Annotated in this window: 49 protein-coding genes (1 of these 49 cut by a window edge); 14 read left to right on the top strand and 35 right to left on the bottom strand. The window is 75.4% G+C overall.

The genetic code is table 11. The features are described 5' to 3' along the window. The 4 genes from IH44_RS0114985 to IH44_RS0114970 all read left to right on the top strand — a co-directional run. A protein-coding gene (locus tag IH44_RS0114985) for an aromatase/cyclase (protein WP_030460034.1) crosses the window boundary here: on the top strand, positions 1-614 show its 3' portion. It extends 331 nt beyond the left edge of the window; 614 of the gene's 945 nt are visible here — the last part of the coding sequence; its start codon lies beyond the left edge, outside the window; it ends in the stop codon at positions 612-614. A 63-nt stretch (positions 615-677) separates the two neighbouring features. Next, positions 678-2,081 carry an FAD-dependent monooxygenase gene (locus IH44_RS0114980; RefSeq protein WP_232794948.1) on the top strand — a complete coding sequence of 468 codons (1,404 nt, stop codon included), beginning with the start codon at positions 678-680 and terminating at the stop codon, positions 2,079-2,081. A 191-nt stretch (positions 2,082-2,272) separates the two neighbouring features. Then, positions 2,273-3,799, top strand: coding sequence for an FAD-dependent monooxygenase (locus tag IH44_RS0114975; RefSeq protein ID WP_030460032.1), 1,527 nt, complete (start codon positions 2,273-2,275; stop codon positions 3,797-3,799). A 298-nt stretch (positions 3,800-4,097) separates the two neighbouring features. Further along, the gene (locus IH44_RS0114970) at positions 4,098-4,406 is read left to right on the top strand and encodes a hypothetical protein (protein ID WP_030460031.1); all 309 of its coding nucleotides are present in this window, start codon (positions 4,098-4,100) and stop codon (positions 4,404-4,406) included. 111 nt (positions 4,407-4,517) lie between these two features. On the opposite strand, the gene IH44_RS42810 is transcribed toward IH44_RS0114970, so the two are convergent. The 4 genes from IH44_RS42810 to IH44_RS0114950 all read right to left on the bottom strand — a co-directional run bounded on the left by IH44_RS42810 (position 4,518) and on the right by IH44_RS0114950 (position 9,282). After that, a complete protein-coding gene (locus IH44_RS42810; protein WP_157852320.1) occupies positions 4,518-5,123 on the bottom strand; it encodes a helix-turn-helix domain-containing protein in 606 nt (201 codons plus the stop codon). Positions 5,124-5,182: 59 nt separating this feature from the next. After that, entirely contained in the window at positions 5,183-5,530 is a 348-nt protein-coding gene (locus tag IH44_RS0114960; RefSeq protein WP_030460029.1) for a hypothetical protein, read from the bottom strand. A 1,564-nt stretch (positions 5,531-7,094) separates the two neighbouring features. Next, on the bottom strand, positions 7,095-7,730 hold the full coding sequence (locus IH44_RS0114955) for a restriction endonuclease (RefSeq protein WP_232794947.1): 636 nt from the start codon (positions 7,728-7,730) through the stop codon (positions 7,095-7,097). A 466-nt stretch (positions 7,731-8,196) separates the two neighbouring features. Next, entirely contained in the window at positions 8,197-9,282 is a 1,086-nt protein-coding gene (locus IH44_RS0114950; RefSeq protein ID WP_081966901.1) for a methyltransferase, read from the bottom strand. Between the two features lie 278 nt (positions 9,283-9,560). Between IH44_RS0114950 and IH44_RS0114945 the strand changes: the two genes are divergently transcribed. The 5 genes from IH44_RS0114945 (at position 9,561) to IH44_RS0114925 (ending at position 15,221) form a co-directional block, all read left to right on the top strand. Next, positions 9,561-11,039 carry an FAD-dependent monooxygenase gene (locus IH44_RS0114945; protein WP_030460026.1) on the top strand — a complete coding sequence of 493 codons (1,479 nt, stop codon included), beginning with the start codon at positions 9,561-9,563 and terminating at the stop codon, positions 11,037-11,039. A gap of 105 nt (positions 11,040-11,144) precedes the next feature. Continuing rightward, entirely contained in the window at positions 11,145-11,981 is an 837-nt protein-coding gene (locus IH44_RS0114940) for an SDR family oxidoreductase (protein WP_030460025.1), read from the top strand. Between the two features lie 40 nt (positions 11,982-12,021). After that, complete coding sequence (locus IH44_RS0114935; RefSeq protein ID WP_030460024.1) at positions 12,022-12,921, top strand: alpha/beta fold hydrolase; 900 nt, start codon at positions 12,022-12,024, stop codon at positions 12,919-12,921. A gap of 28 nt (positions 12,922-12,949) precedes the next feature. Next, a complete protein-coding gene (locus IH44_RS0114930) occupies positions 12,950-14,422 on the top strand; it encodes an FAD-dependent monooxygenase (protein ID WP_030460023.1) in 1,473 nt (490 codons plus the stop codon). 163 nt (positions 14,423-14,585) lie between these two features. Continuing rightward, positions 14,586-15,221, top strand: coding sequence for a hemerythrin domain-containing protein (locus IH44_RS0114925; RefSeq protein ID WP_030460022.1), 636 nt, complete (start codon positions 14,586-14,588; stop codon positions 15,219-15,221). Positions 15,222-15,300: 79 nt separating this feature from the next. Here IH44_RS0114925 and IH44_RS0114920 read toward each other — a convergent pair whose 3' ends face one another. The 21 genes from IH44_RS0114920 to IH44_RS0114820 form a co-directional block, all read right to left on the bottom strand. Continuing rightward, positions 15,301-16,011 carry a gamma-glutamyl-gamma-aminobutyrate hydrolase family protein gene (locus IH44_RS0114920; protein ID WP_030460021.1) on the bottom strand — a complete coding sequence of 237 codons (711 nt, stop codon included), beginning with the start codon at positions 16,009-16,011 and terminating at the stop codon, positions 15,301-15,303. Positions 16,012-16,046: 35 nt separating this feature from the next. After that, positions 16,047-17,510 carry an MFS transporter gene (locus IH44_RS0114915; RefSeq protein ID WP_051816916.1) on the bottom strand — a complete coding sequence of 488 codons (1,464 nt, stop codon included), beginning with the start codon at positions 17,508-17,510 and terminating at the stop codon, positions 16,047-16,049. Continuing rightward, a complete protein-coding gene (gene pcaB, locus IH44_RS0114910) occupies positions 17,507-18,943 on the bottom strand; it encodes a 3-carboxy-cis,cis-muconate cycloisomerase (protein ID WP_035955147.1) in 1,437 nt (478 codons plus the stop codon). The genes IH44_RS0114915 and pcaB overlap by 4 nt, the downstream gene beginning before the upstream one ends. Further along, the gene (locus tag IH44_RS0114905; protein ID WP_035955146.1) at positions 18,940-20,913 is read right to left on the bottom strand and encodes an FAD/NAD(P)-binding domain-containing protein; all 1,974 of its coding nucleotides are present in this window, start codon (positions 20,911-20,913) and stop codon (positions 18,940-18,942) included. Before IH44_RS0114905 ends, pcaB begins: the two co-directional genes overlap by 4 nt. Before the next feature lie 191 nt (positions 20,914-21,104). Then, positions 21,105-21,857 (bottom strand): response regulator transcription factor, encoded by a 753-nt coding sequence (locus IH44_RS0114900; protein WP_081966900.1) that lies wholly within the window; start codon positions 21,855-21,857, stop codon positions 21,105-21,107. Positions 21,858-21,945: 88 nt separating this feature from the next. Then, positions 21,946-22,989 carry a C45 family peptidase gene (locus tag IH44_RS0114895; protein WP_030460016.1) on the bottom strand — a complete coding sequence of 348 codons (1,044 nt, stop codon included), beginning with the start codon at positions 22,987-22,989 and terminating at the stop codon, positions 21,946-21,948. Beyond that, a complete protein-coding gene (locus tag IH44_RS0114890) occupies positions 22,986-23,591 on the bottom strand; it encodes a GNAT family N-acetyltransferase (RefSeq protein WP_030460015.1) in 606 nt (201 codons plus the stop codon). The genes IH44_RS0114895 and IH44_RS0114890 overlap by 4 nt, the downstream gene beginning before the upstream one ends. 72 nt (positions 23,592-23,663) lie before the next feature. Next, positions 23,664-24,950 (bottom strand): adenylosuccinate lyase, encoded by a 1,287-nt coding sequence (purB, locus tag IH44_RS0114885; protein ID WP_035955144.1) that lies wholly within the window; start codon positions 24,948-24,950, stop codon positions 23,664-23,666. A 36-nt stretch (positions 24,951-24,986) separates the two neighbouring features. Further along, positions 24,987-26,495 (bottom strand): glutamine synthetase family protein, encoded by a 1,509-nt coding sequence (locus tag IH44_RS0114880; RefSeq protein WP_030460013.1) that lies wholly within the window; start codon positions 26,493-26,495, stop codon positions 24,987-24,989. 46 nt (positions 26,496-26,541) lie between these two features. After that, a complete protein-coding gene (locus IH44_RS0114875) occupies positions 26,542-28,482 on the bottom strand; it encodes a hypothetical protein (RefSeq protein ID WP_030460012.1) in 1,941 nt (646 codons plus the stop codon). Continuing rightward, complete coding sequence (locus tag IH44_RS0114870) at positions 28,479-28,808, bottom strand: 4Fe-4S dicluster domain-containing protein (RefSeq protein ID WP_198544992.1); 330 nt, start codon at positions 28,806-28,808, stop codon at positions 28,479-28,481. The genes IH44_RS0114875 and IH44_RS0114870 overlap by 4 nt, the downstream gene beginning before the upstream one ends. 190 nt (positions 28,809-28,998) lie before the next feature. Further along, positions 28,999-30,177, bottom strand: coding sequence for an FAD-dependent monooxygenase (locus tag IH44_RS0114865; protein ID WP_030460010.1), 1,179 nt, complete (start codon positions 30,175-30,177; stop codon positions 28,999-29,001). A 71-nt stretch (positions 30,178-30,248) separates the two neighbouring features. Continuing rightward, on the bottom strand, positions 30,249-31,628 hold the full coding sequence (locus tag IH44_RS0114860; RefSeq protein WP_030460009.1) for a nucleotide pyrophosphatase/phosphodiesterase family protein: 1,380 nt from the start codon (positions 31,626-31,628) through the stop codon (positions 30,249-30,251). Continuing rightward, complete coding sequence (gene eboE, locus IH44_RS0114855) at positions 31,625-32,791, bottom strand: metabolite traffic protein EboE (protein WP_030460008.1); 1,167 nt, start codon at positions 32,789-32,791, stop codon at positions 31,625-31,627. Before eboE ends, IH44_RS0114860 begins: the two co-directional genes overlap by 4 nt. A 3-nt stretch (positions 32,792-32,794) precedes the next feature. Further along, positions 32,795-33,646 (bottom strand): TatD family hydrolase, encoded by an 852-nt coding sequence (locus IH44_RS0114850; RefSeq protein ID WP_030460007.1) that lies wholly within the window; start codon positions 33,644-33,646, stop codon positions 32,795-32,797. 11 nt (positions 33,647-33,657) lie between these two features. Next, positions 33,658-34,275: an EboA domain-containing protein gene (locus IH44_RS0114845; protein WP_030460006.1), complete on the bottom strand. Its 618-nt coding sequence runs from the start codon at positions 34,273-34,275 to the stop codon at positions 33,658-33,660. Continuing rightward, entirely contained in the window at positions 34,272-35,114 is an 843-nt protein-coding gene (locus IH44_RS0114840) for a sugar phosphate isomerase/epimerase (protein WP_030460005.1), read from the bottom strand. Before IH44_RS0114840 ends, IH44_RS0114845 begins: the two co-directional genes overlap by 4 nt. Continuing rightward, positions 35,111-36,001 (bottom strand): SCO3242 family prenyltransferase, encoded by an 891-nt coding sequence (locus tag IH44_RS0114835; RefSeq protein ID WP_030460004.1) that lies wholly within the window; start codon positions 35,999-36,001, stop codon positions 35,111-35,113. The genes IH44_RS0114840 and IH44_RS0114835 overlap by 4 nt, the downstream gene beginning before the upstream one ends. Continuing rightward, entirely contained in the window at positions 35,998-37,134 is a 1,137-nt protein-coding gene (locus IH44_RS0114830) for an inositol-3-phosphate synthase (protein ID WP_030460003.1), read from the bottom strand. Before IH44_RS0114830 ends, IH44_RS0114835 begins: the two co-directional genes overlap by 4 nt. A gap of 182 nt (positions 37,135-37,316) precedes the next feature. After that, positions 37,317-38,387, bottom strand: a complete 1,071-nt coding sequence (locus tag IH44_RS0114825) for a ScyD/ScyE family protein (protein ID WP_157852318.1) — start codon at positions 38,385-38,387, stop codon at positions 37,317-37,319. 141 nt (positions 38,388-38,528) lie between these two features. Next, positions 38,529-39,332, bottom strand: coding sequence for a hypothetical protein (locus IH44_RS0114820; RefSeq protein ID WP_030460001.1), 804 nt, complete (start codon positions 39,330-39,332; stop codon positions 38,529-38,531). 278 nt (positions 39,333-39,610) lie between these two features. On the opposite strand from IH44_RS0114820, the gene IH44_RS0114815 reads away from it, so the two are divergent. After that, positions 39,611-40,486, top strand: a complete 876-nt coding sequence (locus tag IH44_RS0114815) for a sigma-70 family RNA polymerase sigma factor (RefSeq protein ID WP_030460000.1) — start codon at positions 39,611-39,613, stop codon at positions 40,484-40,486. A gap of 50 nt (positions 40,487-40,536) precedes the next feature. On the opposite strand, the gene IH44_RS0114810 is transcribed toward IH44_RS0114815, so the two are convergent. The 10 genes from IH44_RS0114810 to IH44_RS45425 form a co-directional block, all read right to left on the bottom strand. Then, positions 40,537-41,964, bottom strand: coding sequence for a multicopper oxidase family protein (locus IH44_RS0114810; RefSeq protein WP_232794946.1), 1,428 nt, complete (start codon positions 41,962-41,964; stop codon positions 40,537-40,539). 153 nt (positions 41,965-42,117) lie between these two features. Continuing rightward, on the bottom strand, positions 42,118-43,002 hold the full coding sequence (locus IH44_RS0114805) for a GNAT family N-acetyltransferase (RefSeq protein WP_081966899.1): 885 nt from the start codon (positions 43,000-43,002) through the stop codon (positions 42,118-42,120). A 54-nt stretch (positions 43,003-43,056) separates the two neighbouring features. Continuing rightward, a complete protein-coding gene (locus tag IH44_RS0114800) occupies positions 43,057-44,046 on the bottom strand; it encodes an ornithine cyclodeaminase family protein (RefSeq protein ID WP_035955141.1) in 990 nt (329 codons plus the stop codon). A gap of 19 nt (positions 44,047-44,065) precedes the next feature. Further along, entirely contained in the window at positions 44,066-44,770 is a 705-nt protein-coding gene (locus IH44_RS0114795) for a 2OG-Fe(II) oxygenase (RefSeq protein ID WP_030459996.1), read from the bottom strand. 169 nt (positions 44,771-44,939) lie between these two features. Further along, on the bottom strand, positions 44,940-46,394 hold the full coding sequence (locus tag IH44_RS0114790) for a class I adenylate-forming enzyme family protein (protein ID WP_051816915.1): 1,455 nt from the start codon (positions 46,392-46,394) through the stop codon (positions 44,940-44,942). Next, positions 46,391-46,969: a hypothetical protein gene (locus IH44_RS42805; protein ID WP_157852316.1), complete on the bottom strand. Its 579-nt coding sequence runs from the start codon at positions 46,967-46,969 to the stop codon at positions 46,391-46,393. The genes IH44_RS0114790 and IH44_RS42805 overlap by 4 nt, the downstream gene beginning before the upstream one ends. Next, positions 46,966-48,387 carry a beta-ketoacyl synthase N-terminal-like domain-containing protein gene (locus IH44_RS42800; protein ID WP_198544991.1) on the bottom strand — a complete coding sequence of 474 codons (1,422 nt, stop codon included), beginning with the start codon at positions 48,385-48,387 and terminating at the stop codon, positions 46,966-46,968. Before IH44_RS42800 ends, IH44_RS42805 begins: the two co-directional genes overlap by 4 nt. Positions 48,388-48,449: 62 nt before the next feature. Next, on the bottom strand, positions 48,450-49,703 hold the full coding sequence (locus tag IH44_RS0114770; RefSeq protein WP_051816912.1) for a polyketide synthase: 1,254 nt from the start codon (positions 49,701-49,703) through the stop codon (positions 48,450-48,452). A 60-nt stretch (positions 49,704-49,763) separates the two neighbouring features. Next, positions 49,764-51,089 carry an MFS transporter gene (locus tag IH44_RS0114765; RefSeq protein ID WP_030459992.1) on the bottom strand — a complete coding sequence of 442 codons (1,326 nt, stop codon included), beginning with the start codon at positions 51,087-51,089 and terminating at the stop codon, positions 49,764-49,766. Next, complete coding sequence (locus IH44_RS45425; protein ID WP_030459991.1) at positions 51,086-51,949, bottom strand: hypothetical protein; 864 nt, start codon at positions 51,947-51,949, stop codon at positions 51,086-51,088. The genes IH44_RS0114765 and IH44_RS45425 overlap by 4 nt, the downstream gene beginning before the upstream one ends. A 232-nt stretch (positions 51,950-52,181) precedes the next feature. Here IH44_RS45425 and IH44_RS0114755 point away from each other — a divergent pair, with 232 nt between their 5' ends. The 4 genes from IH44_RS0114755 to IH44_RS0114740 form a co-directional block, all read left to right on the top strand. Then, on the top strand, positions 52,182-52,409 hold the full coding sequence (locus tag IH44_RS0114755) for an MbtH family NRPS accessory protein (RefSeq protein WP_030459990.1): 228 nt from the start codon (positions 52,182-52,184) through the stop codon (positions 52,407-52,409). After that, the gene (locus IH44_RS0114750) at positions 52,406-53,461 is read left to right on the top strand and encodes a ketopantoate reductase family protein (RefSeq protein ID WP_051816911.1); all 1,056 of its coding nucleotides are present in this window, start codon (positions 52,406-52,408) and stop codon (positions 53,459-53,461) included. The genes IH44_RS0114755 and IH44_RS0114750 overlap by 4 nt, the downstream gene beginning before the upstream one ends. Next, positions 53,454-53,738 carry an acyl carrier protein gene (locus tag IH44_RS0114745; protein WP_051816910.1) on the top strand — a complete coding sequence of 95 codons (285 nt, stop codon included), beginning with the start codon at positions 53,454-53,456 and terminating at the stop codon, positions 53,736-53,738. Before IH44_RS0114750 ends, IH44_RS0114745 begins: the two co-directional genes overlap by 8 nt. 107 nt (positions 53,739-53,845) lie before the next feature. Further along, positions 53,846-57,055 (top strand): amino acid adenylation domain-containing protein (locus tag IH44_RS0114740; RefSeq protein ID WP_030459987.1); only part of this gene is annotated, 3,210 nt, incomplete at its 3' end.

Genomic DNA, 57,055 nt, shown 5'->3' with positions numbered 1-57,055 from the left:
ACGACTACCGGGCGATCGGCGACGACCCGCACGACCTGCTGTGGATCGAGCGGGCCGTCGACAAGAACAGCACCTCCGAGCTGCAGGCGCTCAAGGAGAACGTCGAACTGGTGCACGCCGCCGACCGCGAGGAGCTGACCTTCTCGTTCGTCGACACCGTGCAGGTCGCCGGCCGGGCCAAGGACCTCTTCGACTTCGTCAACGAGGCCGGCAAGTGGGCCGACCGCCTCCCGCACGTCGCCGTGGTCCGCCTCGCCGAGGACACCCCCGGCCTGCAGGAGCTGGAGATGGACACCCGGGCCAAGGACGGCTCGGTGCACACCACCAAGTCCTACCGGGTGGTCTTCCCGTCCTGGAAGATCGCGTACAAGCAGGTCACCCTGCCCGCGCTGATGACCCTGCACACCGGCGAGTGGACCTTCGTGGAGAACGCGGAGGGCACCGCCGCCTCCTCGCAGCACACGGTGACCATCAACACCGCCAACATCGCCCGGATCCTCGGCGAGCAGGCCACCGTGGCCGACGCCCGCGAGTACGTGCACACCGCGCTGTCCACCAACAGCAGCGCGACGCTGGCCCACGCGAAGGCCTACGCCGAGCAGAAGGCCGCCTGAGCCGTGGCAGCGGACCGGTCGGAAACCGATGTCGTCGTCGTCGGGGCGGGTCCCGTCGGGCTGATGCTCGCCGGTGAACTCGCCCGCGGCGGCGCGCGGGTGGTCGTGCTGGAGAAGCGGCACGGCCGCACCACCGAGTCGCGGGCCTCCACCCTGCACGCCCGCACGATGGAGATCCTCGACAGCCGGGGCCTGCTGCCCGACCTCGGCAACCCGCCGAACGAGCCGCGCGGCCACTTCGGCGGCATCCCGATGGACCTCACCCTCCCCGGCCCGCACCCGGGCCAGTGGAAGGTGCCGCAGACGAAGACCGAGGCCGTGCTGGAGGAGTGGGCGCTCCCGCTGGGCGTCGACGTCCGCTGCGGCCACACCCTGGCCGCCGTCGGCGAGGTCGGCGGGCAGGTCGAGGCCGAGGCCCTCGGGGCGGACGGGGTGCTGCGGCTGCGCGCCCGCTACCTGGTGGCCTGCGACGGCGAGGACAGCACCGTGCGGGGGCTGATCGGCGCCGAGTTCCCCGGGACGGACGCCGGCCGGGAGCTGATCCGCGCCGACGTGGCCGGCATCGACGTCCCGGCCCGCCGCTTCCAGCGGCTGGAGCGCGGCCTGGCCATCGCCGCCCGCAACCCCCAGGGCGTCACCCGGGTGATGGTGCACGAGTTCGGCTCCACCGCCGGCCGGCGCACCGGCGAGCCGTCCTTCGCCGAGGTCGCCGCCGTCTGGCAGCGGGTCACCGGGGAGGACATCACCGGCGGCACCCCGCTGTGGGTCAACTCCTTCGGCGACGCCTCCCGCCAGCTCGCCCGGTACCGGCACGGCCGGATCCTGTTCGCCGGCGACGCCGCCCACCGGCAGATGCCGATCGGCGGACAGGCCCTCAACCTCGGCCTCCAGGACGCCTTCAACCTCGGTTGGAAGCTGGCCGCCGTCGTGCGCGGCGACGCCGGCGACGACCTGCTCGACACCTACCACGACGAGCGGCACGCGGTCGGCCGCCGGGTGCTGGCCAACATCAGGACCCAGGCGACGATGCTGCTCGGCGGCCCCGAGGTCGAACCGGTGCGCACCCTGCTCGGCGAGCTGATCACCCGGGAGGAGGTCCGCGGCCACCTGGCCGGCATGATCAGCGGCCTCGACGTGCGCTACCCGGTCGACGGCCCCGAGCACCCGCTGCTCGGCGCCCGGCTCCCGCACGCCCTCGTGCGCACCGGCGTCGGCCGGGCCGCCACCGCCGAACTGCTCCGGGCCGCCCCCGGCGGCCTGCTGCTGCGCCCGGCCGGCCTGGCCGGCGCACCCGCCGCCGACTGGGCGGACCGGGTCACCACGGTCTCCGGCGAACCCGAGCCCGGCAGCGCCCTGGACGGCGCCGGCACCGTCCTGGTCCGGCCCGACGGCCACGTCGCCTGGGTCGGCCCCGAGGGCGACGGGCTGCGCGCCGCCCTGCACCGCTGGTTCGGGCCGGCCCGCTGAGGCCCGGGGCCGCTGAGGTCCCGGTCCGCTGAGGCCCGGGACCGCACACCACACACCCGGTACCGCCGCACCCCCGCCGTCCACCCCCGCGGCCGGGCACCACGGCAGGGCTCCGCACCCCCCACGCCCGCGGGAGCCCCGCCACCGCTCCAGCCCCGCCACCACTCCCTCACTGCCTCGGAAGGACAACCATGGAAGGGACAGCGGTCGACACCGATGTCATCGTCATCGGTGCCGGCCCCACCGGCCTGATGCTCGCCGGTGAGCTGCGCCTGGGCGGAGCCCGGGTCGTCGTGATCGAGAAACTGGCCGCCCCCACCGGCCAGTCCCGCGGCCTGGGCTTCACCGCCCGCGCCATGGAGGTGTTCGACGAACGCGGGCTGCTGCCCCGCTTCGGCCAGGGCGAGACCCTGGTCACCAGCCCGGTCGGGCACTTCGGCGGCGCCCAGTTCGACTTCACCGCGCTGCCCGACGCCCATTTCGGCGCCCGCGGCATCCCGCAGGGGCAGACCGAGGCGGTGCTCGAGGGGTGGGCGGGCGAGCTCGGCGCCGACATCCGGCGCGGCTGGGAGTTCCTCGCCCTCGCCGACGGCTTCCTCGACGGCGAGGCCGCCGAGATCACCGTCCGCGACCCCGAGGGCGCCGAGCACACCCTGCGCGCCGCCTACCTGGTGGGCTGCGACGGCGGCGCCAGCCGGGTCCGCAAGGCCGCCGGGTTCGGCTTCCCCGGCACCGACGCCACCCGGGGCATGTACCTCGCCGACGTCACCGGCTGCCGGCTGCGCCCCCGCTTCCTCGGCGAGCGCCTCAACAACGGCATGGTGATGGCCGCCCCGCTCGCCGAGGGCGTGGACCGCATCATCGTCTGCCCCGACGGCACCCCGGCCCACGACCGCGAACGGACCGTCACCTTCGAGGAGGTCGCCGGGGCCTGGCAGTCCATCACCGGCGAGGACATCTCGCACGGCGGCGCCAGCTGGGTCAGCTCCTTCACCGACGCCACCCGCCAGGCCGACCGGTACCGGCGCGGCCGGGTCTTCCTGGTCGGCGACGCCGCCCACATCCACCTCCCGGCCGGCGGCCAGGGCCTGAGCACCGGCGTCCAGGACGCTTCCAACCTCGGTTGGAAGCTGGCCGCCGCCGTGCGCGGCGACGCCGGCGACGACCTGCTCGACACCTACCACGACGAGCGGCACCCGGCCGGCGCCCGGCTGCTGATGAACACCCGCGCCCAGGGCGCGGTCTTCCTCGGCGGCCCCGAGGCCGACCCGCTGCGCGAACTGTTCCGCGAACTCGTCCAGTACGACGAGGTCAAGCGCCACCTGGCCGGCGTCGTCAGCCACCTCGACGTCCGCTACGACCTCGGCGACGGCCCCGAGGACGCCGCCCACCCGCTGCAGGGCCGCCGGATGCCGCCCCGGGCCCTGGTCGGCGCGGCCGGCGAGACCCGCCCGGCCGAACTGCTGCGCACCGGCCGCGGCGTGCTGCTCGACCTCGCCGACGACGCCGCGCTCCGCGACGCCGCGGCCGGCTGGGCGGACCGGGTCGACGTGGCGACCGTCGCCGCCAAGCCCACCGACGGCCCCGACCCGCTGGAGGGCACCGGCGCCGTGCTGATCCGCCCCGACGGCTACGTCGCCTGGGCCGGCCCGGCCGGCGAGCCCGTCCCGGCCGCCGTCCTGGAGCGCTGGTTCGGCCCGGCCCGCCGCCGCTGCTGATACCCCGCCCCGCCCCTGCCCGCCCGGTCCCCCGCCATACGCCGAGGGACCGGGCGGGCCGCTTTCCGCTGCGCGGCGGGCAGGTTCCTCGGTACACCACACCGGCACGAATCGGCAGACATCTGCCACAGGCGCTCCGGTACGGGGGCGACTCCCCCACGGACTCGTTGCCCTGGTCATCCGGGACGGCCCGCGCATGATCACCACCAACTCCCCTGTGGGGAAGGAACATTGTCAGTGGGTGGTGGTGGAATCGCCCCGTGCGGGGAGCACGTCCACAACCCTCTTTGGAGTCCCGATGACCAAGACCGTCCACGTGCGCGGCCACCGCCGTGCCGACGGTACCTACGTCAGGCCCCACTCCCGGACCATCAAGGGCGCCGACCGCCCTGTCTACAGCAGCAGTTACAGCACCGCCTACAGCAGCAGCAGCTACACCACCGGCCACCGCAGCGGATCCGGCAGCGGCAAGGCCGTCGCGGCCGGTGGGGGCGGGCTGCTGCTGTTCGTGCTGCTCCTCTTCGGCATCGCCTCCGGCGGCGACCACCCCAGCACCGTGCCCTCCCCCTCCTCCAGCGCCGTCCAGCAGGCCGGCACCAACCCCTGATCCTCGATCACCCCCTGCCGAGGGCCCGGACCGCGCCGCACCCGGGCACGACGAAGGGGCCCGAGCTCGATGAGCTCGGGCCCCTCCTTCCCGCTCGGCACGGCCGACGGCTCAGGCCGCCGTACGCGCCTGCCGCTCGACCGTCATCAGGAAGTACCAGGCCGACCGCCACTCCGCGATCTTCGCGGACGGGAGGTCGAAGGCCATCAGGTAGCTCTCCAACAGGTCGAGCGTCGGCAGCTTGCCGCGGCCGGGGGCGAGCATCGTGCTGATGGTGCTGATGCCCCGGTTCGACCGGCTCGCGATGGCCTTCAACGGCGGGTACCCGGACGTACACCGCAGGTGCCACAGCCCCAGGACGAAGTCCTCAATGGTGCGGATGTTCTTCGGATCCATGATCAGCATCGCCTGCCGCTGCTCACGGCGGACCGGGAACCCCGCCTGCAGACGCTGCTCCGCGGAGGCCAGCATCTCCCAGCGCGGGCGCCAGTCCTGCGGGTCGACGCCGCAGAAGCGCAGGTAGGCCGAGAGCGTTCGCCAGCTCGGGCACGACTCGCCCAGCGCCGCCTCCGACAGCGCGCCGACCGACAGTCCGGTCTCCGCCGCCATGACCTCGTAGGTGGGCGTGCCCGCCCGGTGGCGGACCATCTTCAAGTCCGCGCCGAACTGGGCCAGCGGGCCCTTCATGATGTCGATCAGCTTCTCAGGACGGCCCATCACGATCTCCCTCCACAGCCCGGGGCGGGCCCGCATGCGGGCCCGCCCCGAACTCCACGTCAGGCCAGCTGCAGCTGGAGGCCGTTGAATCCGCCCGGGCCCTCGGGCCCCTGGGGGCCGCCGGAGCGCGTGACGGCCGCGGCGATCACCGCGCAGCCGGCGGTGACCTCCAGCCCGGTGGTCGTGTCGTGGGTGATCGTGCTGAAGCCCAGGGCGGAGCCGACGACCATCCCGAACGCGGCGATCTTCAACACCGTGTTCGCGGCCAGGTCCTTCTGGGGGGAGCCGCACGTGACGCAGTCCGAGCAGTTGCCCTGCTCGGACTGGGAGACGCCGTCCTGCGCGGGAGCGGCGGCCTGCTCGGCCGCGCGCTCCAGAGCCGCGCCGCGGCGGGTGATCTTGAACACCGTTCGTACCTCTGTTCTGTTTGTTGATCCGGGCGATGGTTTGGTGCGTGCCGGGTGCTGAATCCGACGGAATTCACTGTGCATTACGTGCGCGATAAGCGCAAGGAAGGGGTGGCGCACAACCCCTGGGGCCCGTCCGAGTTCCAGGGGGCGGCGATGATCGAATCTACCGGAGAGTGTCATTCCGGATTTGGTATCGGCACGTAGAATTTCAACAAGAAGTTTTTTGATCTAAAATATTTAATACTAAACTGACGGTGGGCTGTCACCTGTCATGATCGCTGCCAGATTGGGCCACCCCTGCCCTGGCAGGGACTTCGACTCTCATGGGGAGCGCCACCTGGGCGCCGACCGCCCCTGTGTACACCCATGCACCAGAGTGGCTCCTTGCCTGCCTCCCTTGCATCCGATGTGCGCAAGAAGGGTTCCCGGGGAAGGCTTAAACGGCGATAGCGCTTGACCATTTTCTGCCAGGATCGCAGTAGTTCCAATGGCGAAAACCCTCGAAGGATACTCCTGTCGATTGAATAACCTAGATTGATGCCCCGTATTTTCGCAGGTCGGGACGGTGGCTCCGCGATGGTTTTTCAGAGATTTTCACGCCTTTACTGTGCGCTTGCCGCTCGGCGGCCCGGACAGGCACGCTTGCCCGGTCGAGCCGCTCTCTGCAGTGGCTGCTCGACACGTGTGCCTTGTTCCTGATCCGGGCGAGCGCACTTCGGGCCATGCTGAGGCCCGGTAGCGGTACGTGGGGCGACCTGCGTGCCGTACCGACTTCGGCAACCGGTAGTTGAGAACCGCAAGTCAGAGAGGAGGGACCGTCCGTGGATGCAGTACTCATGCCATACCTGAGCGCCCTGTTGGGGATCCAGCTGTCAGCTGCCGACCGCCGCGGTCCCGAACGGCAACAGGGCGATCGCCCTGCCAGGTCCGCCTCCGCACTACGTTCCAGCCGGTTGCTGCGTTTCGAGAGTCTGAGGCGACTCGGTGGGCTGACCGCCGGCGCGCAGTACGGTTGATCGCGGATGGTGTGACAACTCCCCCAAGAGGGGGCCGCCGCCCTTCCTGTCGCCGCACTGCCAGCAGTCCTGTTCTGGGGCTCATCGTCCCCCTGAACAGGGCCTCTCCTGCACCGCCTCGCCCGTCCCACCGCCTCGTGCAGCGTTCCTGTGGGACCGCTGGCACCCAGAACGATGATCTGGGACTGCCGCATCCACGCGAACAAGGGCATCTGCGAACGCCGCACTCTGCGCCGCGCCTCCCAGCGCACAGCCTGGGCGGACGTGCGCTCTTCAAGGTCAGCGGGAGTCACCTCTTCGCCGATACTGGGAGCCGCCTCCGTCGGGAACGTCCCGCAGCCTGAAACGGCCTGAGCCGGGTAGACGATCCTTCCAACTGCTGCCTTGAGGCTCGGAAGGTGGCTCTGGGACTCGTGGAAGCCCTGGCTCTGGATCATGTCGATGAACTCACCAGCTGTACCCGAGACTTGCTGCTACCTGCAGCGCTGATGCCTGCGGGCCTGGTCCCCGGGGAGAGCCAGGCCCGCAGGCAACGGATTCAGCCGTCAGCGCCCGCTTCCGCTCCGGGGAGCGGGAACCCTCGGCAGCAGCTCCCACAGCGGTCGGCCGCTGGACGCCCACCGCCCCAGCACCTCGCGGTCCACCAGCAGCACACCCTGCTGCCAGCCCCACTCGATCGACTTCTGCGAGAACCGCCCGTTGGTCACCACCACCGGCACCTGCGCCCGGTGCACCCGCTGGTACGTCCCCGCCAGGCTGTACAGGACCCCGACCGACACCGGCTTGCCGTTCAGCGGGTCCTGCTTGTGCTTGCACTGCAGCGCCCAACGCCGGCCCATCGGGTCGTCCGCCAGCACGTCCACGCTCTGGTCGTTGCTCCGCCCGACCTTCTCTGCCCGGCACCCGTCCCGGATCAGCAGGTCCCGCACCGCGAACTCAAAGGCGTCCGGCTTCAGCGAATCCAGCCCGCTCGGGCCGGTCAACACCATCCGCAGCCGGCTCATCCGCTCCCGGTCCGCCTGTGTCCGCACCTGCCGCTGCCAGGCCGCCACCACCACGATGCCCACCGCCGCGACCACCAGCAGCAGCACCACCCACCAGTGCGCAGCCAGCCACCGCAACAGCGCCATCAGCAGGCCGACCCCCACCAGCACCCCGGCGATGGGCAGAATCCAGTCCACATCCCCGCCGCCGCCCCGCTGCGCCGGCCTCCTACGCGTACTCAACCGCGTCCCTCCCCTGCTCTGGACACACCTGTGGGCCGCCCATCACAGCAGCCGTCCCTGACGGCACGTCAGCCGCGCACGGAAGCACGCTGCCGTCATGGCACTCCGCTCCCGGAGCCACGGCGAAGTGGCAGGCGGCTTCGGGAACAGATCAAGGACGGGCTTGTCAGCGGTCCGCTGGTTCCCGTCCTTGCCGTGGTGGTGCACCGTCACCTCGGTCGCGTCACTACGACCGTCGAGCAGGTATGCGCTCCAGGCCGACGAAGTCCCCGGGACCGGACGCCGGAGGACCCCGGTCCGTCGCCCGTGGGGTGGGCGGTGGGCCGGGGTCCTCCGGTGTCCGGGTGGGGGGCCGGACGGGACCGGACCGTTCCGGGTGGGGGCCGGGGCGGGGTCCGGGCGGGATCGGGCGGGGCCGGGGTCAGACCGCGACGGCCTCGACGATCGAGACGGCGGCGGCGGTCTCCACGACGCGCTCCAGCTTGAAGCCGGCCCGGGCGACCAGGTCGGCGTACTGCGAGGCGGTGCGCTCCTTGCCGCCCACCAGCAGCAGCAGCCACAGGTCGACCAGCTTGCCGGAGTGCGGCTCGTTGCCCTCCTCGGGGACGACCATCTCGACCAGCAGCAGCTTGCCGCCGGGCCGCACGGCCGCACGGACGTTGCGCAGGATCTGCAGCGCCTGCTCCTCCGGCCAGTCGTGCACGATGTGCTTGAGGACGTACGCGTCGGCGCCGGTCGGGACGGCGTCGAACAGGTCGGCGTCGGCGATGTCGACCCGGTCGGCGACGCCCTGCGCGGCGAGGTACTCGGCGGCGCCGTTGGCGGCCACCCGCGGGTCGGAGAGGATGCCCCGGGTGCCGGGCGCGCTCTTCAGGATGCCGGCCAGCAGGCCGCCGTTGCCGCCGCAGAAGTCCAGCACCGTGCCGAACTGCGAGAAGTCGTAGGCGGCGACCACCGGGTCGGTCTCGGTGGCGGACATGTTGCCCATGCCGCCGATGAACACCGCGCCGTACTCCGGGTTCTGCGTCAGGTACTCGAACGCGGTCGCGCCGCGGCGCTTGAGCAGGCTCGGCTCACCGGTGACCACGGAGTCCAGGAAGCCGTTCCAGTCCTCCCAGTGCGTGGGGTGGCCCATCAGCACGGCGAGGTCGCGCATCGTCACCGGGTGGTCGGCGCGCAGCGCGTCGGCCATCGGGGTCAGCGCCCAGCGGCCGTCCTGCTGCCGTTCGAAGACGCCGTTCGCGGCGAGCAGCCGCAGCACCCGGCCCAGCGCCTCGGGGTGCGCGCCGACCTCGGCCGCGACCTCCTCGATCGGCCGCGGGCCGTCCACCAGCGCCTCGGCCACCCGCAGTTCGGCGGCGGCGTACAGGGCCTGGGTGACCATCGAGCTCATGGCGAGCTCCAGCAGGGCGAACGGCGGGGGCGCCAGCTCCCGGACCTGCTTCTGCAGATCGGCCCGGGCCCGCTCCGCGGCGCGGACGACTTCGGGGGGCGGCAAAGCGGGCATGCGATTCCTCCATGGCAGAAGCGTGGGATTCCGGCCTACCGCCGAAGACACCCGGTTCCACCACGGTCCGGCAGCACGGTCGACCTGCCCTGGACGGCGGTTGGCGGACCGGTCGAGTCCGCCTCGCGCGCCGGGCGCCCGGACGCCGCCGCCGGGCGCCCGCCGGGGCTCCGCGCGGCACCCGGAGTCTCGCTTGAGCCATCCTGCGGTCCGGCTGCACCGGCGATCGGTTTGCTTGGTCTTCCCTGGTGACCAACCGTCTGCATGGAGGAAGCGAAATGGCAAAGGGCGCGATCATCGTGGGCGCCGGCCCGGTCGGTCTGCTGCTCGCCGGAGAGCTCCGGCTCGGCGGCGCCGACGTCGTCGTCTACGACAGGCTGCCCGCGCCCAGCGGGGAGTCGCGCGGCCTGGGCTTCACCAGCAGGACTGCGGAGGTGTTCGACCAGCGCGGCCTGCTGGAGCGGCTCGGCGACATCCGCTGGGGCAAGCAGGGCCACTACGGCGGTGTCCGGATCGACTTCTCCCTGCTGGAGGAGAGCCACTTCGGCGTCATGGGCCTGGCCCAGTCGGTGACCGAGCAGATGCTCGGCGACTGGGTCGCCGAGCTCGGCGTGGAGGTCCGCCGCGGCCACGAGCTGACCGCCCTGCGGGAGACCGACGAGGGCGTCGTCCTCGGCTTCCAGGGCCCGGACGGGTACACCGAGGACACCGCCGCGTACGTGGTGGGCTGCGACGGCGGCCGCAGCACCGTGCGCACCCTGGCCGGCATCGCGTTCCCCGGCGACGAGGCCACCCGCGGCCTGTACCTGGCCGACGTGGTCGGCGCCGACCTGCGGATGCGCCCGATCGGCGAGCGGATCCCCGGCGGCGGCATGGTGCTGTCGGTGACGCTGGAGCCGGGCGTGGACCGCATCGTCATCCACGAGCCGGGCCTGCGCCCGCAGCACGGCGAGGGCGAGCTGGCGTTCTCCGAGGTCGCCGACGCCTGGCAGCGCCTGACCGGCGAGGACATCCACCACGCGAGCGCCTCCTGGATGTGCGCCCTGACCAACGCCACCGGCCTGGCCGAGCAGTACCGCAAGGGCCGGGTGCTGCTGGCCGGCGACGCCGCGCACGACCACGCCCCGCTCGGCGCCCAGGGCGTCAGCGTCGGCCTGCAGGACGCCGCCAACCTGGGCTGGAAGCTGGCCGCGGTGCTCGGCGGCCGCGCCCCCGAGAGCCTGCTGGACACCTACCACTCCGAGCGGCACCCGGTCGGCGAGCAGCTGATGCGCGACGTCCACTCGATGTCGCTGCTCTACCTCAGCGGCGAGGAGATGGAGCCGCTGCGCGCCGTCGTGCGCGAGCTGGTCCAGCTGCCCGACGCGGCCCGCCGGCTGGCCGGCCGGGTCAGCGGCCTGCACATCCGCTACGACGTCGGCGACGGCGCGCACCCCTTCCTGGGCCTGCGGCTGGCCCCGCACCGCGCCGTGGAGCGGGCGGACGGCACCCGGGTGCGGGTCGCCGAACTGCTGCACGCCGCGCGCGGCGTGCTGATCACCACCGGCGCGGACCCGGCGGCGGCCGCCACCGCCTCCCGCTGGGCCGACCGGGTCGACACCGTCACCGGCAGCTGGGCCGACCAGGAGGCCGACCACGCGGACGCGCCCGCCGCCCTGCTGGTGCGCCCCGACGGCCACATCGCCTGGGCGGCGCCGGACGGCGGCGACCTCGAGGCGGCGCTCACCCGCTGGTTCGGGGCACCCGCCGCGGCCTGACCGCCCTTCCCCGCGGGGCGGGCCCGCCGCCCGACGGCGGTGGGGCCCGCCCCGGCCGGAGCACCGCCCGGCCCCCACCAGGAACCCGAGAAAGGGCACCACGACATGACCGTCCTCGTCACCGGCAGCCGCGGCAGGGTCGGCTCCCTGCTGGTCGAGATCCTCGCCGCCCGGGGCACCGCCGTCCGGGCCGGCTCCAGCGACCCGGAGAAGCTCACCCTCCCCGCGGGCGTCGACGCCGTCCGCCTCGACCTGACCGACCCGGAGACCTTCGCGCCCGCGCTGGCCGGCGTCGACGCGGTCTTCCTGTACTGCGAGCCCGCGCACATCGGGGCGTTCACCGCGGCGGCCGAGGCCGCCGGGGTCGAGCACGTCGTGGTGATGTCCGCCGACGCGGTGCTGCGCGCCGACGCCGCGAGCAACCCGATCGCCGCCCCGCACCTGGCCGTCGAGCGGGCGCTGCGCGCCTCCGCGCTGACCGTCACCACGCTCAACTGCGGCGCCCTGGCCAGCAACGCCGGCTCCTGGCAGTACGTGCTGCGGGCCCGCGGCGCCGTCACCCTGCCCTTCCCGGACAGCTACGCCGACCCGATCTACGAGCAGGACATCGCCGAGTCCGCCGCCGCCGTGCTGGCCCGCCCCGAACTGCGCGGCCGCGCCTACCACCTGACCGGCCCGGAGTCGCTGAGCTTCCGCCAGCAGGTCGCGGTGATCGGCGCGGTGGTCGGCCGCGAGATCCCGGTGCAGCAGATCCCGGCCGCGGTGTGGCGGGCCAACAAGCCGGGCTTCATGCCGGACGACATCGCCGACGCGCTGATCGAGCTGTGGACCGCCAGCGACAGGCCGGTCCCGCTGAGCGGCGACGTCGAGACCCTCACCGGCCACCCCGCCCGCCCCTTCAGCGCCTGGGCCGAGGACCATGCGGCGGCCTTCGCCGCCTGAGTCCGCCGCACCGCGGACCCCCGAGAAAGGGAACTTGGAGATGACAGCGGAGCACGGCCAGGCCGTCCCCACCGACGAGGAACTGGCGCGGTCCCTGCCCGGCGGCTTCACCAGCCGGCACGCCGAGGTCAACGGCACCCGGCTGCACTACGTGGAGGGCGGCAGCGGCGAGCCGCTGGTCCTGCTGCCCGGCTACCCGCAGACCTGGTGGGCCTGGCACAAGGTGCTGCCGGCGCTCGCCGAGCGGTTCCGGGTGTTCGCCGTCGACCTGCGCGGCATGGGCGGCTCGGACCGCCCCGAGGGCGGCTACGACAAGAAGACGATGGCCGCCGACATCGCCGCCCTGGTCGAGCACCTCGGCTACGAGGACGTCAACATCGCCGGGCACGACATGGGCTCGATGGTGGCCTTCAGCTTCGCGGCCAACCACCCGAAGCTGACCCGCAAGGTCGCCATGATGGACACCCCGCACCCGGACGAGAGCTACTACGGCCTGAAGCTGCTGGCCCGCCCCGGCACCGGCATCTCCCGCTGGTGGTGGTCGTTCAACCAGGCCCTCGACCTGCCCGAGGTGCTCTACGCCGGGCACATGCGCCAGGTCATCGACTGGCTGTTCGGCCACGCCCTCGCCGACCAGTCGCTGGTCGGCGACCTCGACCGGGCGGTGTACGCCGCCGCCTACGACACCCCGGACCGGATCCGCGCGGCCTGCGGCTGGTACCGCGCCTACCCGCAGGACATCGAGGACCGCAAGACCTACGGGACGATCACCGCCCCGCTGCTGGGCATCGGCTCCCGGCACACCTACGAGTACTTCCAGCACCTGCTGCCCACCCTCGCCGAGGATGTGCGGGTGGAGCGGGCGGCCGACTCGGTGCACTACTTCCCCGAGGAGGAGCCGGAGCTGATCGCCCGGTACCTGCTCGAATTCTTCGCCTGACTTCCACTGCTGCTCGAGGAGTTACCTGATGGCAAAGGGCGCGATCATCGTCGGCGCCGGACCGGTCGGTCTGATGCTCGCCGGCGAACTGCGACTGGGCGGCGCGGACGTCGTCGTGTTCGAGAAGCTGCCCGCCCCCAGCGGGGAGTCCCGCGGGGTCGGCTTCACCCGGCGCGCCGCCGAGGTGTTCGACCAGCGCGGCCTGCTGGAGCGCTTCGGCGACGTCGAGTGGGCGCAGGGCCACTTCGGCGGCGTGCGGATCGACTTCTCCAAGCTCGACGACAACCACTTCAGCGTGCGAGGCATCCCGCAGTTCCGGACCGAGGAGATCCTCGAGTCCTGGCTGAAGGAGCTGGGCGTCGAGGTCCGCCGCGGGCACGAGGTGCTCGGCTTCCGGGAGACCGGCGACGGCGTCGTCGTCGAGTACCGGGGGCCGGACGGCCCCGGCGAGGAGAGCGCGCAGTACCTGGTGGGCTGCGACGGGGCGCGCAGCCTCGTGCGCCGCCTGGCCGGCATCGACTTCCCCGGCTGGGAGCCCACCCGCGGGATGTACATGGCCGACGTGGTCGGCGCGAACGTCCGCCAGCGGCCGATCGGCGAGCGGGTGCCCGGCGGCATGGTGATGGCGTTCAACCTGGAGAACGGCGTCGACCGGATCGTCATCCACAACGAGGCGCTGCGCCCGCCGGAGGACAAGAGCGGCCTGACCTTCGCCACCATCGCCGACGCCTGGCAGGAGATGACCGGCGAGTCCCTGCACCACGCGGAGGTGCGCTGGGTCAGCTCCTTCACCGACACCACCCGGCAGGCCGCCGAGTACCGCCGCGGCCGGGTCTTCCTGGCCGGCGACGCCACCCACATCCACATGCCGGCCGGTGCGCAGGGCATGAGCGTGGGCGTCCAGGACGCCGCCAACCTCGGCTGGAAGCTGGCCGCCGCGATCAACGGCCGGGCGCCCGAGGGGCTGCTGGACACCTTCCAGTCCGAGCGGCACCCGGTGGGCGAGCTGCTCATGCGCAACACCCGGGCGCAGACCAAGCTCTACCTCAGCGGCGAGGAGATGGAGCCGCTGCGCGCCGTCCTGCAGGAACTGGTCCAGGACCCGGCGGTCGCCCGCCACCTGGCCGGCCAGGTCAGCGGCCTCGACGTGCGCTACGACATGGGCGCGGGCAGCCACCCGCAGCTGGGCCTGCGGCTGCGGCCGGACATCCGGCTCAAGCTCGCCGACGGCAGCCCGGCCACCGTGCGCGACCTGCTGAAGCCGGCCCGCGGCGTGCTGCTGGTCACCTCCGCCGCCGCGGACGCCGACGGGCTGCGGGCCACCGCCGCGCCCTGGGCGGACCGGGTCGACGTCACCACCGCGGACTGGACCGAGGGCGAGGCCGACCGCCCGGACGCCCCCGCCGCGCTGCTGGTCCGCCCGGACGGGTACGTCGCCTGGGTGCAGCCGGACGACGCCCCGCTTCGAGCCGCGCTCGAGCGCTGGTTCGGGGCCGCTTGAGGACGGCTCGAATCCGGTCCGGGTCCCAGGCCGGTCCGCCTATCGTGGAGGGGCGTCCCGGTGTGTGCGTCAACTCGCCACCGGGGCAAGGAACTTCGGTCGGGGTCCGACGCCGGTCGGCCCCGGCAGGCCCCTGGCCTCCGGATCGAGGGAGAAAAGGCCCATGACCACGACGTTCAAGCACGACTTCACGATGATGTTCGTGATCCACGACGCGCTGCGCCGCGAGCTCGAGCTCCTCGCCAAGACCACGGCCCGCACCACCGACGATCCGCGCCGCCTGGTGGCCGCCGCGGCCGGCTGGGAGATGTTCAAGCAGTACCTGCACGTGCACCACGGCGCCGAGGACGACGCGCTGTGGCCGCAGGTCCGCGAGGCCCTCGCCGAGCGCCCCGCGGACCTGGCGGTCGTCGAGGCGATGGAGGCCGAGCACGCCACCATCGACCCGCTGCTCGACGGGGTGGACGCCGTGCTGGCCGACCCGGCCCGCGCGGCCGAGCTCGGCGACCTGGTCGACGCCCTGGTCACCGGCCTGACCGGCCACTTCAAGCACGAGGAGGAGGCGGCCCTGCCGCTGATCGACTCGGTGGCCACCCCGCAGCTGCTGCAGGGCTTCGGCCAGGCGCACACCGCGCGGATCGGCGAGGGCACCCCGCGCTACCTGCCGTGGCTGCTCGACGGCACCAGCCAGCAGAACACCGAGGCGATCCTCGGGATCCTGCCGCCGCCGGTCCGCGGCCTCTACAACGACGTCTGGGTGCCGGCCTACAGCAAGCTGGAGCGCTGGCCCTCGGCCTGACGTCCCGTCAGTTCCCTTATGCGGAGGGGCGGTTGCGACCCGGTCGCAACCGCCCCTTCCGCACGTCCGGGCCCGGGGCTCAGACCCCGGCCCGCTCGCGGGCCCCGGCCCGGGCCGCCTCGACGAAGGCCGCGAACAGCGGGTCGGTGTCCTCGCCCATCTCGGCGTGCGCCTGCACGCCCACCACGAAGCGCGCCGTCGGGTCCTCGGCCGCCTCGACCACTCCGTCCGCGGACCAGGCGGTGGCGACCAGGCCCGCCCCCAGCCGGTCGATGCCCTGGTGGTGGTGGCAGTGCACGGTCGCCGAGGCGCCGACGGCCGCGCCGAGCCGGGAGTCGGGGGCGATCCGGATCCGGCGGGCGTCGTACTGGCCGGGGACGGCCGGCGAGTGCTCGGGCAGGTGCTGGTGCAGCGTGCCGCCCCGGACGGTGGAGATCAGCTGCAGGCCCCGGCAGATCCCCAGCACCGGGATGCCGCGGCGCTCGGCCACCGCCAGGGCGGCCAGCTCGGCCTCGTCGCGGGCCGGGAACGGCGGCAGGGTGCGCGGGTGCGGCTCGGCCCCGTACCGGACCGGCTCGATGTCCTGGCCGCCGGTCAGCAGCAGCGCGTCGGCCCGCTCCACCACCTCCGCGACCGCCCCGGGCTCCGGCAGGGTCAGCAGCGGGACGCCGCCGGCCGCCACCACCTTCTCGATGTAGGCCAGCGGCAGCGCGGCGATCGGCACGTCCTTCCAGATGGTGTAGGTGAGCAGGGCCGTGTCGGCCGTGATCGCCACCACGGGTCGGGTCATCGGGGATACGTCCTTTCGAGCCTTCGGAACGGGGGTCAGGGAGTGCGGGCGGCGCCGCGCCGGAGCGGGCCCCCGACCAGGAGGCCGGTGCCCAGCGCGGTGAGCACCAGCAGGACGACCACCCCCCACAGCGCGGTGGTGAACCCGTACACCGTGCTCTGGGCCCGGTCCGCGCCGGCCGCGAGGTGGCGGGCGGCGGCCTCGGCGGCGACGGTGTTGAGCACCGCCGTGCCGACCGAGCCGCCGATCTGCTGGGCGGTGGTGTACAGCGCCGAGGCCGCGCCGGAGTCCGCGGGCGCCACCATCGCGGTGGCCACCACCATGCAGGTCATCGAGGTGCTGCCCATCCCGAGGCCGGCCAGCAGCAGCGCGGGCAGCACCTGCGCCGGGTACGAGGAGCCGGTGTCGACCAGGGCCAGCAGGGCGACGCCCGCCGCGGCCACCAGCAGGCCCGGCACCACCGTCCGGCACGGGGCCAGCCGCCCGGCCAGCCGCGCCCCCAGCATCACCCCGGCGGTCATCCCCACCGTCAGCGGCAGGATCGACACCCCGGCGGCCACCGCCGAGTCGCCGCGCACCACCTGCAGGTAGTAGGTCAGGAACAGCAGCAGGCCGAAGACGCCCACCATGCCGAGCGCGGCCACCGCCAGGGCGCCCGCCCGGGCCCGGTCCCGGACCAGCCGGGGCGGGACCAGCGGGTGCGCCGCCCGGGTCTGCCGGAGCGCGAACAGGGCCAGCAGGACGGCGCCGGCCGCGAACGCGGCGCCCACCGGCGGGCTGGTCCAGCCGGAGCCCTCGGCCCGGGCGAAGCCGAGCACCAGCACGGTCAGCCCGCCGCAGCCCAGCAGCGCCCCCGGCACGTCCAGCCGGACCGGCCCCCGGCCGCCGGGGTCGCGCAGCACCCGCAGCCCGGCCGCGACGGCGGCCAGCGCGATCGGCACGTTCACGTACATGCACCAGCGCCAGTCCAGGTACTCGGTGAGCAGGCCGCCCGCGATCAGCCCGCCGGCCGAGCCGGCCCCGGAGATCGCGCCCAGCACCCCGAAGGCCCGGCCGCGCTCGCCGGGCTCGGTGAAGGTCGCCACCACCAGCGAGATCGCCGAGGGGGTCAGCAGCGCCGCGAAGGCGCCCTGTGCGGCCCGGGCGGCCAGCAGGGCGGCGGGGACGGTGGCCGCGCCGCCCAGCGCCGAGGCCGCGGCGAAGCCGATCAGCCCGGTGACGAAGGCGCGCTTGCGGCCGACGACGTCGACCACCCGGCCGCCGAGCAGCAGCAGGCCGCCCAGCGCCAGGGTGTAGGCGGTGACGACCCACTGCCGGCTGCCGTCGCTCAGGCCCAGGTCCCGCTGGGCCGAGGGCAGCGCGATGTTGACGATGGTGCCGTCCAGCAGCACGGTCAGCTGGGCGGCGGCGATCACGGCCAGTGCCCACCAGCGCAGCGGGTCGGGGGCGGGCGGGCCCGGCCGGACCGGGCCCGGCGGGGCGGTGACGGGGGCGCTCACGGGGTGTCCTTCCCGGTCGGCGGGCCCGGCCGGGCACCGCCGGCGGCCAGCGCCCGGTCGACCAGCGGGCCGGCCAGGCCGGTGTACCCGGTCGGGTCGAGCAGGGCGGCCAGTTCGGCGGGGGTGAACGCGCCGGCGGCCTCGGGGGTTTCGGCGAGGACCTCGGCCAGCGGGCGGCCGGTGCCGGCCGCCCGGGCCGAGGCCGCGGTCAGCAGGTCCCGGGCGGCGGCCTTGCCCAGCCGGGGGGCCAGCGCGGCCGAGACGCGTTCGGAGACCAGCAGGCCGCCGGTCGCGGCCAGGTTGGTCCGCATCCGGTCGGGGTGGACGGCCAGGCCGCGGACCAGTTCCACCGCGGTGTGCGCCGCGCCGCCGGTCAGCCGCAGGCACTCGCGCAGCGGCTGCCACTCGGCGTGCCACACCCCGGCCGAGCGCTCGTCCTCGTGCGGCAGGCACTGGACCAGCACCGAGGCGAGCGCGGGCACCTGGAGCGCGGCCGAGCGGATCAGGGTGGCCAGCACGGGGTTGCGCTTGTGCGGCATCGCCGAGGAGGCGCCGCGGCCCGCGCCGCCGGGTTCGGCCACCTCGCCGATCTCGGTGCGGGCCAGCACCAGCACGTCGGCGGCGATCTTGCCCAGCGCGCCGGCGGTGTGCGCGAGCGCCGCGCCGAGGTCGGCGACCGGGGTGCGCAGCGCGTGCCAGGGCAGCACCGGGACGGCCAGCCCGGTCTCCGCGGCGAACCCGGCGACCAGGCGTTCCAGCAGGTCGGCCGGGTCGGCGTCCGGCCCGGCGTACTGGAGGTAGCCGGCCAGGGTGCCGGCCGCGCCGCCCAGCGAGACCGGCAGCCCGGTCGCGGCGAGGCGCTCCAGGCGGTCGGCGGATTCCAGGACCAGCAGGCGCCAGCCGGCCGCCTTCAGTCCGAAGGTGGTGGGCACGGCGTGCAGGGCGAGGGTGCGGCCGGCCATCGGGGTGTCCCGGTGCTCGGCGGCCAGCTCGCCCAGGGCGTCGGCCGCGGCCCGCAGGTCGGCGGTGATCAGGCGCAGGGCGCGGGCCGCGACCAGCATCGCGCCGGTGTCGAAGACGTCCTGGCTGGTGGAGCCCCGGTGCACGTACTCGGCGGCCTCGGGCGAGCGGGCCGCCACCACCGCGGTCAGCGCCTTGACCAGGCCGACCACCGGGTTGGCGGTCTCCCGGGCGGCCAGCGCCAGCGCGCGCACGTCCAGGTGCTCGGCCCGGGCGGCCGCGCCGATCGCGGCGGCGGCCGCGGCCGGGACGGTCCCGCAGCGGGCCTGGGCGCGGGCCAGGGCGGCCTCGGCGTCGAGCATCGCCTGCAGCCAGGCCCCGTCGCCGACGGCCGCCTCGACGGGGGTGCCGGCCCGGACCGGGGAGAGCAGGCCCGCGTCCTGGAAGCCGTCGGCCGGCCGGTCCGCGCTCACGCGCCGCCCCCCGTCCCGGTGGCGGCCGCGGCGGCCGCCCGGGCGTCCGGCCGGGCGGGCAGGGCGAGGACCGCGGCGGCGATGGCGTCGGAGTCCTCGAGGGTGACGGAGCCGACCCCGGGGCGGATGCCGGCGGCCGTCACCCAGTGCACGGCCTCGGTGGGGACACCGTAGGCGAAGCGCCGCGGGTGCGGGACGCCCCGGGCGTCCAGCAGGTGGTAGGGCCGCTCGGAGACGGCCAGGCCGCCGGTCTCGTAGGACGTGCCGCCGGTGCCGGGCACCCGGTGCGGGGCGGCCCGGCCGGTGAGCAGCAGGTGGCGCATCAGCGGGTCGGCGGTGCGGCGCAGGTCGGTCTCGGGCAGCCGGGCCTCGATCAGCACCTCGGCCCGGACGTCCAGGTCGGGGACGGCGGTGGATGTGGCGGTGAAGCGGCCGGTGCGCTCGTCGGCGGTGATCCGCGGGGCGGGGCCGACGACGTCCAGGACGCCGGCGTCGATCAGGGCGGCCAGCTCCTCGATCCGGGAGGCCGGCGGGCCGATCGACAGGTAGGCGTTGAGCGGGGTGTACCAGCGGTCCAGCTCGTCGCGGTGCGAGTCGGCGTCCAGTCCGGCGTGGTCGACGGCGATCCGCAGTTCGTTGCGCAGGTCCCGCAGGACGTCCAGGGCGGCCTTGAACGGGCCGCTGAGGTTGCCCTGGCGGGCCCGGCGGACGTCCTCGTCGAGGTAGTCGCGCAGCCAGGCGCGGAACTCGGCGAGGCCGGCGAAGGTCCGGCCGGCGTGCGGGTGGGCGACCAGGTCCCAGTCCCAGCGCTCGGCGGGGGCGATCCCGGCCGCGTCCAGCAGCCGGTCCTCCTCGGCGTCGGAGCCGGCCCGCAGGAAGTCCTCGGCGAATACGGCGGCGGCCCCGGCCGGGGCGCGGCCGGCCAGCAGGGTCTCGTAGTAGACGGTGCGCACCTCCTTGGAGACCAGCGGCCACAGCTCGGCGGCGAACCGGACCGGCTGCCCGCGGCGGACCCGCTCGCGCAGCCCGGCGACGTGCTCGACGGTGAGCAGCCGGGGGCGGTAGCGGCCGTGCGGGCCCTTCTCGTTGTCGCCGCGCGCCTGGTGCGGCACCCCGCGGCGGGAGCCGGCGTACAGCCGCGGCTCGTGGCCGGAGGGCCGGTAGACCAGCCGGCCGCCGACCCGTTCGAACACGCCGCCGCGGGCGTGCGTGAACAGCGCCAGGTAGTCGAAGAAGTTCAGGCCCAGGCCGCGCAGCAGCACGGTCTGGCCCGGCCGCACCCCGGACAGGTCGGCGTCGGCCGGGTTGGCCGGGGCGAGGTAGGTCAGGCCGTGCCGGGCGGCGAAGTCCGCCAGGCGCCGCTCGGTGTCGGAGGCGACCAGGTCGACGTGGCCCTGGGCCAGCACCACGGCGTCCAGGCCGGTGAGCAGGGTTCCGTCGGCGAGCTGCACGCTCTGGGCGCCGTCCGGTCCCCCGTCGTGCAGGGCCACGGCGCGCGCGGCGTGCACCCGCACCTCGGTGTGCGCGGCGGCGCCCGCCGTGACCTGCCGGAACACCCAGGACAGGTACTGGCCGTAGAGCGCGCGGGTGGGGTAGGTGTCCGGGCCGAGGTCGCGGGCCTCGGCGAGGGTCTCGTCGTCGTAGGGCTCGCCCGTGCCGGGGGTGAGCGCGCTCGGCCCCAGGGCCTTGGCCCACTGGTACAGGCTCGGCCCCTCCTCGAGCGGCCCGGCGATGGCGACGCTGGCGTCGGTGTAGACGGTGACCTGCGAGGCGACGGTGTTCATCAGCAGGTGGCGGGACTGCGAGGGCCGCCAGACCCGGCCGGCGCCCGGCGGGTCCGGGTCGACGACGTGCACGGTGAGCCGGTCCCACCGGGGGGCGCGGCGTTCCTGCGCACAGATCCGTTCGAGTACGGACAGTCCGCGCGGTCCGGCGCCGACGAGGCACACTTCGATACGTCCGCTGGACACAGGGGCACTCCGCTCCGCGAGTCGGGCTGGTCCCGCCACGGTCGACGGCGGCGCTCAACCAGTGCTCGGATCCCGGTGGAAACGCCGTGAAGGACCGCTCGGGGAGCCGGAACGCGGAGCACCCCCCGGGCCGGCGGGGCCCGGGGGGTGCGGGGGGCGGGGAGGGACGGGTGCCGGAGGGTGCGGCGCCGCTACCCCTCGCCCAGCATGAAGCCGACGCCCCGGACGGTCACGATCCAGCCGCTGCCGCCCAGCTTGCCGCGCAGGCTGCTGACGTGGGTGTCGACGGTGCGCCGCGACCAGGAGCCGCCCCACACCTGCTGGAGCAGCTGCTTGCGGGGCACCACGGTGTCCGGGTGCTGGGCCAGCAGGCACAGCAGGTCGAACTCCTTGCGGGTGAGCGGGACCCGCGCCCCGCCCACGCTCACCTCGCGCGAGCCGACGTCGATCCGCAGCCGGCCGTGCCGGATCTCCTGGGCCCCCGCGGCCAGCGGCTGCCACCGGGTGCGGCGCATCGCCGCCTCGATCCGGGCCGCCAGCTCGCGGAACCGGTAGGGCTTGGTGACGTAGTCGTCCGCGCCGGCCTGCAGGCCCAGCACGCAGTCGATCTCGGACTGCCGGGCGGTCAGGATGATCACCGGGACGCGGCTGGTCGCCCGGATCGCCCGGCAGACCTCCAGGCCGTCCAGGTCGGGCAGGTCGAGGTCGAGCAGCACCAGGTCGGCGCTCCCGTACGCCTGCAGGGCCGCCCCGCCCTGCCGCACGCCCACCGGGTCGTGGCCGTGCCGGCGCAGCTGGTCGGCCAGCGCGTCGTCGCCGCCGCCGTCCACCACCAGGATCCGCCGCCCGATCACCCCGGGCAGCGGGCGGAGCGCGTCCCGGCCGGGGCCGGCCGGGACGGGTGCGTACGGTTCCAGCAGGGCTGGTGCCTGGAGCTGACTCATGCCTCCCCCGAAAGGTCCTGCACGGCCCGTGTCGTGGCGGTCGCGCCGACGCTACCGACGCGCGGTCGAGCCCCGGTACAGCGCCGGCTCAGACCGTGTACACCCGGGTCGCGGAGCGGTTCGGGTCGCCGGGGCGCAGGTGCAGCTCGCCCTCCGCGGGGAACATCACCACGCTCGCCACCGTCCGCTCGATCCGGAAGTCGCCGTGGTCGGCGATGCACACCGGCGGGCGGGAGAGCACCGCGAAGTGCTCCTCGGCCCCGGCCCGCGGGTCCAGCCCGGCCAGCCCGTCGGCCGCCGCGGCCAGCCGCCCGTCGGAGGAGATCCGGTCGAAGGCGCTCTGCCGGTCGGCCGGGACGAAGTCCGGGTGCAGGTAGTGGTTGGTGTGGACGGCCTCCCGCGAGGCGTGCTCGTTCAACCGCAGCCCGGTGCCCTGCAGTTCGACGCTGACCGCCCGCTCCCGGTCGGCCAGGACCAGGTTGCGGGAGCTGGAGAGGGTCAGGCCGGACAGCAGCTTCAGCGCCCCGTCCACGTCGGCGGCCTCGTCCAGCAGGTGGCGGATCGCCAGGTACGGGGTGACGCCCGGGCGCCAGCGGCCGTCGGTGACCAGGTTGATGCCGATCGCCAGCCCGTCGCTGTTGAGGCCCAGGTAGCCGAGCAGGCCGGCGAAGCCGATCACCAGCACCCGGCGCGGCGAGCCGGCCCGGGCCAGGTGCACCACCTCGAGGTGGGAGTCCAGGTCCGCGTTCAGGTCGACGGTCTGCGCCAGCACCGGCCGGGTGCCCGGGCCGGTGCGTGCGTAGGTGGTGCAGTCCCCCCCGGTGGGCACCCGGTGGTGGCTCATCACCTCGCGGCGCAGCTGCAGCAGCCAGGCCTCCTCCTCGGAGATCCCGGCGCCCTCGGCCAGGCCCGCGACCTCCTCGGCGAGGTCGGGCAGCGCGGCGGTGATCTCGGCCCGGTAGTCGGCGATGGTGGGCCGCAGCCCGGCCAGCGTCACCGGCTCGTCGACCAGCCGGCCCAGCCGGGCCAGCCCGTCGTCGAGGAAGGCGCGCAGCCCGGCCGCGACCGCTTCGCCGTGGGCCCGCCCCAGCTCCCGGGGGGAGCCGGCGGCCCGGACGTGGGTGACGCTCATACCGCGGCGGCCGCCTTCTTCGGTCCGGCGGCCAGCGCCTCGCGCACGCCCGGCCACTCGGCGCGCAGGATGCTGTAGAAGACCGCGTCCCGGCGGCGCCCGCCCGGCATGTAGTTGAAGCTGCGCAGCACGCCCTCCTCGGTGGCGCCGATGTTGCGCAGCCCCTTGCGGGCCTGGACGTTCAGCTCGTCGGTCTTGAACTCGACCCGCTCGGCCTCCAGCACCTCGAAGGCGTGCCGCAGCAGCAGCAGCTTCGCCCAGTGGTTGATGCCCTTGCCGCGGAAGTCGTGGCCCAGCCAGGACGCCCCGATCTCCAGCCGGCGGTCCTTCTCGGCGAAGCCGAGCAGGCTCATGCTGCCCGCGACCCGGCCGCTGCGCAGGTCGGTGATGACGTAGACGGCGCGGCGCCCGGCGGTGTGCTCGGCGAGGTTGGAGTCGAAGAACCCGTCGAAGTCGGAGTCGCCGACGACCACGGTGAAGTACCGCCAGATCTCCGGGTCGAGGGCCACGGCCCGGATGCCGGCCCGGTCCGCCTCGCTGATCGGGGTGAGCCGCACGTGCTCGTCCTCGAGGACGGCGGAGAGGTGATCGGACCAGCTCATGTTCGGACTCCGGTGGTGGGTTCGGCGGGGGGACGATGGCCAGTGTGCGGCGGCCCGGAGGGGCTTCCAAGGTCATTCGACCCGGTCACGAAGCATCTCCAAGCGCTTGTGGATCACATGATGGTTGACCAGGAAGGCCTCCGGCTCGCGCGGGGCCGCCTCGATGCCCTCCTCGCGCAGGGCCTCGCCGAAGTTCTGCCCGTACTCGGAGGTCCGCTTGGCCGCGGCCTGCACCGCCCGGTACGCCCGGTCGCGCTCCACCCCGGCCTCCAGCAGCTCCACCAGCACCGAGGAGCTGCACACCAGGCCGTGGGTCTCGGCGATGTTGGCCCGCATCCGGCCCGCGTCGACGGCCAGGTTCTCCAGCAGCTGGACGGCCTTGGCGGCCTGGTAGTGGGCGACGGTCAGCGCGTCGGGCAGCAGCACCTTCTCCACCGCCTGGTGCGCGAGGTCCCGCTCGTGCCACAGCGCGACGTTCTCCAGCGCGGTGGTCGCGTACCCGCGCAGCAGCCGGGCCAGGCCGCACAGCAGCTCGCTGCCGGTCGGGTTGGCCTTGTGCGGCATCGCGCTGGAGCCCTGGTAGCCGGCCGTCCGCCGCTCCTCGACCTCGCGGACCTCGGTGCGCTGCAGCAGCCGCAGCTCCAGCGCGATCTGCTCGATGCAGGAGCCGAGCGCCGCCACCGCCTGCAGCAGCTGGGCGTGCCGGTCGCGGGCGACCACCTGGGTCGGGGACAGCTCGATGCCCAGCCCGAGCCGCTCGCACACGTACTCCTCGACCGCCGGGTCGATCAGCGCGTACGTGCCGACCGAGCCGGAGACGGTGCCCACCGCGACCGCCTCGCGGGCCGCGGCCAGCCGCTGCAGCGAGCGGTCGACGGCGAAGGCGAAGCCGCCCAGCTTGTGGCCCAGCGTGGTGGGCTCGGCGTGGATGCCGTGGGTGCGGCCCACCATCACGGTGTCCCAGTGCTCGAAGGACCGGTCGACCAGCACGGTCCGCAGCCGCTGCGCGGTGCCGGACAGCACGTCGACGGCCCGGCCCAGGGTGTGGCCCAGCGCGGTGTCCACCAGGTCGTAGCTGGTCATCCCGAGGTGCACCCAGCGGGCCGAGGACTCCGGCATCTGCTCGCAGTACGCGGTGAGGAAGGAGAGCACCTCGTGGTCGCGGTCCTGCTGGATCTCGGCGACCCGCTCCGGCCGCGGCACCGCGGCCGCCCGCATGTCGTCGAGCACCGCCGCGGGCACCCGGCCCAGCTGCACCTGCGCCTCGGTGGCCAGGATCTCGACCCGGACGTAGGTCTCGTACCGGGCCTCGTCCGAGAAGAGCTCCGCCATCTCGGGGAGCGTGAAACGAGGAATCATGAGACAGCCTTACCTCTGTGGTGGAGTGACGGACGCTCAGAAGGCGGCGAAGTACTCGCGCTGCTCCCACTCGGTGACCTGCCCGGGCGCGGGGGCGGCCTGCCGGGCCCACGCCTCGTAGCGGTCGGCCTCGCTCGCCTTGAGCTTGGCCAGGCAGGCGGCCAGCGGCGCGCCCAGCAGCCGATCGGCCCGGCCGGCGGCGAAGGCGTCCAGCGCCTCGCGCAGCGACTGCGGCACGATGTCCGACCCGCCGCCGGGCTGCGCGTCGCCGGCCGGCTCGGGGGTGCCGTCGAGCCCCTCCAGGCCGGCGAACAGCTGGGCCGCGACGGCCAGGTACGGGTTGGCCGCGGGTTCGCCGATCCGGTTCTCCAGGTGCGCGCCGGCGCCGCTGCCGACCATCCGGAGCATCGCGGTGCGGTCCTCCAGGCTGAGCCCGACCCGGGTGGGCGACAGGGCGTGCTGCGCGGAGAGCCGGTGGTAGCCGTTGACGGTGGGGACGGAGAGCAGGAACAGCTCGCGCAGCCAGGACTGCAGGCCCTGGGCGTACGCCTTGCCCTCCGGCGACAGGCCCGCCGACAGCCCTTCGGCGCCGAACAGGTTGCGGCCGGTGGCGTCCTCCAGCACGGACTGGTTGAGGTGCCAGCCGCTGGGGTCGGCGCCCTCGATGCCGGGCAGCGACATGAACGAGGCGTGGTGGCCGCGGCGGGCGCACCACTGCTTGGTGAAGGTGCGGAACAGCAGCATCGCGTCGGCGGTGTCCAGCGCGGACATCGGGTCGAAGGTGGTCTCCACCTGCCCGGGGCCCATCTCGTGCTCCATCGAGCGCAGCGGCAGGCCGAGCGCGAGCAGGTCCAGGGCCAGCGGGTCGGTCAGCGGGGCCACCGTGTCGTAGGCGCTGTCCAGGTTGAACTGGTAGCCGGAGTTCATCGCCGCGACCCGGGGCGCCGGGCCCTGCCGGCCGAAGCCGTTGCCCGCGTTGCCCGGGTCGTCGTCGAGCCGCCGGCTGAGGTACCACTCGACCTCCAGGCCGAGCACCGGGCTCAGGCCCCGCTCCGCGTACCGGGCCAGCACCCGGTGCAGCACGCCGCGCGAGGACAGCGGGTGCGGGGTGCCGTCGCGCAGGTACTCGTCGCCGACCACCCAGGCGGTGACCGGCCCGTCGCCGCCGGGCAGCACCTGGAAGGTCAGCGGGTCGGGCACCAGGACGAAGTTGCCCAGGCCCGCGAGCTCCTCGACGCCCGTGCCGTGCTCGCCGCGGTAGTCCACCGCGGTGGTGCAGGCGGTGTCCTTGAGGAACGGGCCGGGGCTGTAGTTCATCCCGTTGCGCAGCACGCCGCGGAAGGTCCGGGCGGTCAGCGTCTTGGAGCGGGCGAGGCCGTGCGGGTCGCCGAAGGCGAGGCGGACGAAGTCGACCCCGTCGAGGGCGGCCTCGATCCGCTCGGCCGCGGCGGCCTGCGCCGCGTTCCACAGGCCGTGGCCGGCGACGAACGAGGCGGTCCCGACGCTGCCCTCGGCGGCGGGCGTCGACCATGACCTGGAGAACACGTGGCGTCCTTTCGGCGGGAGGGTGGGGACGGGCGCGGCCGGCGGCTCAGGCGACCCGCAGCCGCGGCCGTCCGGTGCCGGCCGCCTCGACCGGGGTGCCGGTGACGCTCCGCCAGTGCCACTCGGAGTCGAAGGAGGTGACCTCGGCCTGCTCGCCCTGCTCGGCGAGGGCCGCCGCCTGCGAGGTCGACCGGGCGATGAACCCGGAGACCTTGTGCACGGCGAGCATCTCCTGCTCGGTGAACGGCGTGCCGGCGCAGCGCAGCACCCGCATGTCCATGAACCCGTTGAACCGCCGGCCGAGCACCTCGACCGCGTGCGGGCTGCGGATGGTGAACCGGACCATGTTGTTGACGTGGCCGTGGTGGTGCTGGTCGGAGAAGTGCGCGATGTCGGGGATGACGGGGGGCACGAAGTGGTCGCGTCCCAGCACCGCGTCGGTCCGCGGCAGGTTGCCCGCGATGAAGTGCCAGGAGTTGTACTGCATCCGCGAGGACATCGCCCAGGCGGTGTCGGCGACCGAGGAGATCGAGCCGCCGAAGTGCCGGGCGGCGTCCGCGGAGGGCACCACGCAGCAGAAGAAGTCGGTGATGCCCCACTTGGTGATGCCGTCCCAGTCCTCCGCGCGCAGCGCGCGGACCAGGGCGGGCAGCGAGCGCAGGCCGCGGCTCATGGTGAAGTCCGCGTCCAGGGCGTCGGTGGTCGCGGCGACGGCCTCGTGGACGACCGCCTCCAGCCCGGTGCCGAACGCGCCGTGCGGGCGGGCCAGCCAGAGCGGGTCGGTGCCCGGCGCGGGGCGCAGCTCGTCCAGCGAGCCGCCGGTCAGCGGCAGCGCGCCCAGCAGCCGCTCGGTGATCTCCCGGTCCAGGGCGGTGGCCCGCTCGCCGTACGGGGCGGCGGCCTTCTCCACCTTGTGGATCAGGGCGCCGTGGATCTCCCGGTAGAGCTGGACGCTGCCGGCCACCTCGGGCCGGTGCGCGCCGAGCGCCTCGGCCAGCGCCATCAGGTCCTCGACGCCCTCGGAGGGGGCGGCGGGGATCCGTTCGGCGCCGAGCGCGCCGTTGTAGGTGCGGCGGGTGCGCTCCAGCAGCTGGCCGACGTTGTCCAGGGTCAGCTGGGAGCCGTTGGCCTCCTCGATCCGGCCGTAGCCGGCCGAGCGGATCAGCAGCGCGATGCCGACGATCATGATCGCGTCGTGGTCGGACCACAGCTGCAGCGGCATGCCGACCAGGCTGCTGAGGGCGCAGTCCGGGTGGCCGGGCCACAGGGTCTTGCCGGTGACGTTGTTGGTGTCCCGGAAGTTCGTGTACTGGTTGTCCTCGATGTACAGCATGAACGGGGCGGTGCGCTGGGCGGCCTCGGTCAGCTGGGCGAGCAGCGCGTCGCGGCCCTCCGGGCCCTGGCGCTCCAGCCAGCGGCGGCTGTCCGCGGCGGCGTCGGCGAAGCGCCGCTCGGCCGCGGCCAGTTCGCGCTGGAAGTCGGCCAGGTGCTGCTCGGTCCAGGCCAGCCGCAGCACGCCGGAGACCAGCTTGTGCTGCTTGGCCAGCGGCGGGCGGGAGGGGACCCGCACCACGACCCGGCCGCTGGTGGTCAGGCCCAGCTCGCCGAGGAACGCGCTGCGCCCGTCCGCGGCGGCGTCGGCGGCGGCGTCGTCGTCGGCCCCGGTGTGCTGCTCGGCCCGGCCCAGGCCCGCCACGATCCGCAGCGCGGCGGCGTCCGCCGAGCGCAGGCCGCCCAGCTGGACCTCGGCCGGGACCCGGCCGTCGAGGGTGAGCAGGACGTCGAGGGCCGCCCGGGTGTCGGCGGCCCGGCCGGCCTTGCGCCAGACCTCGGCGAGCAGGCCGGGGAAGCCGGCGTCCTCCTCGCGCACCCGGTCCGGCTTGACGGCGGCACCGGCCACGGTGCCCAGCCGGCTGGGGCGGCGGCTGAGGCGCTTGCGGGCGTTGGCACTGCGACGCGAGAGGTCGCGCGGCGCGGACTCGGTCATGCGGCACCTTCTGCGGTGAGTTCGATGTGGTTCCACATCGCGTCGTCGGTGGGCTTCCAGTCCTCGTCGACGTAGATGCAGTCGACGGGGCATTCCAGTACGCAGGAGGGGCAGCCCGAGCACAGCTCGGGAATGATCACGACGTCGAGGCCGCGGTCGAAGATGGCGCCGAACTCCTCCGGGCAGCTGCGCAGGCACGTGTCGCAGGTGATGCACTCGGAGATCTCGATGCGGCGCGGGGGTTTCTTCCAGTTGTCGGCGCGGCTGCGCGTGGCGATCCGCAGGTTCCGCCCGGACGCCGAGGCCGGGGAATCGCTGTTTTCCACGGGCATGAGAACCTTTCGACATCGTGTCGACCACTGCTCGAACGGACATCCTCAGACTCACGGAGTTCTCTCGACCGTCTCCGGAATTCCGATCGGAGGTTGCTGGAGAACGGCCCGCGCCGGACACGCGGAAACGGGGCGGCAGCGGCGCCCGGTGCGCCGCTGCCGCCCCGTCGGGGGCCGGGTCCCGCTACCTCGCCGCAGCCGGGGCGAGCTCCCGCTCCGCGTCGTGGCGCTGCACCCAGGCGATGTCCTGCACCATCGAGGACATCTCGCCCTCCCGGCGCCCGCCCAGGCGCTGCGAGCCGCCGCCCAGCGACTCCGCGCGCACCCGCGAGGTGTGCGCCAGGCGCAGCTCCTGGTAGCGGGCCAGCGCCCCGGCGACGCCCTCCGGGCCCTCGCCGCGGTCGGCCAGGCAGGAGGCCAGCACGACCGCGTCCTCGAACGCCTGGCTGGCGCCCTGCCCGTAGTGCGGCAGCATCGGGTGCGCCGCGTCTCCGAGCAGGGTGGTGCGGGCGGTGCTCCAGCGGGCCAGCGGCTCGCGGTCGAACAGCGACCAGTGGCCGGCCCCGGTGGCCGCGGCCAGCAGGCGGCGGACCGCCGGGTCCCAGTCGGCGAAGGCCGCCGCCAGGTCCGCCGGGTCGGCGGACCGGCTCCAGGAGTCCCCGGCGGTGCCGGTGTCCGGCACCACCGCGACGAAGGACATCTCCCGGCCGGCCCGCACCGGGCAGGCCAGCACCCGGGCGTCCGGGCCGGTCCAGATGTACATGTGCTCCGCGGAGAGGTCCGGCACCAGCTCGGCGGGCACCACGCCGCGGACGGCCGCGGTGCCCGCGAACACCGGGCGCTCGTCCCCGGCCAGCGCCCGGCGCACCATCGAGTGCACGCCGTCCGCGCCGACCAGCACGTCGGCCCGGCGGCTGGTGCCGTCGGCGAAGTCGATCCGCACCCCGTCCGCGTCCTCGGCGAAGCCGGTGCAGCGCAGGCCCAGGTGCACCGACCCGGCCGGCACCCGGTCGGCCAGGATCCGGTGCAGGTCGGCCCGGTGCAGGGTGTAGTGCGGGGCGCCGAACTCCGCCTCCCAGGCCGCGCCCATCGGCTGGGCCGCCACCGTCCGGCCGCTGTCCCACAGCCGCACCTGCAGGGTCTGCGGCCGCACCGCGACCTCCCGCAGCCGCCCGGCCAGGCCGAGGCGGTGCAGCAGCCGGCTCCCGTTGGGGGCCAGGTGCAGGCCCGCCCCGACCTCGGAGAGCACCGGCGCCTGCTCGTACACCTGGGGGTCGAACCCGGCCCGCCGCAGCGCCACCGCCGCCGCCAGGCCGCCGATGCCGGCCCCCGCCACCGCCACCCGCAGGGTGGATCCGTCCATCTGTCCGCTCCTCGTGCGTCGTGTGCGTCGTGTGTGTCGTGTCGTCCGGACCGGGGGCCGCGGCCCCCGGCTCACAGTCCGGCCAGCCGCAGCAGCAGCCGCTTCACCTCGGTGGCGTGCACCCGCCCGTCGAGCGCCCCGGGCTCGGAGCACAGCACCACCGGGCCGTCCTCGTCCCGCTCCGGCAGGCGCCCGTGGCTGCCCCGCACCGGGGCGGGGTCGAGCGGGACGACCGCCATCCGGTAGCGCAGGCCGGCCTTCTTGCGGGCCAGCGCCGCGGCGGCCCGCACCCGCACGTACGGGTCCTCGGGGTCCATGAACAGCTCGGCCGGGTCGTAGCCGGGCTTGCGGTGGATCTCGACCAGCCGCGCGAAGTCGGGGGCCCGGGCGTCGTCCAGCCAGTAGTAGTAGGTGAACCAGGCGTCCGGTTCGGCGACCGCCACCAGCTCGCCCGCCCGCGGGTGGTCCAGGCCGTGCTCCTTCTTGCCCCGCTCGTCGAGCAGCAGGTCGACGCCGGGCAGGCCGGCGAGCGCGGCCCGGGCCGCCTCCAGGTCCTCGGGGCGGCGGACGTAGACGTGCGCGACCTGGTGGTCGGCCACCGCGAACGCCCGGGAGGCCGCCGGGTCCAGGTACTCCATGCCGTCCTGGGTGTGCACCTCCAGCAGCCCGGCGCGGCGCAGCGCCCGGTTGACGTCGACCGGGCGGGTGGCCCGGGTGATGCCGTACTCGGACAGCACCACCACGCCGCGGCCCAGCGCGCGGGCCTCCTCCAGCAGCGGCGCCACCACCTCGTCGAGCTCGGCGGCGGCCCGGTGCGAGCGGGGGTCGTCGGGGCCGAAGCGCTGCAGGTCGTAGTCGAGGTGCGGCAGGTAGCAGAGCGTCAGGTCGGGGCGGCGGGTGCGCAGCACGTGCCCGGTGGCCTCGGCGATCCAGCGGCTGGAGGCCAGGCCCGCGCCCGGCCCCCAGTACTGGAACAGCGGGAACGGGCCGAACAGGCCGACCAGTTCGTCGTGCAGTTCGGCGGGCCGGGTGTAGCAGTCGGGCTCCTTGCGGCCGTCCGCGTAGTAGACCGGCCGGGGGGTGACGGTGAAGTCGGTGTCGGCGCCCATCGCGTACCACCAGCAGACGTTGGCGACGGTGTAGCCGGGGTGGGCGCGCCGGGCCTCGTCCCACAGCTTCTCGCCCTGCACCAGGGCGTTGTGCTGCCGCCACAGCAGCACCTCGCCGAGGTCGCGGAAGTACCAGCCGTTGCCGACGACGCCGTGCCCGGCCGGGGTGGCGCCGGTCAGGAAGGTGGCCTGGGCGGTGCAGGTCACGGCGGGCAGCACCGGGTCCAGCGGGGCGGTGGAGCCGGCCCGGGCGAAGGCGCTCAGGGCGGGCATGTGCGCGAGCAGGCCCGGGGTGAGGCCGACCACGTCCAGCACCAGCAGCGGGTTCGGGGCGGCGGTCACGGCGACTCCTTGAGTCCCAGGTCGACCAGCAGGTCGCGGGCGAGGGCGAGTTCGGCGGCGATGCCGTCGGCGAGTTCGGCGTCGGTGCGCGGGCGCAGGCCGGGCGGCAGCGCCTGCCAGGTGTAGGTCTCCACCTCCAGGTGCCGGGTGAGCGCCCGCTCGCCGCCGACCAGGCCGGCCAGCGCGCCTCGCAGCACCGGCAGGGTGGAGGCCAGCGGCCCGTCCGGCTCGGCGTGCAGCGGGACGTGCACGTGCACCCGCCACGGGGCGCCGTCCGGCAGCCGCCCGGCCAGGGCCTGGCCGAGGTCGTCGGTGCCGAGCAGCCCGCCGGGCCCGCGGGTGCGGGTCTGGTGCAGGAAGCGCGGCTCGGCGAACTCGGCGAGCGCGGCGCGGACCTCCGGCCGGTCGGGGTGCTCGGCGTGCAGCGCGGCGGACAGCTGCGCCTTGACCACCGGCACGCCGGCCGCGGCCAGCCGGCCGAGGGCGGCGGCCGGGTCCTCGAAGGAGGTGGCGAGGTGGCAGGTGTCCACGCAGATCCCGACCCGGGGCGAGCCGACCGCCTGCAGCGGGCCGACCGCGTCCGCGGTGGTCTCGACGGCGCAGCCGGGCTCCGGTTCGAGGCCGACCCGGATCGAGCGGCCGGTGCGCTCGGCGAGCTCGTCCAGCCGGTCGCCGAGCTCGGCCAGCGCGGCCCGGGCGGTCTCGGCGTCGGCGGCGCCGAAGGGCGCGCGCCAGGCCAGCGGCAGGGTGGAGACGGTGCCCTCGGTGACGTCCTCGGGCAGCAGCGCGGCCAGCAGCCGGGCCAGGTCCAGGGTGTAGGCCAGGCGCTGCGGGTGGGTCCAGTCGGGCCGGTAGACGCGGTACTTGACCACCTCGGCGCCGAAGCCGCGGTACGGGAAGCCGTTGAGGGTGACGACCTCCAGGCCGCGCCGGTCGAGTTCGGCGCGCAGCGCGTCCACCAGCCGCCGGTCGGCGGTGAGCGCGCGGGCGGCGTCCGCGGCCAGCCAGAGCCCGACGCCCAGCCGGTCCGCGCCCAGCCGCCGCCGCACCGGTTCGCAGTGCTCGCCCAGCTGGGCGAGCACGCCCTCGTAGGTCTCGGCGCGGTGCACGTTGGTGCAGTAGGCGAGGTGGACGGTGGAGCCGTCCGGGTGGGCGAAGCGCATCGGCTACTCGCCCCCGCGCAGCACCGAGTTGCCCTCGTGCAGGGCGCCCGCGGCGGCGGCCGGGCCGGCCTCCAGGCGGCCGCCGAGGCCGTAGAACTCCACCGGGTTGCGCCACAGCACCCGGTCGACGTCGTCGGCGGAGAACCCGGCGCGCAGCATCGCCTCGCCGGTGCGCACGGTCTTCAGCGGGTCGCTGCGGCCCCAGTCGGCGGCCGAGTTGACCAGCACCCGCTCGGGCCCGTACTCGGCGAGGATCGCCACCATGCGCCGCTCGTCCATCTTGGTGTCCGGGTAGACGGAGAAGCCGAGCCAGCAGCCGGCGTCCTTGGCCGCCTTGACGGTGGTCTCGTTGAGGTGGTCGAGCAGCACCCGCTCGGGGTCGAGGGCCGACTCGCGGACCACGTCGACGGTGCGGTGCAGGCCGGTGAGCTTGTCCCGGTGCGGGGTGTGCACCAGCGCGGGCAGGCCGTGGTCGGCGGCGAGCTGCAGCTGGGCGGCCAGCGCGTGGTCCTCGGCGGGCGTCATCGAGTCGTAGCCGATCTCGCCGACCGCGACCACGGAGTCCTTCACCAGGTAACGGGGCAGCTCCTGGAGGACCTCCGTGCAGCGCGGGTCGTTGGCCTCCTTCGGGTTGAGCGCCAGCGCGCAGTGGTGCGCGACGCCGAACTGGGCGGCCCGGAACGGCTCCCAGCCCAGCAGGGCGTCGAAGTAGTCGTAGAAGCTGGCGGGCGAGGTGCGCGGCTGGCCCAGCCAGAACGCGGGCTCGACGACGGCCAGCACGCCGGCGGCGCGCATCGCCTCGTAGTCGTCGGTGGTCCGGGAGGTCATGTGGATGTGGGGGTCGAAGATGCGCATGGGTGTTCTCCTCACACCTCGGTCAGGGCCAGGACGCGGCGGACGTCGTCGGGCACCGGCCGCCCGGCGGCGCTCCGCTCGGCCGCGTAGTCGGTGAGCATCCGGGCCAGTTCGCCGTCGCCCCGGGAGCGGTCGGCGAGGCCCGCGACGGCGGCCACCGGCACGCCGGTGAACAGGCACTTCAGCACGGCGTGCCGCCAGGCGTGCGCGGGCAGGTGGGCGGCCGCGAACGGGCCGACGGCGGCGGTCACCAGCGAGGTGTCGTTGGCCCGCAGCGCGTCCTCGACCAGCGCGAGCCCCTCGGCCGGGGCGAGGTCCAGGTCCGGCAGGGCGAGCAGGACGGCCCGCCGCTCGCCCGCCGACCCGTGCCGGTAGAGCCGGGCGGTGTCCGCCGGGCCGGGCCGGGCGGCGCGCAGCAGGGCGGTGCGGACGGCGTCCGCGGCGGCCGGGCCGCACCGGCGGCCGGCCTCGGCGAAGCGCGGCTCCCAGGCGGCGGCGGGGCCGCCCGGCCCGGCGGTCCGGTCCGCCCCGGCGGACGCCGCCCGGGCCAGCGCCTCGTCGAACCAGGCCAGCGCGGACGGCGGCAGCGCGTCGCGCAGGCCGTCCGGTGCGGTCGCGGTGGTGGTCATCGGATGCCTCCGTCTCGCAGGAACCTCAGGGAGCGCGCCGCCAGGTCCGGGCCGGCGTGGGAGTGCCGGGGCAGTTCGACGACCGTCAGCCCGCGGTGGCCGACGGCGTCCAGCGCCGCCAGCACCGGCGGGAAGTCGATCTCGCCCTCCCCGAACGGCAGGTGCTCGTGCACCCCGCGGCGCATGTCCTCGATCTGGACGTGCCGCAGCCACGGCGCGGCCGCCCGGACGCAGTCGGCCGGGGACCGCTCCTCCAGGCACTGGCAGTGCCCGACGTCGAGGGTCAGCCCGAGCTCCGGCGGGTCGCCGAGCGCGGTGCGCAGCCGGTGGAAGTCGGCGAGGGTCTCCACCAGCTGTCCCGGCTCCGGTTCGAGGGCGAGCGGGACGCCGGCCCGCCCGGCCGCCGCCAGCACCGGTTCGAGGGCCGCGGCCAGCCGCTGCCGCCCGGTGTCCGGGTCGGTGCCGGGCGGCAGGACGCCGCTGAAGCAGTGCACGGCGGTCGCGCCGAGCTCGGCGGCCACCCGCACGGCGGTGAGCAGCAGAGCGGTGCGGGCGGCCCGGGCGGCCGGGTCGGCGTCCAGCAGGGTCGGGCCGTGCTTGCGCCGCGGGTCGAGCACGTAGCGGGCGCCGGTCTCCACCGCGGCCCGCAGGCCGAGCCGCTCCAGCCGCCGGGCCAGCCGCCCGGTGCGGGCGGCCAGGTCGGGGGCCAGCGGGTCGAGGTGCATGTGGTCGAGGGTCAGTCCGACGCCGTCGTAGCCCAGGTCGGCGAGCAGCGCCAGCGCGTCGTCCAGGCGCAGGTCGGTCAGCCCGTTGGTGCCGTAACCCAGCAGCAGGCTCATGTCGGGCTGACCTTCCGGGCCAGCGCGCGGGCCAGCGGCACCGCGGCGGCGAGCGCCGCCGCGCTGCCCGCGGCCCCGGCCCGGGCGGCGAGCGCGGCCTGCAGCGGGATCATCGCCCGGATGCCGCCGCCCACCGCCCGCTGGGTGAGCTGCGGCGACGGGTTGAGCGCGGCGTGCAGCAGCGGCCGGGCCGCGGTGGCCGCGTAGCAGGCGGCGAACCCGGTCGGCACCAGCGCCAGGGCCCGGCGGGCCCCGGTCGCGGCCGCCGCCCGGCGCTCCGGCCGGCCGGCCAGCGCCCCGGCCGCGGCGGTCGCGGCGAGCGCCGCCAGCGGCGCGGCCGCCGAGCCGCCGGTGGTCTCCCGCCGGGAGACCGCGGTGACCGCCAGGGTGTGCCCGCCGAGCACGGCCGCCGGGCCGAGCGCGGCCCGCAGGCCGGCCGGGCGGGTGGCGGCGGCGCCCAGCAGCAGGTCCAGCGAGCGGGCCGCCGCCATCGCGGCCGGTCCGGCCGGGGTGTGCTTGAGCCCCAGGTCGTACGCCCAGACGGTGGCGGCCAGCGCGGCGGCGGTGGCCCCGGCGGCGCGGCCCGCGCAGCCGGCCAGGGCGACGCCGGCCGCGGTCAGCCCGGCGGCGGCGGCCAGCGCCGCGCCGGGGGCGATCCGGCCGGAGGGGATCGGCCGGGCGGGGCGCTCGGCGGCGTCCTCGGCGCGGTCCGCCCAGTCGTTGAGGGCCATGCCGGCCTGGTAGAGGCAGAGCGAGGAGCCGACCGCCAGCGCGGTGCCCCGGCCGGGGCGGGCCCCGGCGGCGGCGGCGCCGGCCAGCGCGTCGCCGGGGACGGTGCACAGGGCCGAGACCCGCAGCAGTTCCGCCCAGGCGCGGGCCCGGCTCACCGGGCCGCCCCGAGCGCGGCGGCGAAGTCGAGCAGGGCCGCGTACTGCTCGGCCAGCGCCGCCGGGCCGCCGTCCGGGTCCTTGAAGTAGAAGCCGAGCTGCGGCAGCGGGCCGGAGATCCCCACCTGGTGGGCGCGGGCCACCAGCCGGGCCAGGTCGAGCACCAGGGGGGCGGCGAGCGCCGAGTCGCAGCCCTGCCAGATGGTCTGCAGCACCATCCGGGTGCCGAGGAAGCCGTCGAAGGCGATGTGGTCCCAGGCGGTCTTCCAGTCGCCGAGGGCGGGCACGTCGTCGATCCGGACCTGCCCCTGCGGGACGGTGCCGAGGTTCTCCCGCAGCACCCGGGCCTTGCCGGTGTTCTTGGCCGCCGCGGCGGCCGGGTCGGCGAGCGCGGCGCCGTCGCCGCCGCCGAGCAGGTTGGCGCCCGACCAGGCCCGCACGTCCAGCGCCCGCTGGCGGAACATCGGCGCCAGGGCGGCGCGCAGCAGCGTCTGCCCGGTCTTGCCGTCCCGCCCGGCGTGCGGCAGGCCGGAGCGCTCGGCGTCCGCCCGCAGCGCCGGGTGGTGCAGGCCCGCGGACGGGGTGAAGTTGAGGTAGCCGCAGCCGGCCCGCAGCGCCGCCGCCGCGTACAGCGAACTGGCCGGCAGCCGGGGGGCGTCCGGGTCGGGCACCGGTTCGGTGGAGGCGACGTTGACCACCACCGCGCGGGCCAGGTCCTCGGTGCGGACGAAGTCGGCGAGGTCGGCGCGGAACGCCTCGATCAGCTCCTCGTCGCCGCGCGGGTCGCCGGGCAGCGGGCCGCCGGGCCGGATCCGGGCGTCGGCCGCGGCCAGCTCGCCCGCCACCGCGGCGGGCAGCCGGTGCGGCAGCACGCCCTGCTCGGCCAGCTCCTCGGCGCGCTTGAACAGCGGGGAGCCGTCCAGGTCGTGGCCGCCGAAGACCAGCGAGGACAGCGCGGGCAGCCCGGCCGCGGCGAACTCCGGGCCCTGGGTGAGCAGCCCGGTCGGCGGTTCGAGGCCGGCGGCCACCGCCGCGCAGCCCGCGACCGCCGTGGTGGCGACGGACCCCCGGGCGCCGATGAACCACACCCCCGTCCGGGGCTCGGACACGGACGTGGCGGCGTGATCGGTCATGGCGCTCTCCCCGGGACGGTCGGCACGCGGGCCGGACTCGTTCCCGGCCACCGCTTCCCGGAACGTAGCCCCGGTCCCGGCAGCACCGCCTGGGTCGCGCTCGAACGGCACTCGAACGGAGAGCGGGGCCGGACGGGGCCCCGCTCTCCGTTCGCGCGGTCACGGCCGCCGCCGCACCCCGGTCAGGAGCGCAGGCGCACCAGCTGGCCGTCGGTGGTGCTGCCGTTGTTGGAGATGTAGATCTGGCCCTGCGGGCCGACCGCCACGCCGGTGGGCATGTTCAGCAGGCCACCGCTGGGGATCTCGTTGACCGCGCCGGAGCACGGGTCGACCCGGAACAGCGCGCCGGGTAGCGGGCCGTTGGCGCCGAAGCCGGTGGTCAGCGACAGCGCGACCAGGTTGCCGCTGTTGTCGGTGGTCAGGTCGATCAGGTTGGTCAGCCCGCTGGCCAGGACCTGCGGCTGCTGGCCGGGGGCCAGCTTCCAGATCCGCGAGGCGCCCGGCTGCATGCCGCCCATGTCGGCGATGTAGTAGGTGCCGTTCTGGCCCGGGACGATCGCGGTAGGCACGGACTGGACCGGGCCGTTGGCGGCCTGGTTGTCCGGCAGCAGGGCCCGGGTGCTCAGGGTCGAACCGGAGACCTTCACCACGTCGTTGCCGGCCGCGTCGATCGCCAGCCAGTCGCTGCCGGAGGGCGCGAAGCCGTACGGGTTGCTCTCCGGGCCGCGGCCGTCCGGCGAGAACTGGGTCTCGTAGGCGGTCAGGTCGGCGACGACCGAGCCGTCCGAGGTCCGCTCGATGGTGCCGAGCTTGGCGCCGTCCGCACCGAGCGCCGCCCGGGTGTCGGTGGTGCCGTCGTAGCCGTTGATGACGGTGTAGCCGCCGTTGTAGTAGTCCGGGAAGACCTGGACCGGGCCCATGGCCTGGACCGGCGAGCCCGGCGTGGTGGAGATGGTGGCCGCCGACGGCAGGCCGGTCACCACGCGCCCTTGGCTGGTGCCCTGGACCCGGTAGATCGCGCCGGTCGGCGCGGCACAGGTCTGGCCCGCGGCGCAGCCCGGCAGGCCCTCGCCGGCCTCGGCGACCAGGATGGTGCCGTTCCACTGCACGGTGATCTTGCGCGGGTTCTTCAGGTGGTCCGCGATGACCTGGAGGCTCGGCGTGGCCGACGCCGGTATCGAGGTGCCGGCCACCCCGACCACGGCCACCGCGGCCAGCAGGGCCGCCCGCCAGAGCGTACGTGAGCCAGACATGTCCATCCCCTCGTCGTCGTTCCCCGGGGCAGCCCCGGTTTCCGGTACGACTGTCCAGGCCCCGCCTCCAGACCCGCTCGAGGAGCACCGGACGACCGGTCGCGGCCGCTGGACGCGGCGGCCCGGCCCGGGTAGCGGCGCTCAGCCGGGCGGGGCCAGCTCCATCCGCTCCAGCCGGGCGGGGTCGGTCACCACCTCGATCTCGACGATCATCTCGTTGACGATCCCGAAGGCCATCACCCGGCGCCGGCGGCCCTCCCCCGCCACCACGTCCGCGCCGCCCTCGGCCAGCACCGGCCGGGCGATCCGGGCCGTGCGGGCGAAGGAGGCCGCGGCCGGCACCACCGCGTCCGCGCCGCGCACCACCGCCGAGCCGTCGTCCGAGCGGGCCACCACGTCCGGGGCCAGCACCCCGTGCAGGGCGTCCGGGTCGCCCTCCCGGGCCGCGGCCAGGAACGCCTCGACCACCCGGCCCCGGGCCGCCGGGTCGAGGTCGCGCGGCGGGGCCCCGGCCCGGATCCGCCGGTGCGCCAGCTCGACCATCAGCCAGACGTCCTCCGGGCCGTGGCCCAGCAGCCGGGCGATCTCCTCGAACGGCACCGCGTACAGGTCGCGCAGCACCAGCGCCAGCCGCTGCGCGGGCTCCAGCGATTCCAGCACCACCAGCAGGGCCGGCCCGACCGCGCCGGCCGCCGCGCCCGCGCCGCGGCGCGCCCGGCCGCCGGCCCCGCGCCGCTCGCGCAGCGCGTCCACGCACACCCGCCCCACCAGCATCGACAGCCAGTCCGCGAGCTGCTGCTCGCCGCCCGGCCCGGCCAGCCGGCGCCGGGCCTCCCGCAGCGCGGCCTCGGCCCCCTCCGCGGAGCCCAGCATCCGGCGGGCCAGCGCCGCCAGCCGGTCGCGGTGGCCGTCGAACCGCGCCGCGAGGAACTCCTGTCCGTCCATCGGCCTCAATCCTTGGTCGGGTCTGCGGGGGGATGACGGACGGGAGGGCGCCGGTGTGACGGCCCGGTGCGGACGACGGGGCTGCCCAGTGCAGCATCCCCGCCTCGGGTACCGGTCGACCCTCCCCCGAGCCGCCGCGCCCCGCGTATCGTGACCGGTGCCCGGCGCCGGGGGAAGCGGGCCGGGCGACCGCCGCGAGCACCCCCGGCGGCCGGGCGGCCGGGGCGGACCGAGGTGTTCCGCCGCGCCACCGGCAGGCCCGCGACGAGAGAGCACGGATGGACGAGAAAGAGTTCCTGGCCGACCGCTTCGAGACGCACCGGGACCACCTCAGAGCGGTGGCCTACCGGATGCTCGGCTCGTCGGCCGAGGCGGACGACGCCGTCCAGGAGGCGTGGCTGCGGCTGGAGCGCTCCGACACCAGCGGGGTGGAGAACCTGGCGGGCTGGCTGACCACCGTGGTCGGCCGGGTCTGCCTGGACCTGCTGCGCTCGCGCACCTCCCGCCGCGAGGAGTCCTTCGAGCTGCGGCCCGGGGACGGGAACGCCGCCGTCGACGGCACCGCCGGGCCCGAGGACGAGGCCCTGCTCGCCGACTCGGTCGGCCTCGCGCTGCTGGTCGTGCTGGACACCCTGGCGCCCGCCGAGCGGCTGGCCTTCGTCCTGCACGACCTGTTCGCGGTGCCCTTCGACGACATCGCGCTGGTCCTGGAGCGCACCCCGGCCTCCGCCCGCCAGCTGGCCAGCCGGGCCCGCCGCCGGGTGCAGGGCCGCACGCCCCCCGAGGCCCCCGACCCGGTGCGGCGCCGCGAGGTGGTCGACGCCTTCCTGACCGCCGCCCGCGGCGGCGACTTCGACGCCCTGCTGGAGGTGCTCGACCCCGAGGTGGTGGTGCGCGCCGACCGCGCCGTCCCGCTGCTGGGGCCGGTCGAGGAGCTGCGCGGCCGGGAGAGCGTGCTGGGCGCGTTCCTGGGCCGCGCCCAGGGCGCGCGCACCGCGCTGGTCGGCGGTGCCGTCCACGCGGTCTGGGCGCCCGAGGGGATACTCCGCGGCGCGCTGCGCTTCACCATCGGCGGCGGCCGGATCACCGCCATCGAGGTGGTCTCCGACCCGGCGGTGCTGGCCGGCCTGGAGATCGTCCCGCTGGAGGACTGAACCGGCCCGGGCCGGGAGCCGCCGCACGCGGTTCCCGGCCCGGGGGCGGGTCAGACGACCTGCATGGTCGCCATCATGCCCATCGCCGCGTGGTCGATCAGGTGGCAGTGGTACAGGTACCGGCCGCGGTAGCCGGTGAAGGTGGCCTGCAGCTTCACCGTCTCGCCGGGGAACAGCGAGACGGTGTCCTTCAGGCCGCTCTCCGGGCCCGAGACCACCGGCTGCCCGTTGCGCTCCAGCACCCGGAACTGCACCAGGTGGATGTGCAGGTTGTGCGGGATGAAGCGGTTGGTGTTGGTGACGGTCCACACCTCGGTCGAGCCGTAGGGGATCACGGTGTCGACCCGGTCCGGGTCGTAGACCCGCCCGTTGATGTAGCCCTGCGGCTCGGTGCCCGGGGCGACCGGCCCCTCGTCCATGCTGAGCGCGATGTCGCGGAACGCGGTGGCCGGCGGCAGCGCGGGCAGCGTGCGCAGCACGTCCGGGACGGTGCTGGTGTCCGGGCCCTTGGCGGCGACCACCCGGAACTGGAGCAGCTGCGCGGTCAGCGCGTCCGGGCCGTCCTGCCCGTTGGACAGCACCAGCCGGGTGCCGACCGGGTAGCGGGAGAAGTCGACGACGACGTCCGCGCGCTCGCCGGGCGAGAGCGGCAGCGAGGTGGTCGGGAAGGGCGCGGCCAGCAGCCCGCCGTCCGAGCCGATCTGGGTGAACTCCGAGCCGTCGGAGAGCCCGATCTTGAAGAACCGCTGGTTGGAGGTGTTGAACAGGCGCAGGCGGTACTTGCGGGCCTCGACCTCGAAGTACGGCCAGGCGCTGCCGTTGGCCAGGATGACGTTGCGCTGCTGGAAGTCGCCCATCACGTAGACGAACTGGCCGTCGCTGTCGAAGCGGGCGTCGCGCAGCGCGATCGGGACGTCCTGGTCCCCGGACGGCAGGTTCAGGCCCCGCTCGATGTCGTCGGTGATCAGGTAGAGGGCGGTCAGGCCGCGGAAGACGTTCTCCGACTCCATGTGGTGGGCGTGGTCGTGGAACCACAGGTTCGCGTGCGGCTGCTGGTTCGGGTAGACGTACGCCCGGCTGCCGCCGCGCGCCGGGACCAGGTCCATCGGCGCGCCGTCGCTCTCCGGCGGCACGTGCCCGCCGTGCAGGTGGATCGCGGTGTCGACGTCCAGCGCGTTGGTCTGGACGACGACCACCGGCCGGCCCGAGACGGCCCGGACCACCGGGCCGGGGAAGCTGCCGTTGAAGGTGCGGACCCGGGTGCGCAGGCCCGGCACGATCTCCGCGGTGGTCTCCCGCATCGTCATCCGGTAGAAGGCCGCACCGCTCGACTCCAGGCTCGGCCGGAGCACCGGCGCCAGGGGCATCGCCCGGGTGAACCGGGGGATGCTCGCGGCGTCGAGGTCGGCGGCCTGGGCGACGTCGGTGAGGGCCGGGAGCAGCAGCCCGGCGGAGCCGAGCGTGGTGCCGGCTGCCACGCCGGCTCTGAGGACGGTACGACGCGAGATCACGGATTCCCCCGAATGCGCAGTGGTCGAATGCGTGTCCGACTGTGGTCAGTGCGCATCGACTTCCGCTCGGGTCCGCCCGGACCCGGTCCGCCGCCGGGCCCCGGCGGCGGACCGCCCCGCTCAGCCCGCGTCCTCCCGCTCCGCGACCAGGGCCGTTCCCACCGGACGGAACCCGGCCGAGGCGTAGATCCGCGCCACGTCCTCGTCCGACGCCGACAGGAACACCGTCCGGGCGCCGCGCGCGGCCGCGTCGGCCAGCAGCGCCTCGGTCACCGCCAGGCCCAGCCCGCGGCGCCGGTGCGCGGGCAGCGTCGCCACCCCGACGATCTCGCTCGCGCCGTCCACCGGGTTGTGCTGGCCGGCCGCGACCGGCCGCCCCTCGTGCAGGGCCGCCGCGAAGACCGTCGCACCCGAGCGCAGCCGGGCCCGGGCCCGGCCGACCGTGCCGTCCGCCTCCCGGGCCCCGGCCTCCGCGGCCAGCTCCCCGGTCCCGGCCTCGCCGACCGCCGTCCCGGGCGCGCCGAAGCCCAGGTACTGCGCCGCGACCGCCTCGGCCAGCTCCGGCGCGTCCGCGTCCAGCAGCCGCACCGGGTACCCGGAGCCGGACGGGGCGGGCACCGGACGGTCCGTCAGGGACAGCGCCAGCAGCGGGTGCTCGGAGACGGTCAGGCCCGCCTGCTCCAGCAGCCCGCGCAGCCCCGGGGCCAGCTCCCCGATCCACTCGAAGGCCTGCGGCACCCCCAGTTCGCGCTGCCGCTCCAGCACCGCGGCCACGTCCGCGGCGGCCGGCTGCCCGCCGGCCCCCGGCCGGGGCCGGGCGTAGTAGGGGGCGCCGCCGTCCTCCCGGACGAAGAGCGTGAACGGACCGAACTCCTCGGCGCGCCCGCCCAGTCGGGGCGCGGCGTCGCAGTAGCGGTCCACCCGTTCCACCAGCGCCCGCGCGCCGTCCGGCCCGCTCGGGGAGGCGGCGCCGTGGTCGAGGGTGTCCTGCTGACGTGCCGTCATCGGTGACTTTTCTCCTGTTGTCGATTCGTGTGTCCGTGCCGCCGGCCTCGTGGGTCAGTACGGCACGACGCTCCCGGCGCCCAGCCGTTCGGCCCGGGCCACCGCGTGCAGCGCCGCGACCAGGTCCCAGGCGGCCAGGCCGACCGACTCGAAGAGCGTGAGCCGCTCCGGCCCGCTCCGCCCGGCGGCCGCCCCGGTCAGCACCTCCCCGAGCGAGGCCCGCAGCAGGTCCGGCCCGACCGCGCCCTCGCGCAGCGCCAGCAGATAGTCTCCGGCCTCGGCGCGCACCGCGGCGACGGAATCGCAGAACACGTCGCAGGCCGCCATCGTCGCCCCGTCGAGCTCCCGGGTGGTCGCCACCGCCGAGCCGACCGCGTTGACGTGGCAGCCCGGCGCGAGCCACTCCCGGCGCAGCACCGGTTCGGCCGCGTCGGTCGCGGTCACCACCACGTCCGCGCCCGTCACCGCCTCGCGCACGCTCGAGCAGGGCTCGACCGGCCGCCCCAGCTCCGCCGCCAGTTCGGCGCACACCCGCCGGGTCTTCGCCGCGTCCCGGGCCGCGACCCGGATCCGCTCGAAGCCGCGCACCCCGGCCAGCGCCCGCACGTGGGCCCGGCCCTGGACGCCCGTGCCCACCACCGCCAGCACCCGGGCGTCCCGGCGCGCCAGCAGGTCGGTGGCCACCGCGGTCACCGCGGCGCTGCGCACCTCGGTCACCGCGGAGGCGTCCAGCAGGGCCCGGGCCCGCCCGGTGGAGCCGTCGAAGAGCAGCACCGCGCCCTGGTGACTGTCCAGGCCGCGGGCGGTGTTCCCGGGGAAGAGCGTGACCGCCTTCAGCCCGTAGGCCGGCTCGTCCCCCGCCAGGTAGGCGGGCATCAGGCCGAGCAGGCCGGCCGCGCCGGGCGGGTCCAGCACCGGGCGGCGGTCGGGCTGGTGGATCCGCCCGGCCGCCAGCGCGGTCAGCGCCTCCCGCATCGCCGCCGCGCACTGCTCGGGCGGCAGCAGCCGGTGGACGTCCCGGTGGGACAGCACCCGGATGGACACGCGCTCCTCCCCCGCCCGCTCAGCGCGCCGCGGCGGCGGCGAACAGCTGGTCGTCCAGCCCGGCCGGGCGCACCGACTCGGGGCAGGACTGCGAGTAGTAGTTCATCGTCACCACGGCCCGCAGGCCGTCCGGGTCGCGCATCGGCTGCACGTAGTGCGCGTGCGCGCGGGCGTCGAAGAAGTACAGCTGCCCGGCCCGCGGGTAGATCACCCCGGCGTCCCGGTCCACCTCCGCGACGTCGCGGGCGGTGCGGTCGCGGGCCACCACCAGGCCGCCGCCGGTCTCCTCGGTGCAGTCGGTCAGGTACAGCAGGCCCTGCGCGGGGTTGCTGTCCACGTGGCAGGGGTAGCGCTCGCCGTCGCCGCGCAGCACGTTCAGGCTCAGCGAGCGGTTCGCGGTGCTGGTGGGGTGCAGGGCCTCGCCGATGGTGCGCTCGGCCAGCGCCCGGAACCAGCCCAGGTACAGCCGCTCCAGCCACGGCGCGCGCTGCTGCAGCGTCTCGCCGTTGACGGTCTCCAGCCGGATCACCGTGCCGGTGCGCTCCCGGGCCGAGCTCATGGTCGGCCGGAAGTCGTGCCGCACCGACTCGGCGGCGGCCAGCGACAGCAGCTCCTCCCGCCAGCCGGCCGGCAGGACCGAGCCGACGTCGTAGGTGTGCCAGTGGAAGGGGGCCAGCGCGGGCGGCGTCCAGCCGTCGGCGAACCCGCCGGGAGTCGTGGTCACGGTGTCGTCCTGTGCCTTTCCTGAGGGGAGGAGGGGGCGGCGGGCCGGGCGGCCGGGCCGCCGGGGAACGGGGAGGGGAGGGCCGGGTGACGGTGGCCTGGGCCGCCGGGCCGCCCGTCCGGGCAGCAGGTCGGCGGCCGCCAGCCGCACCACGACTTCAAGGCGGCGCTCACTTGAGCAACATGTCGGCGGGAGCCGGCAGCACCTCTACCTCGGCGGGACGCTCGTGCGGGGACAGCAGCGTGTTCAGCCGCCGCCGCAGCCCGGCGGCGTCCGGCGGCGCGGCGCCGTCGACGAACAGGCTGATCCGGTAGGCGTCGCCGTCCGGGTCGATCCGGGTCGCCGCGTGCACCACGCCCTCCAGCGACTTCGCGGTGCGCCGCACCGAGGCCAGCGACACCTTCTCGCCGCGCAGCACCGCGAAGTCGGTGGTGCGGCCGCGCACGAACAGGTAGCCGTCCTCCAGCTCGGCCAGGTCGCCGGTGGCCAGCACCCCGGGGGCGACCAGCGCGCCGCGCCGGCACCCCGGGGCGGCCGCCCCGATCCGCTCCCGGTACACGGTCGGCGAGGACACCAGCAGCTCCCGCCCCCCGGAGGGGTCCGGGCGCAGCGACAGGCCGACCCCCGACAGCGGGCGGCCGAGCGACGCGTACCGGTGCGCCGGCTCCCGGTGCGCGGCCAGCGTCGCCACCCGGGGGCCCGCCTCGGTCAGCCCGTACGTCAGGTACAGCTCGCCGCCCGGCCGGCCCGCCAGCAGCGCGGCGGTCAGCGCCGGCTCCAGCGCCTGCCCGCCCACCGACAGCACCCGCAGGGTGTCCGGCGTCCCGACCCCGGCCGCCACCAGGTCCTTCACCAGGGTCGGGGTCAGCGAGGAGACGGTGACCCGGTGCGCGGCCAGCTGCTCCAGGTAGCCGGGGACGCTGAACGGCGGCCGGGACAGCGCCAGCGCCGCGCCGGTGCGCAGCGCCGCGAACACCTGCGCCACCAGCGCGAACGAGTAGTGCACCGGCAGGCTCACCAGCAGGGTGTCGTCCCCGGTGATGCCCAGCGCCTCGGCGTGCAGGTCCGCGTTGTGCAGCAGCGCGGACGCGTCGTGCAGGCAGCCGGTGGCCGCCCCGGACGTCCCGGAGGTCAGCAGGATCAGCTGCCCCGGCCCGTGCAGCCGCACGGCGGCGGCGGGCCGCACCGCCCACGTCCCGGCGACCTCCAGCGGCGTCCCGGTGATCCCGCCGAGCCGGGCCGGGCTGCCGACCACCAGGGCCGGCCGGAACCGGGCGGTCACCTCGTCCCAGCGGGCCGCCGCGGTGGACGGCGGCACCAGCGCCGGCACGTGCCCGGTCAGCAGCGCGGCGAACAGCCAGCGCAGCACCCGCACCCCGTTCGGCAGCGAGATCATCACCACCGAGCCGGTCGGCAGCGCCAGCGCGTCCAACTCCCGCATCACATCGGCCAGTTCGGGCCCGGCCGGGGCGCCGGTGACATCGCTGGTGCGCGCCAGCAACGCCTCCACCCGGGCCAGGTCGGGCAGCACCGCCCGGTCGGCCCCGCCCGCCGGGTGCCCGGGGAGGGGCAGCAGGCTCGGGGGCCAGGCGACCCGCGGTGGTTCGAGGGTGGAGACGTTCACGGTCGTTCCTCTCCGTGGACGGACCGGTCAGGGTCCTGGGTGGACTGCGGGGACGGCGGCGGGGCGGGCACCAGCCACAGGCACTCGGCGAGGTGGTGCCCCTCGGGCGCCCGCCGGCACAGCACCAGGGCCACCGCCGAGGCCCGCGGACGGCGGCCGCCCAGCCACTGGCGGGCGAGCTCGGCGGCGACCGGACGGCCCCGTTCGGGCGGCATGGTCAGCAGCAGGCTGGGCCCGCCGAGGCCGTAGGCACTGCAACTGGTGCCCACCACCGTGCCGGGGCTGGCCGCCACGAACTGCCGCGGCGAGAAGCCCCCGGAGGCGGTCTCGGCGACCAGACGGTGCAGCGTCTGCGCCGTCGCCTCCTCGCTCACCACGATCACCCCCACCCGGCTGCCGTCCGCCACGGCCGGCCCCGCCCCGCCGGCCAGCTCCTCCAGCGCGGCGCCGACCGCGTCCAGCACCGCCCAGCAGGCCGGGTCCATCGCCCCGGTCCGCACCGTCCGGGCCCGCACCGGACCGTCCGGCCCCGTCGCCCCGCGCGCGGCGACCACGCACCCGGCCGGCGCCGTCATCGCCCGCCCCCTTCAGCACGGCGCCCCGCTGGCGCGGGCTCCAGCAGCAGACAGGTGTTGAACCCGCCGAACCCCAAGGTCTGGCTCAACCCGCACCCACCTCCGATCCCCAGCGCCCGCCCGACCGGCAGCCGCAACGGGAACCCGTCCATCACCCGCTCCAGGTGCGGCACCGGCGGCACCCGCCGGTCCCGCAGCGCCAGCAGCACCGTGATCGCCTCCACCACCCCGGTCGCCCCCAGGCTGTGCCCGAGCGCCCCCTTCGTGGCGAAGGCCACCGGCCCCGCCCCGCTCACCGGCCCGGCCCCGTCGGCGCGGCTCGACGCAGCGTCGCCGGCCGGACCCGGCAAGTCGCCCGCGACGGAACGCGGACCGGCTGCGGTGGCAGAGCCCGTACCGGCTCCGCCGCCCGCTCCCGTTTCGACCCCGCCGGCCGTTCCTGCCGCAGTTCCCCGGGCGGAGCCCGAATCGGCCCCGCCACCCGGCTCCGGCGCAGTCCCGGAACCGGCCCCGGCCCCGGAACCGGCCCCCTCCGCCGAGTCCGGCGCGGCCTGCGCCGGGGGCCAGAGCAGGGCCAGGCCCGCCGATTCGGCGGCGTCGTTGAGGACGGTGCCGGTTCCGTGGGTGGAGACCACGGCCACGTCGGCGGGGTCCCGCCCGGCCAGGTCGAGGGCGGCCCGCACGGCGCGGGCCGCCGCGGTGCCGGAGGCGTCCGGCTCGGTGGGGCCCAGGGCGTTGTTCGAGGCGCCCCAGCCGGTGAGCAGCCCCAGGCAGGGCGCCTGCCGCGCCTCGGCCGAGGCGGCGGTCTCCAGCAGCAGGAACCCGCCGGCCTCGCCGAGCAGCATCCCGTCGCGGTCCCGGTCGAAGCTGCGCGGCTCGCCGCGGCTCATGGTGCGCAGCCGGCTGTGGCCGCGCCGCTTGTTCGGGGTGAGCAGGTCGACCGCACCGACCAGGCAGCGTTCGGCGACGCCCGCGGTGAGCAGGTCGGCGGCGACCGCGATCGCGTCGCTGCCGGAGCTGCACGCGGTGGAGAGCGCCACCGGTTCGCGCCGGCTGCCGAGCCGCCGGGCGGCCTCGGCCACCCAGTCGTAGAGCGAGGGGCCCGGCCGGTCGGCGTGCGGGCCGAGGCTGGTGCCGATGACCACCAGCACGTCCCCGGCGTCGTCCGGCCCGAGTCCGGCCCCGGCCAGCGTCCGGGCCCCGGTGGCGGTGGCCACGGCCAGGTGGCGGGCGACGGTGTCGCCGTCCGGGCGCTCGTCCCCGTCGGTGCCCGGCGGCAGGGCCGCCACCCGGTGGTTGCGCAGCGGCTCGGCCGAGGGCGCCTCGCCCTGCCCGGTGCGTCCGGCCAGCAGCTGCTCCCAGACCTCGTCCAGTCCGGTGCCCAGCGCGGTCGCCCAGGCGGCGGCACTGACGTGCAACGGCGCCCGCCCGACCCCGGCCCCGGCCACGGCTCCGACCCCGACCCCGAGCCCGGCCCCGCTCATGCCGCCGCCAGCGGAGGCTGTTCGAGCACCGCGAAGGCGTTGGTCCCGCCGATGCCCGCCGACATCACCCCGGCCAGCCGGGGGACGCCCGCGTCCTCCCAGGTCCGGCCCTGCGGCACGATCGAGTACCGCTCGCCGCCCTTGACCAGGGTCTCGATGGGCTCGCGGGTGTTCGGTGTCGCCGCCAGGTAGCCGTGTTCGAGCTGCAGCGCGGTCTTGATCAGGGCCGCGAGCCCGGCGGCCTGGTTGGTGTGGCCGATGGCGGCCTTGACCGAGCCGATCGCCAGCGGCACGCCCCGCGGTCCGAGGGCCTCGGTCAGCGCGGTGGCCTCGATCTCGTCGTTGAGCGGGATGCCCACGCCGTGCGCCTCGACGTAGCCGATCTCGGCGCCGTCGACGCCCGCCTCGGCCAGGGCCTGCCGGACCACCCGGATCTTCCCGGGCACGCCGGGAATGACGAACCCGGCCTTGTCGTGGCCGTCGTTGCCGACCGCCGTGGAGCGGATCACCGCGTGGATCGGGTCGCCGTCGCGCAGCGCGTCGTCCAGCCGGCGCAGCAGCACGGCGGCGGCGCCGTCGCCGGGGATGACCCCGGTGGAGCCGGTGTCGAAGGGCCGGCAGACGCCGTCCACGGCGTAGATGCCGCCGGGGCGGTAGGGGTACCAGCCCTCGGTCGGCATGATCGAGACCGCGCCGACCAGGGCGTGGTCGCAGCTGCCCAGCCGCAGGCTCTGGCAGGCCAGGTGGACGGCGGTCAGCCCGGTCGCGCAGGAGGCGTCGACCATGACGCTGGCCCCGTGCAGGCCGTGGAAGTACGAGAAGTGGTTGGCGGCGAAGCGGGTGTCGGTGTCGGCGACGCCGTTGAAGCTGGTCTCGGTGAGCGGCTGGTAGGGGGTGCAGGCCGCGAAGAGGGCGGTGCGCCCGCCGATCTCGGAGAGCCGGACGGCGGCGTCCTCGGCGGCGGCGACCAGCGTCTCGTACAGCACGCCGTGCTGCGGGTCGTCCTTCGGCGTGCCCCGGTAGCCGGCCCGTCCGGCGTCGAAGGTGTACCGGTCGGCCATCAGGCCCCAGGCCGCGACGGGCTGTTCGTCCGCGGCCAGGCCGGCCCCGGCGGGATCGGGGGCCGGGCCGCGGGTCGCGCAGTCGCGGCCCCGGCGCAGGTTGTCCCAGAACTCCTCCAGTCCGTCGCTGCCGGCGAACCGGCAGCCCATCCCGACGATCGCTACCGCGTCCGCGGTGTCCGTGCCCACCTTCAAGCTCCCTCGGTCCTCCGTCGGTGCCGTCCGCCGCCGAGCGGCGGACGGGTCGTCCTACGACGCGGCGGCGACGGCCCCGGCCGCCGGCTCCGACTGCTGCACCTGCCCGGCCTCGGCCCCGCCCCCGGCCGCGACGCCGTCCCCGGCCGCGTCCCTGCGCGGGGACAGCCGCAGCACCGGCAGGACGAAGGCCGCGCTCAGCACGACCATCACCACCACCAGCAGGACTCCCCCGTGCCAGGGCAGCAGCGCCCCGGCGAGGATCGGGCCGATCACGCCGCTGGCCGACACGGTCGTGGAGAACAGGGCGTTGGCGCGGCCCCGGTCCTCGTCGGTGGCGGCCTCGTTGAGCTGCGTGCTCAGCAGCGGCCCGGCCAGCGACTCGGCGACCGACAGCAGCACCACCGCGCCGCAGGCCACCAGCAGTGCCTGCACGCCGTGGCGCAGCGCGGAGAGGTACACCAGCGCCCAGCAGCCCGTGGCGCACACGCCGGCCGCGAGCAGCAGCGTCCGGGCGGGCACCCGCTCCAGCAGCGGCATGCCGACGAACTGCACCACCGCGCACATGACGATGTTCAGGGCGAAGACGGTGGACAGGCCGCCGGGCGAGATCGAGTGCGACTGCAGGTAGCCGGGCAGTCCGGCCCGGAACTGGCCGAAGGTCACCATGGCGTTCATGGCCAGCAGCACCAGGACCACCGCGATGCCGGGCCGGCGCAGCACCGACAGGTAGTTCGGCCGGGACGCCCCGGCGCCGTCCTTCTGCTGCCGGGTGCGGATGCCGCCGGGCAGCGCGCCCCAGGTCGCCGCCGCCATCACCAGGTAGGTGAGCGCGTCGATGCCGTACAGCAGCGCGTAGCGGGTGGCGGGCGTGGCGAAGTCGGCCGCGGCCAGCGCGCCGCCGACCACCACGCCGGCGCCCATGCCCAGGTTGAGCAGGCCGTAGTCCGCGGAGTAGACGGTGGTGCGTTGGTCCGGCTCGGTGCAAGCGGCGTAGGCGGCGCGCACCGCGGTGCCCACCCCGTTGATGCCGAAGCCCCACACGGTCGCCGCGACCAGGGCGATCCACGGCGAAGACGCGAAGCCGTAGACCAGGGTTCCGACGCCCGCCACGATGTTCGCGTACGGGACGGCCCGGCGGTACGGCAGCCGGTCCAGCAGGGCGCCCCACACCAGGCCGCCGACGATCGCCGCACCGGCCTGCACGGCCAGCGCCGCGGCGGGGACCCAGGCGTCGAAGTGCCGGATCCGGGTCAGGTAGATCCACAGGAACGGCAGCACCATGCCCGCCCCGAAGGCGCTCAGCCCGTTCGTGGCGAGCAGCAGCTTCGCGGTGCGCGGCAGCCGGCCGATCCGGCCCCAGTTCGCCAGCAGGCTCATGCCGCCTGCACCCCGATCCGGGCCCGGCCGCCCATCGGGCAGCCCGCCGACTCCGCGCCGCGGGCCTCGCCGGTGCTCCCGCCCGCGTCGGTGAAGGCGCGGTAGCGGGCGGTGCTGTCCAGCCAGAGCTTCGGGAAGAGCGGACGCACCGCCAGCCGCTCCAGGTCGGACAGCGGGCGGCCGCGCATGCTGGTGGGCCGGCCGCGGCCCTCCGCGTGCTCCTCCGCCAGCGGGCGCCCGCCGAGCAGCTGCCAGACCATCGCCAGGTGCACCTGGCGCCACTCCGTGGTGCGCGAGTCGAAGCGGTGCAGGGCCAGGCCGACGTCGGCCAGCAGCGCCTGCCCGGTCTCGCCGCGCCAGCCGGGCTCGGCCGCGGGGCCCAGGTCGGCGACCCGCATTCCGTGCGCGGAGAGCGCCGACTCGAAACTCTCCCACAGCGCGTGCGCGGCCTTGCGAATTCCGCGGACGCCGGGGGAGTCCAGTCCGGTGGAATTGTAAGGGAACAATTCCCGCATCTTCAGGAAACTGCTCTGCGGGAGGAAGTCGACCAGCAGTCGCAGGCAGCTCACCGGCACCGCGCCCAGCTCGGTCGCCCGGCGCAGCAGCCGTCCGGTCTCGACCAGGTCGCCGTCGTCCAGGGCCGCGACCGCGTCGCACAGGGTGTGGTGGATGCCGGCCCAGGCGTACTCGGTGATCAGGTGGACCACCTGGAACAGCCGGTGGTCCGGGTGGATCAGCAGATCCGTCGGGACCAGCGCGGACAGGGCTTCGGTGAGACGGATCTCGTTCTCGTAGCCGCTGCCGCGGTCGTAGTCGTAGCGGAGCCGGGGGTTGGGCTCCAGGGGGTTGAGGGTCTTCACGAGGGCCGCAGTCTCCCGGTCGAACGGTCGGATGGGATCACGCAGTGAAAAGCACAGCGGAAATGACTAAAGCAACGGTGGAAAATCACTCGAAATACACTTGAGGATGCATTTAAGAGTCGTACTCGAATATGCGCCGAGCGGGCCTGGACCGCCCTTGTCCGAAGGGTTCCCCGGCGGTAGAAAATTCATTCGGCACTGGCGGTCGATTTCCGTGCGAAGGAGGCACAGCATGGATCCCTCGGATGCGGAAGGCCGCACCCCGTACGCGGTCGTGGTCAACGACGAGGACCAGCACTCGGTGTGGCCCGCGGCCCTGCCGCTGCCCCCGGGCTGGCACGAGGCCGGCGTCCGCGGCGACGAGCAGCACTGCCTGCAGGCCATCACCCGGCTGTGGCCCGACATCACCCCGCGCTCGGCCCGCGTCCCGGTACCCGCCACCGCCGGGGAGCGGACGTGAGCGGCACCCCGGCCGCGGCACCCGCGCCGCACCAGCAGCCCGCCCCCCAGCAGCCCGCCGGGCTGCGCCACGCCGTGCTCGGCGCGGGCGGCGTGGGCCTCTCCCTGGCCGGGGACCTGGCCCGCGCCGGACAGCGGGTCGTCCTGGTGATGCGCCCGTCCTCGCTGGCCGACTACCGGGGCGCGGTGCGGGTCCGCTCCGCCGGACAGGGCGACTTCCAGGTCCCGGTCCCGGCGGTGGCCCGGCTGGACGAACCCGTCGACGTGCTGTGGATCGCGGTCAAGCAGCCCCGGCTCGCCGCCGCCCTGCAGTCGGTGTCCGCCGCCGCGCCCGCGCTGGTGGTGCCGCTGCTCAACGGCATCGACCACCTGCCGCTGCTGGAACGCGACTTCGGCGACCGGGTGGTGGCCGGGGCGATCCGGATCGAGGCCCGCCGCACCGCGGTCGGCGAAGTGGTCCGCGACTCGCTGTTCACCCAGCTCGAACTCGCCCGCCGCAACGGCTCCCGGGACGGCCTGGACCCCCTCGTCGCCGCCCTGCGGACGGCCGGCATCCGCGCGGTCCCCGGCCGCGACGCCCAGACGGTGCTGTGGCACAAGGCCGTCCTGCTCGCCCCGCTGGCCCTGGCGACCCTGGCCGTCTCCGGCCCGCTCGAACAGGTCCGGGCCGAGGCCGAGGCCGGCACCCTGATGCTGGCCTGCGCCCGGGAGCTGTGCGCGGTGGCCACCGCCCTCGGCGTACCGGACCTGGACCCGGACCACCTGATCCGCACCCTCGAATCCCTGCCCGGACGGACCACCCCCTCGCTCAGCCGCGACCCCGCCGAACTGGACGCCATCGGCGGCTCGGTCCTGCGCGCGGCCGAACGCGCGGGCGTACCGGCCCCGGCGACCCGGGCCCTGCTGCGGCCGCGGACCCCGGCCGCCCCGAACGACCCGGCAGCCCCGGCAGCCCCGGCAGCCCCGAACGACCCGAACGACCTGATCACCCCGAAGACCCCGAAGACCCGGACCCACGGGCAGACGACGAAGGCGGGCAGTGGCAATGCGTGAGTGGTCCCTGGACGAGATCGGCACCGCCATCCGCACGATGCTCGCCGAAGACCTCTACCTCCCGCTCGACCCGGCGGCGATCCGGCCGGACGCCGACCTGGTCGACGACCTCGGCCTGGGCTCGCTGGACCTCTCCGAACTGCGGGGCCTGTGCGAGAACCGGTTCGGCGTGCCGATCGCCGAGACGGACTTCAACCCCGTGCACTTCCACTCGGTGGACACCCTGAGCGCCCTGCTGGCCCACTCCCTCGGCCGCCGCCCCGCCCCGACCGCCTGACCGCACCCGCCCGGCCGACCCCACCCCGCGCACCGCAGCACCCGCGCACCGCCACCCGCACGGTCCGCGGCGCACCACCGAACCGACCGGAAGGAATGACGAGAGACGTGAACGAAGCCCGGTCCAAGGCCACACCGGAGCAGGTGGAGGTGTGGCTGGCCGTCCAACGTGAGCCCGAGTCCGGCCGCTTCAACATCCCGGTCGACCTCGAGTTCACCCCGGGCGTCGACCTCCCGGCCCTGCGCGGCGCCCTGCAGGACCTCGCGTCCCGGCACCCCCTGCTGCGCAGCGCGTTCGTCACCGAAGGCCCCGACCTCCTCCGCGTCGAACACCCCACCGCCCCGGTCCCCCTGATGGTGCGCCGCTCGACCACCCCCTACGACCCGGCCACCGCCGCCCGCGAAGCCGCGGCACTCTCCGCCCGCCCCTTCGACACCACCCGCGCCCCCCTGCTCCGGGCCGAGGTCCTCCACCACCCGGACGGCGCCCTGCTGGTGCTCGTCGTGCACCACCTGGTGTGCGACGGCTGGTCCCAACAGGTCCTCCTCGACGACCTGATCGCCGCCTACCGCACCCGCCTCCAGCCCACCCCGGGCGAACCCGCGACCCCGATGTTGTCCGCGGACAACATCCCGCCCGCACCCCCGATGTTGTCCGCGGACAACATCCCCTCCCCCACCCCGATGTTGTCCGCGGACAACATCCCGTCCACACCCCCGGTGTTGTCCGCGGACAACACCACCCCCGCAACCACCCCCGCGCCCGACGCCGCGGCCGCCTACTGGCAGGGCCTGCTCGGGGACGAGCTCCCCTCGCTGGCCCCGCTCCCCGACCTCAACCGCCCCTCCGCCACCCCCGGCGCCCCCGCCTGGGAGACCGCCGCGCTCGACGCCCGGACGATGGCCGGCATCCGCGACCTGGCCCGCGCCGAACTCGCCTCGCCCGCCACCGTCCTGCTCGCCTGCTGGCTGACCCTGCTGCACGCCTGGAGCGCCGCCGAGGCCGGTACCTCCGGCATGCTCTTCGCCGCCCGCCACGGCGACGAGCGCTCGGTCGACCTCCAGGCCCGGGTCCTGCCGGTGGTCTCCGAGGTCTCCGCCGGCACCGCCTTCCGCGACCTGGTCGTCGCCCTGCGCGACCAGGTCTGGGACTCCCTCGACCACTGCACCGTCCCCTCCGCGCAGCTGCGCACCCTGCGCCGCGAGGCCGGGCACCGCTCGCTGATCGACCCCTGCGTGTTCATGCACTTCCCCGAGCCCGAGGGCGAGTGGGAGGTCCCCGGCGCCCGGATCCGGCTGGTCGAGCACGACACCCCCGCCGCGAAGTACGACTTCTCCCTCGTGGTGCTGGAGCAGGCGAACGGCGCCCGGGTCCGGGTCGACTTCGACTCCGCGGTCTACCGCAGCGCCACCGCCCGGGTCTTCCTCGACCAGTTCACCGCCCTGGCCGCGGCCGCCGCCGCCGACCCGGCCGCCTCCTGCGGGGCCCTGGTCGCCGGCAGCGACACCTTCACCCCGTTCTCCGCGGTCGACGACACCCTCCCGCTGGAACGCACCCCGGTCCACGAACTGGTCCTGGCCCGCGCCGCCCGCACCCCCGACGCGATCGCGCTCCGCCACGGCCCGCAGACCGTCACCTACCGCGAACTCGCCCACCGCGCCCAGGCCCTGTCCACCTGGCTGCGCACCCGGGGCGTGCGCAACGGCGACCTGGTCGCCCTACTGCTCCCCCGCGGCACCACCTCGATCGTGCTGTGGCTGGCCACCCTGATCGCCGGCGCCGGCTACCTGCCGCTCGACCCGGTCTACCCGGACGCCCAGCTGCAGGCCGTCCTCGACGACGCCGCGCCCCGGATCACCATCGGCACCGACGGCCTGCTCGGCCGGGTCACCCTGCCGCCCGGGAGCGCCTTCACCGTCGAGGAGGCCCTCTGGGGCGCCCTGGACCGGTCCCCGACCGCCCCCGCCCCGGCCCCCGTCCGGGTCAGCCCCGACGGGGTGTTCAACGTCCTCTACACCTCCGGCTCCACCGGCCGCCCCAAGGGCGTCGTCCTCTCCCACGAGGGCTTCACCCGGCTGCTGTCCCGCCCCGACTTCCTCGACCTCGACGAGACCGACGTGGTCGCGCACCTGTGCCCGCTGAACTTCGACGGCGCCACCTACGAGGTCTGGGGCGCCCTCGCCGCCGGCGCCGAGGTCGTGGTCGTCGGCAAGGAACTGGTGCTCTCCCCCGAGGAGCTGCGCACCGTCTTCCTCGAACACGGCGTCACCACGATGCTGGCCAGCACCCCCCTGATGAACCGCCTCATCGAGGACGTGCCGGACGTCTTCCAGACGCTGCGCCGGATCTTCTGCGGCGGCGAGATGATCTCGGTCCCGCACATGTCCAAGGTGCTGCGCTGGGCCGCCCCCGGCACCGTCCTGCACGGGTACGGCCCGACCGAGAACTCCTTCACCTCCACCTGGTGGCCCGTCACCGAGGCCGACGACTGCGCCCGGACCGTACCCATCGGCGCCCCGGTGCCAGGCACCCGCGCCGTCGTCGTGATGGACCCGGTCGGCATGCGCGCCGCCCCCCGCGGCGTCCCCGGCGAACTCTGGCTCGGCGGCGTCGGCCTGGCCCGCGGCTACCTCGGCGACCCCGCCGCGACCGCCCGCCGCTACGTCCCCGACGGCTTCTCCGGCCTGCCCGGACAGCGGCTCTACCGCACCGGCGACCGGGTCCGCTGGACCCCCGACGGGCTGCTGGAGTTCATCGGCCGCGACGACAACCAGGTCAAGATCCGCTCCCAGCGCGTCGAACTGGGCGAGGTCACCTCCGCCCTCGCCGCCCACCCCCAGGTCCAGGCGGCCGTGGTCTCGGTGGTCCGCAACCGCCGGGGCGAGAAGGAACTGGCCGGCTTCGCGGTCCTGGAACCGGGCGGCCGCACCGAAGAGGTCCGCGCCCACCTGCGGACGGTGCTCCCCTCCTTCGCGGTCCCGCGCTACCTGATCGCGCTGGACGAGATGCCGCTCACCCCGAACGGCAAGGTCGACCGCAAGCGCCTGCCCGACCCGACCACCCCGCCCGTGTTGTCCGCGGACAACATCCCGCCCGCACCCCCGGTGTTGTCCGCGGACAACATCCCCTCCCCCACCCCGCAGTTGTCCGCGGACAAAATCGGGGGGGGGGAGGGGATGGTGTCCGCGGACGACAGCCGGGGTGCGGGCGGGAGGCCGTGCTGGGGGCGTCCGCGACGGCCGGGGCGACGGTGGGGGCGGCGGCGGTGGCGGGCGGGAAGTTGCCCGCGGGCAACATCGAGGGGGGGGGGGGGATGG

This window comes from Kitasatospora sp. NRRL B-11411 (genome assembly GCF_000721345.1).
Taxonomy (GTDB): Bacteria; Actinomycetota; Actinomycetes; order Streptomycetales; family Streptomycetaceae; genus Kitasatospora; species Kitasatospora cineracea.
The sequence above is the reverse complement of the archived record's forward strand: the minus strand, read 5'-3'. Positions and strand labels throughout refer to the sequence as shown.

Coding starts and splice junctions, on each gene's coding strand:
- IH44_RS0114755 (WP_030459990.1), top strand. CDS start 52,182: ATGGATCCCTCGGATGCGGAAGGCCGCACCCCGTACGCGGTCGTGGTC.
- IH44_RS42805 (WP_157852316.1), bottom strand. CDS start 46,969: ATGACGGCGCCGGCCGGGTGCGTGGTCGCCGCGCGCGGGGCGACGGGG.
- IH44_RS0114900 (WP_081966900.1), bottom strand. CDS start 21,857: ATGAGTCAGCTCCAGGCACCAGCCCTGCTGGAACCGTACGCACCCGTC.
- IH44_RS0114845 (WP_030460006.1), bottom strand. CDS start 34,275: ATGACCACCACCGCGACCGCACCGGACGGCCTGCGCGACGCGCTGCCG.
- IH44_RS0114950 (WP_081966901.1), bottom strand. CDS start 9,282: ATGCCCGCTTTGCCGCCCCCCGAAGTCGTCCGCGCCGCGGAGCGGGCC.
- IH44_RS0114890 (WP_030460015.1), bottom strand. CDS start 23,591: ATGAGCTGGTCCGATCACCTCTCCGCCGTCCTCGAGGACGAGCACGTG.
- IH44_RS0114930 (WP_030460023.1), top strand. CDS start 12,950: ATGGCAAAGGGCGCGATCATCGTCGGCGCCGGACCGGTCGGTCTGATG.
- IH44_RS0114850 (WP_030460007.1), bottom strand. CDS start 33,646: ATGCGCATCTTCGACCCCCACATCCACATGACCTCCCGGACCACCGAC.
- IH44_RS0114920 (WP_030460021.1), bottom strand. CDS start 16,011: ATGACCCGACCCGTGGTGGCGATCACGGCCGACACGGCCCTGCTCACC.
- IH44_RS0114875 (WP_030460012.1), bottom strand. CDS start 28,482: ATGACCGAGTCCGCGCCGCGCGACCTCTCGCGTCGCAGTGCCAACGCC.
- IH44_RS0114865 (WP_030460010.1), bottom strand. CDS start 30,177: ATGGACGGATCCACCCTGCGGGTGGCGGTGGCGGGGGCCGGCATCGGC.
- IH44_RS0114745 (WP_051816910.1), top strand. CDS start 53,454: ATGCGTGAGTGGTCCCTGGACGAGATCGGCACCGCCATCCGCACGATG.
- IH44_RS0114830 (WP_030460003.1), bottom strand. CDS start 37,134: ATGACCGATCACGCCGCCACGTCCGTGTCCGAGCCCCGGACGGGGGTG.
- IH44_RS0114820 (WP_030460001.1), bottom strand. CDS start 39,332: ATGGACGGACAGGAGTTCCTCGCGGCGCGGTTCGACGGCCACCGCGAC.
- IH44_RS0114925 (WP_030460022.1), top strand. CDS start 14,586: ATGACCACGACGTTCAAGCACGACTTCACGATGATGTTCGTGATCCAC.
- IH44_RS0114975 (WP_030460032.1), top strand. CDS start 2,273: ATGGAAGGGACAGCGGTCGACACCGATGTCATCGTCATCGGTGCCGGC.
- IH44_RS0114825 (WP_157852318.1), bottom strand. CDS start 38,387: ATGTCTGGCTCACGTACGCTCTGGCGGGCGGCCCTGCTGGCCGCGGTG.
- eboE (WP_030460008.1), bottom strand. CDS start 32,791: ATGCGCTTCGCCCACCCGGACGGCTCCACCGTCCACCTCGCCTACTGC.
- IH44_RS0114935 (WP_030460024.1), top strand. CDS start 12,022: ATGACAGCGGAGCACGGCCAGGCCGTCCCCACCGACGAGGAACTGGCG.
- IH44_RS0114970 (WP_030460031.1), top strand. CDS start 4,098: ATGACCAAGACCGTCCACGTGCGCGGCCACCGCCGTGCCGACGGTACC.
- purB (WP_035955144.1), bottom strand. CDS start 24,950: ATGATTCCTCGTTTCACGCTCCCCGAGATGGCGGAGCTCTTCTCGGAC.
- IH44_RS0114765 (WP_030459992.1), bottom strand. CDS start 51,089: ATGAGCCTGCTGGCGAACTGGGGCCGGATCGGCCGGCTGCCGCGCACC.
- IH44_RS0114940 (WP_030460025.1), top strand. CDS start 11,145: ATGACCGTCCTCGTCACCGGCAGCCGCGGCAGGGTCGGCTCCCTGCTG.
- IH44_RS0114980 (WP_232794948.1), top strand. CDS start 678: ATGCTCGCCGGTGAACTCGCCCGCGGCGGCGCGCGGGTGGTCGTGCTG.
- IH44_RS0114895 (WP_030460016.1), bottom strand. CDS start 22,989: ATGAGCGTCACCCACGTCCGGGCCGCCGGCTCCCCCCGGGAGCTGGGG.
- IH44_RS0114840 (WP_030460005.1), bottom strand. CDS start 35,114: ATGAGCCTGCTGCTGGGTTACGGCACCAACGGGCTGACCGACCTGCGC.
- IH44_RS0114805 (WP_081966899.1), bottom strand. CDS start 43,002: ATGACGGCACGTCAGCAGGACACCCTCGACCACGGCGCCGCCTCCCCG.
- IH44_RS0114945 (WP_030460026.1), top strand. CDS start 9,561: ATGGCAAAGGGCGCGATCATCGTGGGCGCCGGCCCGGTCGGTCTGCTG.
- IH44_RS42810 (WP_157852320.1), bottom strand. CDS start 5,123: ATGGGCCGTCCTGAGAAGCTGATCGACATCATGAAGGGCCCGCTGGCC.
- IH44_RS0114815 (WP_030460000.1), top strand. CDS start 39,611: ATGGACGAGAAAGAGTTCCTGGCCGACCGCTTCGAGACGCACCGGGAC.